Annotated in this window: 43 protein-coding genes and 2 pseudogenes (1 of these 45 cut by a window edge); 29 read left to right on the forward strand and 16 right to left on the reverse strand. The window is 69.5% G+C overall.

Translation table 11 applies throughout. From position 1 onward, the window contains the following. Window positions 1-7 precede the first annotated feature (7 nt). From ACODR1_RS15880 to ACODR1_RS15920, 9 genes are all read left to right on the forward strand, one after another. A complete protein-coding gene (locus ACODR1_RS15880; protein WP_488881312.1) occupies window positions 8-838 on the forward strand; it encodes a VOC family protein in 831 nt (276 codons plus the stop codon). A gap of 36 nt (window positions 839-874) precedes the next feature. Next, complete coding sequence (locus ACODR1_RS15885; protein WP_488881313.1) at window positions 875-2,242, forward strand: 8'-apo-carotenoid 13,14-cleaving dioxygenase; 1,368 nt, start codon at window positions 875-877, stop codon at window positions 2,240-2,242. A 36-nt stretch (window positions 2,243-2,278) separates the two neighbouring features. Then, complete coding sequence (locus ACODR1_RS15890) at window positions 2,279-2,704, forward strand: putative quinol monooxygenase (protein ID WP_488881314.1); 426 nt, start codon at window positions 2,279-2,281, stop codon at window positions 2,702-2,704. Window positions 2,705-2,735: 31 nt separating this feature from the next. Continuing rightward, a complete protein-coding gene (locus ACODR1_RS15895) occupies window positions 2,736-3,512 on the forward strand; it encodes an alpha/beta hydrolase (RefSeq protein ID WP_488881315.1) in 777 nt (258 codons plus the stop codon). A gap of 1 nt (window position 3,513) precedes the next feature. Continuing rightward, entirely contained in the window at window positions 3,514-4,521 is a 1,008-nt protein-coding gene (locus ACODR1_RS15900) for an aldo/keto reductase (protein WP_488881316.1), read from the forward strand. Between the two features lie 65 nt (window positions 4,522-4,586). Beyond that, window positions 4,587-5,633 carry a LacI family DNA-binding transcriptional regulator gene (locus ACODR1_RS15905; protein ID WP_488881317.1) on the forward strand — a complete coding sequence of 349 codons (1,047 nt, stop codon included), beginning with the start codon at window positions 4,587-4,589 and terminating at the stop codon, window positions 5,631-5,633. Between the two features lie 153 nt (window positions 5,634-5,786). Continuing rightward, window positions 5,787-8,501, forward strand: coding sequence for a TonB-dependent receptor (locus tag ACODR1_RS15910; protein ID WP_488881318.1), 2,715 nt, complete (start codon window positions 5,787-5,789; stop codon window positions 8,499-8,501). 109 nt (window positions 8,502-8,610) lie between these two features. Beyond that, window positions 8,611-10,179 (forward strand): glycoside hydrolase family 43 protein, encoded by a 1,569-nt coding sequence (locus ACODR1_RS15915; protein WP_488881319.1) that lies wholly within the window; start codon window positions 8,611-8,613, stop codon window positions 10,177-10,179. Between the two features lie 64 nt (window positions 10,180-10,243). Then, the gene (locus ACODR1_RS15920; RefSeq protein WP_488881320.1) at window positions 10,244-11,749 is read left to right on the forward strand and encodes a glycoside-pentoside-hexuronide (GPH):cation symporter; all 1,506 of its coding nucleotides are present in this window, start codon (window positions 10,244-10,246) and stop codon (window positions 11,747-11,749) included. A 5-nt stretch (window positions 11,750-11,754) separates the two neighbouring features. Here ACODR1_RS15920 and ACODR1_RS15925 read toward each other — a convergent pair whose 3' ends face one another. Beyond that, window positions 11,755-14,274 (reverse strand): ABC transporter permease, encoded by a 2,520-nt coding sequence (locus ACODR1_RS15925; RefSeq protein WP_488881321.1) that lies wholly within the window; start codon window positions 14,272-14,274, stop codon window positions 11,755-11,757. Then, window positions 14,271-14,960: an ABC transporter ATP-binding protein gene (locus ACODR1_RS15930; protein ID WP_488881322.1), complete on the reverse strand. Its 690-nt coding sequence runs from the start codon at window positions 14,958-14,960 to the stop codon at window positions 14,271-14,273. Before ACODR1_RS15930 ends, ACODR1_RS15925 begins: the two co-directional genes overlap by 4 nt. A 57-nt stretch (window positions 14,961-15,017) precedes the next feature. Here ACODR1_RS15930 and ACODR1_RS15935 point away from each other — a divergent pair, with 57 nt between their 5' ends. After that, window positions 15,018-15,653 (forward strand): arylesterase, encoded by a 636-nt coding sequence (locus ACODR1_RS15935; protein WP_488881323.1) that lies wholly within the window; start codon window positions 15,018-15,020, stop codon window positions 15,651-15,653. A gap of 80 nt (window positions 15,654-15,733) precedes the next feature. Here the strand turns inward: ACODR1_RS15935 and ACODR1_RS15940 are convergent, their stop codons facing one another. After that, window positions 15,734-18,727, reverse strand: a complete 2,994-nt coding sequence (locus ACODR1_RS15940; protein ID WP_488881324.1) for a TonB-dependent receptor plug domain-containing protein — start codon at window positions 18,725-18,727, stop codon at window positions 15,734-15,736. A 298-nt stretch (window positions 18,728-19,025) separates the two neighbouring features. On the opposite strand from ACODR1_RS15940, the gene ACODR1_RS15945 reads away from it, so the two are divergent. Further along, window positions 19,026-21,044, forward strand: coding sequence for an alpha/beta hydrolase family protein (locus tag ACODR1_RS15945; protein ID WP_488881325.1), 2,019 nt, complete (start codon window positions 19,026-19,028; stop codon window positions 21,042-21,044). Window positions 21,045-21,108: 64 nt separating this feature from the next. Here ACODR1_RS15945 and ACODR1_RS15950 read toward each other — a convergent pair whose 3' ends face one another. Together ACODR1_RS15950 and ACODR1_RS15955 are read right to left on the reverse strand one after the other, a co-directional pair. After that, entirely contained in the window at window positions 21,109-22,452 is a 1,344-nt protein-coding gene (locus ACODR1_RS15950; RefSeq protein ID WP_488881326.1) for a M20/M25/M40 family metallo-hydrolase, read from the reverse strand. A 28-nt stretch (window positions 22,453-22,480) separates the two neighbouring features. Beyond that, window positions 22,481-24,775 (reverse strand): TonB-dependent receptor, encoded by a 2,295-nt coding sequence (locus ACODR1_RS15955; protein ID WP_488881327.1) that lies wholly within the window; start codon window positions 24,773-24,775, stop codon window positions 22,481-22,483. Between the two features lie 247 nt (window positions 24,776-25,022). Between ACODR1_RS15955 and ACODR1_RS15960 the strand changes: the two genes are divergently transcribed. From ACODR1_RS15960 to ACODR1_RS15970, 3 genes are read left to right on the forward strand one after another with little or no spacing between them, the layout of a single operon-like run. Beyond that, complete coding sequence (locus ACODR1_RS15960; protein WP_488881328.1) at window positions 25,023-25,562, forward strand: RNA polymerase sigma factor; 540 nt, start codon at window positions 25,023-25,025, stop codon at window positions 25,560-25,562. After that, window positions 25,559-26,572: a FecR family protein gene (locus ACODR1_RS15965; protein ID WP_488881329.1), complete on the forward strand. Its 1,014-nt coding sequence runs from the start codon at window positions 25,559-25,561 to the stop codon at window positions 26,570-26,572. Before ACODR1_RS15960 ends, ACODR1_RS15965 begins: the two co-directional genes overlap by 4 nt. Further along, a complete protein-coding gene (locus tag ACODR1_RS15970; protein ID WP_488881330.1) occupies window positions 26,556-29,129 on the forward strand; it encodes a TonB-dependent receptor in 2,574 nt (857 codons plus the stop codon). The genes ACODR1_RS15965 and ACODR1_RS15970 overlap by 17 nt, the downstream gene beginning before the upstream one ends. 8 nt (window positions 29,130-29,137) lie before the next feature. Here ACODR1_RS15970 and ACODR1_RS15975 read toward each other — a convergent pair whose 3' ends face one another. From ACODR1_RS15975 to ACODR1_RS15985, 3 genes are read right to left on the reverse strand one after another with little or no spacing between them, the layout of a single operon-like run. Continuing rightward, complete coding sequence (locus tag ACODR1_RS15975; RefSeq protein WP_488881331.1) at window positions 29,138-29,455, reverse strand: DUF3325 domain-containing protein; 318 nt, start codon at window positions 29,453-29,455, stop codon at window positions 29,138-29,140. Beyond that, entirely contained in the window at window positions 29,445-31,073 is a 1,629-nt protein-coding gene (locus tag ACODR1_RS15980; protein WP_488881332.1) for a PepSY-associated TM helix domain-containing protein, read from the reverse strand. The genes ACODR1_RS15975 and ACODR1_RS15980 overlap by 11 nt, the downstream gene beginning before the upstream one ends. Beyond that, window positions 31,070-31,324, reverse strand: coding sequence for a hypothetical protein (locus ACODR1_RS15985; protein WP_488881333.1), 255 nt, complete (start codon window positions 31,322-31,324; stop codon window positions 31,070-31,072). The genes ACODR1_RS15980 and ACODR1_RS15985 overlap by 4 nt, the downstream gene beginning before the upstream one ends. 146 nt (window positions 31,325-31,470) lie before the next feature. Between ACODR1_RS15985 and ACODR1_RS15990 the strand changes: the two genes are divergently transcribed. From ACODR1_RS15990 to ACODR1_RS16005, 4 genes and pseudogenes are all read left to right on the forward strand, one after another. Beyond that, window positions 31,471-33,801 carry a TonB-dependent siderophore receptor gene (locus ACODR1_RS15990; RefSeq protein WP_488881334.1) on the forward strand — a complete coding sequence of 777 codons (2,331 nt, stop codon included), beginning with the start codon at window positions 31,471-31,473 and terminating at the stop codon, window positions 33,799-33,801. A gap of 361 nt (window positions 33,802-34,162) precedes the next feature. Then, window positions 34,163-36,733: pseudogene (locus ACODR1_RS15995) on the forward strand (TonB-dependent receptor); the annotation flags it as partial. Between the two features lie 53 nt (window positions 36,734-36,786). Further along, window positions 36,787-37,557 carry a hypothetical protein gene (locus ACODR1_RS16000; protein WP_488881356.1) on the forward strand — a complete coding sequence of 257 codons (771 nt, stop codon included), beginning with the start codon at window positions 36,787-36,789 and terminating at the stop codon, window positions 37,555-37,557. Between the two features lie 113 nt (window positions 37,558-37,670). Continuing rightward, the gene (locus ACODR1_RS16005) at window positions 37,671-38,447 is read left to right on the forward strand and encodes an IclR family transcriptional regulator (RefSeq protein WP_488881335.1); all 777 of its coding nucleotides are present in this window, start codon (window positions 37,671-37,673) and stop codon (window positions 38,445-38,447) included. Window positions 38,448-38,643: 196 nt separating this feature from the next. Here the strand turns inward: ACODR1_RS16005 and ACODR1_RS16010 are convergent, their stop codons facing one another. Next, window positions 38,644-39,834 (reverse strand): NAD(P)/FAD-dependent oxidoreductase, encoded by a 1,191-nt coding sequence (locus ACODR1_RS16010; protein WP_488881336.1) that lies wholly within the window; start codon window positions 39,832-39,834, stop codon window positions 38,644-38,646. 123 nt (window positions 39,835-39,957) lie between these two features. On the opposite strand from ACODR1_RS16010, the gene ACODR1_RS16015 reads away from it, so the two are divergent. The 9 genes and pseudogenes from ACODR1_RS16015 to ACODR1_RS16055 form a co-directional block, all read left to right on the forward strand. Continuing rightward, on the forward strand, window positions 39,958-41,199 hold the full coding sequence (locus tag ACODR1_RS16015; RefSeq protein WP_488881337.1) for an aromatic ring-hydroxylating dioxygenase subunit alpha: 1,242 nt from the start codon (window positions 39,958-39,960) through the stop codon (window positions 41,197-41,199). Continuing rightward, window positions 41,196-41,690, forward strand: coding sequence for an aromatic-ring-hydroxylating dioxygenase subunit beta (locus tag ACODR1_RS16020; protein ID WP_488881338.1), 495 nt, complete (start codon window positions 41,196-41,198; stop codon window positions 41,688-41,690). Before ACODR1_RS16015 ends, ACODR1_RS16020 begins: the two co-directional genes overlap by 4 nt. After that, a complete protein-coding gene (locus ACODR1_RS16025) occupies window positions 41,687-42,031 on the forward strand; it encodes a non-heme iron oxygenase ferredoxin subunit (protein ID WP_488881339.1) in 345 nt (114 codons plus the stop codon). Before ACODR1_RS16020 ends, ACODR1_RS16025 begins: the two co-directional genes overlap by 4 nt. Then, entirely contained in the window at window positions 42,031-43,083 is a 1,053-nt protein-coding gene (gene gtdA / locus ACODR1_RS16030) for a gentisate 1,2-dioxygenase (protein WP_488881340.1), read from the forward strand. Before ACODR1_RS16025 ends, gtdA begins: the two co-directional genes overlap by 1 nt. Then, entirely contained in the window at window positions 43,080-43,775 is a 696-nt protein-coding gene (locus ACODR1_RS16035) for a fumarylacetoacetate hydrolase family protein (protein ID WP_165255588.1), read from the forward strand. The genes gtdA and ACODR1_RS16035 overlap by 4 nt, the downstream gene beginning before the upstream one ends. 69 nt (window positions 43,776-43,844) lie before the next feature. Continuing rightward, window positions 43,845-45,179: an MFS transporter gene (locus ACODR1_RS16040; protein ID WP_488881341.1), complete on the forward strand. Its 1,335-nt coding sequence runs from the start codon at window positions 43,845-43,847 to the stop codon at window positions 45,177-45,179. Between the two features lie 7 nt (window positions 45,180-45,186). Further along, on the forward strand, window positions 45,187-45,816 hold the full coding sequence (gene maiA, locus ACODR1_RS16045; protein WP_488881342.1) for a maleylacetoacetate isomerase: 630 nt from the start codon (window positions 45,187-45,189) through the stop codon (window positions 45,814-45,816). A 63-nt stretch (window positions 45,817-45,879) separates the two neighbouring features. Beyond that, on the forward strand, window positions 45,880-47,349 hold the full coding sequence (locus ACODR1_RS16050; RefSeq protein WP_488881343.1) for an alginate export family protein: 1,470 nt from the start codon (window positions 45,880-45,882) through the stop codon (window positions 47,347-47,349). After that, window positions 47,346-47,515 (forward strand): annotated as a pseudogene (locus ACODR1_RS16055) (hypothetical protein); the annotation flags it as partial. The gene ACODR1_RS16050 and the pseudogene ACODR1_RS16055, both read left to right, overlap by 4 nt. Window positions 47,516-47,596: 81 nt before the next feature. Here ACODR1_RS16055 and gltA read toward each other — a convergent pair. Together gltA and gltX are read right to left on the reverse strand one after the other, a co-directional pair. Continuing rightward, a complete protein-coding gene (gene gltA, locus ACODR1_RS16060; RefSeq protein ID WP_101717855.1) occupies window positions 47,597-48,877 on the reverse strand; it encodes a citrate synthase in 1,281 nt (426 codons plus the stop codon). Between the two features lie 67 nt (window positions 48,878-48,944). Continuing rightward, window positions 48,945-50,366, reverse strand: a complete 1,422-nt coding sequence (gene gltX / locus ACODR1_RS16065; RefSeq protein WP_488881344.1) for a glutamate--tRNA ligase — start codon at window positions 50,364-50,366, stop codon at window positions 48,945-48,947. Window positions 50,367-50,541: 175 nt separating this feature from the next. On the opposite strand from gltX, the gene ACODR1_RS16070 reads away from it, so the two are divergent. Then, entirely contained in the window at window positions 50,542-52,602 is a 2,061-nt protein-coding gene (locus tag ACODR1_RS16070; protein ID WP_488881345.1) for a ComEC/Rec2 family competence protein, read from the forward strand. A 55-nt stretch (window positions 52,603-52,657) separates the two neighbouring features. Beyond that, a complete protein-coding gene (locus ACODR1_RS16075) occupies window positions 52,658-53,404 on the forward strand; it encodes an isocitrate lyase/PEP mutase family protein (protein WP_488881346.1) in 747 nt (248 codons plus the stop codon). A gap of 151 nt (window positions 53,405-53,555) precedes the next feature. Here ACODR1_RS16075 and ACODR1_RS16080 read toward each other — a convergent pair whose 3' ends face one another. The 5 genes from ACODR1_RS16080 to trpC form a co-directional block, all read right to left on the reverse strand. Further along, window positions 53,556-54,479, reverse strand: coding sequence for a family 43 glycosylhydrolase (locus tag ACODR1_RS16080; protein ID WP_488881347.1), 924 nt, complete (start codon window positions 54,477-54,479; stop codon window positions 53,556-53,558). Window positions 54,480-54,582: 103 nt separating this feature from the next. After that, window positions 54,583-54,963: a hypothetical protein gene (locus ACODR1_RS16085; RefSeq protein WP_488881348.1), complete on the reverse strand. Its 381-nt coding sequence runs from the start codon at window positions 54,961-54,963 to the stop codon at window positions 54,583-54,585. Window positions 54,964-55,079: 116 nt separating this feature from the next. Beyond that, a complete protein-coding gene (lexA, locus tag ACODR1_RS16090; RefSeq protein ID WP_101717861.1) occupies window positions 55,080-55,787 on the reverse strand; it encodes a transcriptional repressor LexA in 708 nt (235 codons plus the stop codon). 305 nt (window positions 55,788-56,092) lie between these two features. Next, window positions 56,093-56,878 carry a signal peptidase I gene (gene lepB, locus ACODR1_RS16095; protein WP_488881349.1) on the reverse strand — a complete coding sequence of 262 codons (786 nt, stop codon included), beginning with the start codon at window positions 56,876-56,878 and terminating at the stop codon, window positions 56,093-56,095. A gap of 211 nt (window positions 56,879-57,089) precedes the next feature. Beyond that, window positions 57,090-57,671, reverse strand: partial view of an indole-3-glycerol phosphate synthase TrpC gene (gene trpC / locus ACODR1_RS16100; protein ID WP_488881350.1) — the 3' portion only. It continues 207 nt past the right edge of the window; the window shows 582 of its 789 coding nt (coding positions 208-789); its start codon lies off the right edge, out of view — the gene reads right to left on this strand; it ends in the stop codon at window positions 57,090-57,092.

Consider the following 57,671-nt stretch of genomic DNA (forward strand, 5'->3'; position numbering starts at 1 on the left):
ACCGACGATGAGCGAGCAGAACGAGTCCGCCGGTCTGGAGCGCCGCGAGGTGCTGCGCGCCGCCGCCGGCGCGGCGGACCTCGGCGCGGTCGCCGCGCCGGCGGCGGCCCAGGAGGCCACCCGTGTTCGCGCCGATCGGATCACCGGCGGCTCGCTCGGCGCACGGCTGCAAGGCGTGCAGCACTTCGGGCTGACGGTCCAGAACATGGACCGCGCCTTCGCCTTCTACACCGAGGTGCTGGGCGGCGCGGAGATCATGCGCGACGGCGACTTCCAGGGCGAGCGCATCCACAACACCCTGCTGACCGCCGAGGAGATCGAGGCGCGCGAGCGGCACGTCAATCCACGGGCCAGGGGCGTGCCGGACCTGCGCGGCGGGGCCCAGCGGCTCGACGTGCGCTTCGTCCAGTTCGACAACGTCGTCATCGAGCTGCTGCAATATCGCGACGCCGACCAGCCGATGGGCGGGCCTAACGCCTTCGCCGAGCCGCTCGACCACATGAGCCCGGCCTTCCCGCGGATGATGCACATCTGCTTCCACATCCGTGACGACGCCGACTTCAACGTCTTCATTCGCGACCTGGAGGCCGAGGCGGCGCGGCGGGGCATGACGCAGGTGCGGGCCAACCGGGTGCTGACCGTGGCCTCGGAAGCCGACCGCAAGGCCGCGCCGCTGGACGCCAACTCCAACGGGATCACCGAGGGCAAGTCGACCGGCTGGCGGTTGATCTACTGCCGGGGCCCGGAAGGCGAGCAGCTCGAGTTCGTCCAGGCGCTGGGGCCGGTCAAGAAGACCTTCGACGACGCCCTGGCCGCGCGCCGAGCGTTAGCCGGCTGACGGCGGCTCAACCCGATCACGCCAGGGGAGGCGGCGATGCTGTTCACCGAAGAGGCCGACAAGGCCAGGAGCCTGCCGGACAACCCCTACCTCGCGGGCGTCCACACGCCGATGACCGAGGAGCTGACGCTGAAGGATCTGCCCGTCACGGGTGTTATCCCGGCCGCACTCACGGGCCGTTACCTGCGCATGGGGCCCAACCCGATGGCCCCCAACCCGGACAAGCATCACTGGTTCGCCGGCGACGGCTTGATCCACGGTCTTCGCCTGGAGGGCGGACGGGCGCTCTGGTATCGCAATCGCTGGATCCGCTCGGACGCCGTCGCCAAGGCGCTGGACGAGCCGCGCACGCCCGGCCCGCGCCACCTGTTCGACACCGTCAACACCAATGTCGTCGGGCATGCCGGCAAGGTGCTGGGCGTGGTCGAGGCGGGCAGCACGCCGGTCGAGATCGGCGATACGCTGGAGACCCTGCGCTACACCGACTTCAGCCAGACCCTGAAGGGCGGCTTCACGGCCCACCCCCATGTCGACCCGCTGACCGGCGAGATGCACGGGATCTGCTACGACGCCAGCAGGTGGCGCTCGTTGCGCTACGTCGTGCTGAGCCCCGAGGGCCGCATCCGTCGCGAGGTGCGCATCCCTGTCCGGCATGGCCCGATGATCCACGACTTCGCCTTCACCAGGCGTTTTGCGATCATCCTCGACCTGCCCGTGACCTTCTCGCTGACGGCGGCGATCACCGGCCATCACTTCCCATATCGCTGGAATGGGACCCATCCCGCCCGCGTCGGGCTTCTGCCTCGCGAGGGCAAGGCGGGGGACATCACCTGGCTGTCGGTCGATCCCTGTTTCGTGTTCCACGCGGCCAACGCCTATGACGCCGCCGACGGGACGGTGGTCCTCGACGTCGTCGTCCACGACAAGATGTTCTGGCGACGCACCTCGGGGCCGGACTCCGAGCGCTGCGCCTTCGAGCGCTGGATCCTCGATCCCGCCGCCGGAACCGTGGAACGGGTCGTCATCGATCCAACGCCCCAGGAGTTCCCGCGCCAGGACGAGCGCCGGCTGGGGCAGGCCTACCGCTACGCCTACACTATGGGGCTGGCCGATCCCTTCCTTGGGACCTGTCTCTTCAAGCACGACCTGGTCGAGGGCGGGCGGCTGACGCACGACTTCGGGCCCGACCGCCACCCCTGCGAGTTCGTCTTCGTCCCGGCCCATGCCCAAGCCGGCGAGGACGAGGGCTGGCTGATCGGCTTCGTGATCGACGCCGCAGCCCGGACGACCGACCTGGCGATCCTCGACGCTCGCAGGTTCGAGGCCGCCCCGGTGGCCAGCATCCACCTGCCGCACATCGTTCCTCCCGGCTTCCACGGAAACTGGATCGCCGGCGCCGACTGATCCGCGCCTTTCCCAGAAAACCTAAGGAGACCCGTGATGCGCCTGCTTTCGGCCAATCGTCTGGTGCTCGTCATGCTGCTTTCGGCCGGCGCGAGCGCGGCCTCGGCGGCGCCGCCCGCGGCCCCGCAATCCACTGGCGTCCACTACGCCCAGATCCCCGGCGAAGCCTATGCCGTCGTCGCCCGCGTCCAGGCCAAGCCCGGCAAGGAGCAGGCGCTGCGCGAGGCCACCTTGCCTCTGATCGCCAAGGTCCGCGCCGAGCCCAACAACCTCGTCTACTTCCTGCAGGAAGACCGCGAGAAGCCGGGCCACTTCATCTTCTACGAGATCTTCGCCAGCCAGGCCGATTTCGAGGCCCACAACGCCACGCCCCATGTCCAGGCCTGGTTCGCCAAGCTGCCGGAGTTGGCCGATGGCGGGGTGCAGGTGACGCGCATGGAGATCCTCGGGCGCGGCCGCTGAGGCTCTTTCCGATGACCCAAGGAGACAGTCCATGAAGGAAGCCTTCGCCGCCCTGGCCGCCGTCGTGCTCGGCTCGGCGGCCATCCCCGCCGCGGCCGCTTCGGGCGACAAGCCCGGCACGATCGTCCTGGTCCACGGCGCCTTCGTCGACGGCTCCGGCTGGGCCGAGGTCCATCGGATGCTCAGCCGGGACGGCTACAAGGTGGTCGTCGTCCAGAACCCGACCACCTCGCTCGGCGACGACGTGGCGGCGACCCGTCGCGCCATCGCCGCGGCCGAGGGCAAGGTCGTGCTGGTCGGCCATTCCTATGGCGGCGTGGTCATCACCGAGGCGGGGTCCGACCCGAAGGTGTCGGCGCTGGTCTATGTCGCCGCTTTCGCGCCCGACCAGGGCGAGTCCGTCGCCTCGATCATCGCCCAGGCGCCGCCCGGGGCGCCGGCCTTGCCTATCCTGCCGCCGGTCGACGGTCTCCTGCTGCTGGATCGGAGCAAGTTCCCAGCGGTGTTCGCGGCGGACGTGGCGCCCGAGGTCGCGCGGTTCATGGCCGACTCCCAGCAGCCCTGGGGCGCCCAGGCCCTGGAGGGCAAGATCACCGCGGCGGCCTGGCGGACCAAGCCCAGCTGGTACCTGGTCGCCAAGGACGATCACGTCATTCCGCCGCCGGCCCAGCGGATGATGGCCCAGCGCGCCGGCGCCAGCGTGCGCGACGTCGCCGCCAGCCATGCGGTATATGTTTCCCAACCCGGCGTGGTGGCGTCCCTGATCGAAGAAGCGGCGAGCCGGTCGGCCGCCAAGGCGGAGAGATAAGATGGCGCTCAAGGATATCCTGCCCGGCAAGCTGGGTTTCGGCTCTGCGCCGCTCGGCAACATGTTTCGCGACATTCCCGAGAGCGAGGCGCTGGCGACGGTGGAGGCCGCCTGGGACGACGGCATCCGCTACTACGACAACGCGCCCTTCTACGGGGCGGGCCTGGCCGAGATCCGCATGGGCGAGGCGCTGGCCGGCAAGCCCCGCGGCGACTACGTCATCAGCACCAAGGTCGGCCGGGTCATCCTCGACGAGGTCGAGGACGTAACCGCCCGCGACCTGGGCGAGAAGGGCGAGGTCTTCAAATACGGCCGGCCCAACCGGATCGTGAACGACTACTCGGCCGATGCGACCCTGCGGGCGATCGAGGACAGCCTCAAGCGTCTCGACACCGACCACATCGACATCGCCTTCGTCCACGACGTGGCCCAGGACTTCTACGGCGACGAGTGGCTGGGCGTGTTCGAAACCGCACGCAAGGGCGCCTTCCGGGCCCTGGACCGGCTGCGCGACGAGGGCGTGATCAAGGCCTGGGGGCTGGGCGTCAATCGGGTCGAGCCGATCGAACTGCTCCTCGCGCTCGACGAACCGCGCCCAGACGGCTTCCTGCTGGCCGGACGCTATACGCTGCTCGACCATAGTGCGGCCTTGCAGCGCGTGATGCCGGCGGTGGCCGAGCGCGGCCTCGGGATCGTGGTCGGCGGCCCCTACAGTTCGGGCGCGCTGGTGGGTGGCCCGAACTTCGAGTACGCCCCGGCCACGCCCGCGATCCTCGACAAGGTCGCCCGCATCAGGGCGATCGCCGACCGCCATGGGATCAGCATGAAGGCCGCGGGCCTGCAGTTCGCGCTCGCTCACCCGGCGGTGGCGGCTGTCATTCCGGGCGCCAGCCGGCCAAGCCGCCTGGCCGAGGATCGCGCGGCCCTGGAGGAGCAGGTCCCGCCGGACTTCTGGGCGGAACTTTCCCAGGCGGGTCTTGTCGATCCGGGCGCGCCGCTGCCTTCGTGAGCGGATCGGGCCAGGCGTCGCAATTCCTGCTTGCCTTGAAGCCAATTCCCCGCGATGGGCGAAGCATGAGCCGCGCGTCGGAAAAACCGCAACGTCGGCGCCTGCAGGGCGTGACCATCGCCGACGTGGCCGCGCGGGCGGGCGTGTCGATCATGACCGTTTCGCGCGTCATCAACGGCGAGGGGCGGGTCAGCGACGAGACGCGGGCTCGGATCGGCGAGATCATCCGCGAGATGAACTATGCCCCCAGTCCCGCCGCGCGGGGCCTGGCCTCGGCCGCGGTGACGCGGATCGGGCTGCTCTACACCAATCCCAGCGGCGCCTATCTCAGCGAGTTCCTGATCGGCGTCATGGACGAGATCAGCCGCACCGGCGACCACCTGCTGCTGCACCGTTGCGACAGCCCCGAGGCGATCGACGCGGCGGTGGCCAAGCTGGCCGAGGAGGGGGTCGACGGCGTGGTCCTGCCGCCGCCGCTGTGCGACTCCGACCGGGCCCTGGACCTGCTGGCCAAGGCCGGCAAGCCGGTCGTGGCGGTGGCCTCGGCGCGCGAGGACGAGGGCGTGTTGGCCGTCCGGCTCGACGACTACGCCGCCGCCCGCACCATGACCGAGCATTTGCTGGCCCTGGGCCACCGCAAGGTCGCCTTCGTCACCGGAGACGCGGCCCAATTGGCGGCCCAGCGGCGGCTGGCCGGCTTCCGTGACGCGCTGGCGGCTGTAGGTCTGGCGCCCCATGCCGTGGCCGAGGGCGACTACTCCTACCGCTCCGGAATCGACGCGGCGATCGGCCTGCTGGACGCGGTCGAGCGTCCGACGGCGATCTTCGCGGCCAATGACGACATGGCTTCGGCGGTGATGTCGATCGCCCATCGGCGAGGACTGGACGTGCCGGGCGACCTGTCGGTGGTCGGCTTCGACGACAGCCTGCTGGCGACCACCAGCTGGCCCGAACTGACCACGATCCACCAGCCGATCGGCGAGATGGCCCGGCTGGCCATCGAGCTCCTGCTGCGCCACGTCCGCGCCCGCCGCGCTGGCGGGGAGGCGGGGGCGTCCAGCCTGCAGGCCGACTACCGCCTGGTCGTCCGCGAGTCCGCCGCCGCCCTCTGATCCCCTGACTGCGATTTTCCGTCTCCGGGGCTTCAGAATCTGCTTGCGTTAGCGCTAACGCAATTGCATGATGTTAGCGCTAACGCACTGCGTAGCGAAACGCGCCGAAGAGCGCAGTAGGGGAGCGGGGGTCACCCCCGCGCGGGAGGAAACATGATCCGGTTCGACCGGCGCGCTCGTCGCGCCCTGATGATGGGCGTCTCGGCCCTGGCCACGATCGCCGCCACGAGCGCGATCGCCCAGACGTCCGCCGAGCCCGAAGCGGCCCTGGAAGAGGTCGTGGTCACCGCCACCAAGCGCGAGACCCAGCTGATGACGACGCCGGTGGCCATTACCGCCGTCACCGCGGCCACGCTGGAAAAGCAGGGCATCACCAGCGCCCTGCAACTCGACAAGCTGGTGCCCAACCTGAAGGTCCAGGACCAGTCGACCCTGGGCATGGGCGCGCTGCAGATGAGCATGCGCGGCATCGGCAACTCCAACTTCACCGAGCAGGGCGACCCCAACGTCGGCTTCCACGTTGACGGGGTCTATATGTCGCGCCCGCAGGCGGCCTGGAACCTGCTGTTCGACGTCGACCGGGTGGAGGTGCTGCGCGGCCCGCAGGGCACGCTGTTTGGCCGCAACTCCACCGTCGGGGCCATCAACGTCATCGTCTCGCGCCCCAAGCTCGGCGAGTTCAGCGGCAAGGTCGAGGGCCAGTACGGCGCCTATGACGACCGCATGATCCGCGGCGCGATCAATATCCCCGTGGGCGACAAGATCGCCCTGCGCGCCACCGCCTTCGCCCAGAAGCGCGACACCTACTATGATCTGCACCTGGACACCCCCAACGGCGCCACGCCGGCCCAGAACACCTACCTGAACCTCGGCGACCCGACCTCGAAGTCGAAGGGCGCGGGCAGCGTCGACCACAAGGCCGTGCGCCTGTCGGCCCTGTTCAAGCCGGTCGAGGAAGGCTCGATCCTGCTGACCTACGAGAACTACCAGTCCAAGTCGCCGGCCGCCCCGCTGACCGTGCGCGGCCACGAATACGAGGCCTGGCTGTCGACGCCCAATCTCACCGACATGACCATCGAGTCCCTGCGGGGCGAGGTGAAGTACGAGTTCGGCGGGGCCGTCGAGGCCAAGTACGTCTACGGCCATACGGACTACGAGCACGAGATGGTCATCGACCTGGACTCGGGCGTCTCGCGCTACCGGCCCTCGACCGCGCCGGGAACCGACCAGCAGTATTTCTGGGACCGTCCGTTCCACACGGTCTCGCGCAGCCACGAACTGCAGCTGACCTCCACCTACGACAGCCCCGTGCAGTGGGTGCTCGGCTATTTCAACTTCAAGGAAGACACCGAGCGGAACCTCTGGATCGACCTGCCGCTGGTGGCCGACGGCCTGATCGACTTCTGGCAGCCCAGCCGCGTGGCCAAGTCCGAGGCCTTCTACGGCACGGTCGACTGGGACGTCACCGACCAGCTGAAGCTCAAGCTGGGGGTGCGAAACTCCAAGGACCGCAAGACCGACCACGGCGGCAGTCGCTACGACGCCTTCCCAGGCGACGGCGCCCAGGCTCGTTTCGGCGTGCCGTACTATCTGGTCGCCAACGGCATTTCCGACGCCGACTACCGCTCCGGCAGGAACACCACCTACCAGGGCATCTCGCGCATCACCGGCTTCCCGGCCGCGCCCGGCACGGCCGGCGCCCAGATCGCGGCGATCAACGGCGTCACCGCCGCGCCGTTCGACCGCCTGTTCTTCAACGACCACGAATGGTCCAACACAGACTACAGCCTGACGCTGTCGTACGAGCCGAACGACAAGACCTATCTCTATGGAACCGTCGCCACGGGCTACAAGTCGGGCACTTTACAGGACACCTACTTCCAGGCCCGCTCGTACCAGATCTACACGCCGGTGCTCGATCCGGAGAAGCTGACCAGCTACGAGGTCGGCTGGAAGCAGCGCTTCGCGCTGGGCGGCGGTCCGGCCCAGGTGGCCGCGGCGGCCTTCTACATGGACTACAAGGACAAGCAGGAAGCCATCCTGGTCGACTTCGGCGACCAGTTCTGCCCCTACACCTTCGGCGACTTCGACGGCGACGGTTTCGTGGAGAGCTTCGTGCCGGGCCTGGGCGGCGTGCCGATCTTCAGCCAGACGGTGTTCGACCCGGTCACCCTGCGCAACAACCCGACCCAGCAGCAGATCGCCAGCTGCGCCCAGCCGCTGTTCGACACCCCGGCCATGCAGAACATGACCGAGCTGGTGCCGATCAACCTGGCCTCGGCCGGCGTCGGCGGGATCGAGGTCGAGTTCAGCTGGGCGCCGACGCCCAACGACCGCTTCAGCGGCTTCGTCACCACCATGCTGGCCAACGAGGTCAAGGACATCGACACCAGCCGCCTGCCGTTCATCCTGACCGACGCCCTGGCCTGCGGCGATCGTCAGGCCGGCTGCGCGCCGATCACGGCGCTGAAGGGCAAAAAGCTGCCGTTCGCTCCGAAGCTGACGGCCAACCTGTCCTACAGCCACGACTTCCACCTGGCCTCGGGCGCGACGATCACGCCCTGGGCCCAGGTGAACTATTCCAGCAGCTACTTCCTCTCGCTGTGGAACGTCGACTGCTACGCCTCGATCGCGGCCGGCGGCGGCCAGGTCTGCAACAACGGCGACAAGCAGAAGGCCTACGCCACGGTCGACCTGTCGCTGCGCTACGCCCCCGGCGACAAGAAATGGTACGCCGAGGCCTACGGCACGAACGTGACCGGCGAGACCTACGCGACGTTCAATCGCCGCAACGGCAACGACTTCGTCACCGGCTACGCCTTCAACGCGCCCGCCTTCTACGGCGTGCGGGCCGGCGTCTACTTCTGATCGACCTTCCTACCGCCGGCCTGTCGCGGGCCGGCGGCCTTCCCAAGGCGGCCGCGCGCGTCGCGGCCGCCTCTTTTTTCCGAGATTTTCCGAAAGCACCGCATTCGCCATGACCAGCGAACTGGCCCTGCGCGGCTTCAATCCCGACCCCAGCATCGTGCGGGTCGGCGACGACTATTACGCCGCCACCTCGACCTTCGAGTGGTTCCCGGGCGTGCAGATCTTCCACTCGCGCGACCTGAAGTCCTGGCGCCTGGTCGCCCGGCCGCTGAACCGGCCCGACCTTCTGGACCTGCGCGGTGTTCCCGACAGCTGTGGGGTGTGGGCGCCGTGCCTGTCCTACGCCGACGACAGGTTCTGGCTGGTCTACACCGTGGTTACGCGGTTCGACGGCCTCTTCAAGGACACCCACAACTACGTCACCACCTGCGAGACGATCGACGGCGACTGGAGCCCGCGCGTCTATCTGAACAGCAGCGGTTTCGACCCGTCGCTGTTCCACGACGAGGACGGCCGCAAGTGGCTGGTCAACATGGTCTGGGATCACCGGCCCGACCGCACCTCGTTCGGCGGTGTGCTGCTTCAGCAATACGATCCGGTCGCAAGGCGCCTGGTCGGCCCGATCCGCAACGTCTTCGCCGGCAGCGCTCTTGGCCTCACCGAAGGTCCGCACCTCTATCGCCGCGACGGCTGGTATCACCTGATGGTCGCCGAGGGCGGCACCGGCTACGACCACGCCGTCACCATGGCGCGTTCGCGCGAGATCGGCGGTCCCTACCAGGTCGACCCGCGGGGGCCGATGATCTCGGCGCGCCCGGATCCCGATGCGGCGCTGCAGCGCCTCGGCCACGGCAGCCTGACGACCGCGCCGGACGGCGCGCCCGTGGTCATGCATCTGTGCAGCCGTCCGATCCCTGGCCTGCGCCGCAGCCCCATGGGCCGTGAGAGCGCGCTCACCCGCTGCGCCTGGAGCGATGACGGCTGGCTGCGAGCGGTCGAGGGAGAGGCGAGGGCGCCCCAGGCGCGGGGCGAGCGCAAGGCCTACGCCTTCCTGGCGGAACGCCCGCTGGATCCAGACTTCCAGTGGCTGCGCACGCCCGACGCCGACGAGGTCTTCTCGCTGGCCGAGCGTCCTGGCTTCCTGCGGCTGCGGGGACGCGAGGCTCTCGGGGGGCTGTTCAGCCAAGCCCTGGTGGCGCGCCGCCAGACCGAGTTCGCCTACGTCGCCGAGACGCGTCTGGAGTTCGAACCCGACAGCTTCCAGCAGATGGCGGGCCTCGTGGCCTACTACAACGGCCACAAGCATCACTACCTCTACGTTTCCTGGGACGAGGTGGCGGGCAAGCACCTGGGCTTGATGTCCTGCGCGGGCGACCTGTCGCTGACCAACACCTTCCCGCTGGAAGGCGCGCGCGTGCCCCTGCCCAGCCACCAGCCCGTCCGCCTGAAGGTCGAGGTCGACCACGAGCGCCTGGTCTTCAGCTGGGCGCTGGAAGATGGCCCCTGGCATCGCATCGGGCCCGAACTCGACGCCTCGGCCTTGTCCGACGAGGCCGGCAAGGGCGAAGGAGCCAACTTCACCGGCGCCTTCGTGGGCATGTGCGCCCAGGACCTGACCGGCCGCCGGACGCCCGCCGATTTCGCGGGCTTTGGCTACCAGACCTTCGACGAGACTTGAGCCGGGCCGCTTGGATCGGCCATAGCGAATGAAACCGGCCGAGAGCGCCGGACGGGGAGGGAAGATGAGCCAGCCAGGCGCCGCGGGGAGCGGCCGGTTGTCGCTGGGCGAAAAGCTCGGCTACGGCCTGGGCGACGCGGCCAGCAACCTCGTCTTCCAGACGATCGTCAACTTCATCGCCTTCTACTACACCGACGTGGTGGGGCTGGCGCCGACCCTGGTCGGGACCCTGTTCCTGGTCGTGCGGGTGTTCGACGCGGTGCTGGATCCGGTGATGGGCGCGGTGGCCGACCGCACGCGCAGTCGCTGGGGCCAGTTCCGCCCATGGCTGGTCTGGCTGGCCCTGCCGTTCGGCGCCTCCGCGGTGCTGACCTTCGCCACCCCGAACCTGGGCGAACCCGGCACGGCGATCTACTGCTTCGCCGCCTACACCGTGCTGATGATCTTCTACACGGGGGTGAACATCCCCTACGGCGCCATGGCCGCGGCCATGACCGACGATCCGCAGGAGCGCACCTCGCTGCAATCCTGGCGCTTCGCCCTGGCCATGGTCGGCAACATGATCGTCTCGGGCGCGACCCTGCCGCTGATCGAACTGTTCGGGCAGGGCGATCGGGCCCGAGGCTATCTCTGGACGATGACGGTCTTCGCCGTGCTGGCGGTGATCATGCTGCTGGCCTGCTTTGCTACCACGCGCGAGCGGCGGGGGCCCGGCGCGGCGGAAGAGGCGAGGACTTCATTGCCCGCCGATCTCAAGGCGCTGTGGGCCAACGACCAGTGGCGGGTGCTGGCGCTCGTCAACTTCGTGCTGCTGATCGCCGTGGTCATGCGCGGCACGGCGGCGCTCTATTTCGTGCGCTACGTGCTGGGCGAGCCCGACCTGTCGACCGCCTACCTGACCCTTGGCACCCTCGGCGGCGTGATCGGCAGCCTGTTCGCCGGCAATCTGCATGGCCCGCCGAGGCCCAAGGAGCTGCTGCTGATCGCGACCGCCCATGGCGGACTGCTGGCCGTGCTCGACGGCGTCGGCCTGGCTCCGGCGAGCCTGATGGCGCCTGTGACCGGGGCGGTCGCGATGGGCTATGTCCTGGCCAAGCTGTCGGGCGCCTGGCTCGACCGGGTGCGGGCCTTCGGCGTGCTGATGGTGCTGCAGGCGCTGGCGCAGGTGGCGCTGTTCTTCACGGCCTCGGCCAGCATCGCGATCAGCGTCAGCGTCTTCGTGCTGGCCATGCTGCTGAACCAGGTCGCCGTACCGGTGCTCTGGGCGCTGATGGCCGACAGCGTCGACTACGGTCAGTGGAAGACCGGCCGCCGGATCACTGGCCTGAACTTCTCGACCGTGCTGTTCGCCCTCAAGATGGGCGTCGCCGTCGGCGGCGCGCTCGCGGCTTGGCTGCTGGGCTGGTACGGCTATGTCGCCAACGCCCAGCAGGCCGATCGCGCCATGCTGGGCATCGCCGTGGTGTTCGGCCTGGGCCCAGCCGCCGCCTGCCTGGGCGTTGCGGCGATCAGCATCGCCCTTCGGCTCACCCTGGCGAACATGCGCAAGGTCCGGGCGGCGCTGGCCTAGCGGCGCTAGTCGCCCCTCAGCACCGGCGCGGGCCGTTGCGACAGCGCCAGGCTGGCGGCGATCAGTCCGCCCAGCGTCGCCAGGCCGGTCGCGCCGGCCAGCAGGACCAGCACGCCGCTCCAGTCGACGCTCCAGCTGGCTTCGAAGACCTTGACCACCACCGGCCAGGCGGCGGCGAGGCCGAACAGCACGCCCGCCGCGCCGGCGATCAGGCCCACCGCGCCGTATTCGATGACATAGGCCACCAGGATCTGGGTGCGCGTCGCGCCCAGGACTTTCAGCGTCGCGGCTTCGCGCGCCCGGGCGCGGGCTCCGGCTGCGATCGCGCCGGCCAGCACCAGCAGCCCGGCCAGGCCGGCGACGGCGGCGGCGCCGCGAACCGCCAGGGCCAGGCGGTCGAACAGGGCGGCCGCGGCGTCCAGCTGTTCGCGGACGCTGATCACGTTGACGCTCGGAAACGCCTCGCCGAGCTTGCGGGTCAGGGCCGCCTCCTGGTCACGGCTCGGCCGGGCGATCGCGACGCTGCGCAGCTCCGCGCCCTCCAGCGTCGAGGGATTGAAGATCAGGTTGAAGCTGGGCCCAAAGCCGCCGAAGTCGATCTTGCGCAGTACGGCGATCCTCGCCTCGATCTCACGGCCCAGCACCAGGACGGTTATCATGTCGCCGACCTTGAGGTTCGAGGCCTGGGCGATCTCGGTGTTCATCGCCACTTGCGGCGGGCCGGCGTCGTTGGCGGGCCACCAGCGGCCGGCGACCACGCCGGCGTTCTTCGGCTCATTGGCCAGCAGCGACAGGCTCAGATCGTTGTCGAAGGCCCAACGCTCGGACGCCTTGATGGCCTTGGTGTCGACCGCCTTGCCCTTCAGGGCGATGACCCGGCCGGTGGCGAATGGCATGCGCAGGTAGGCGTCCTCGCGCAGGGGCCCCGTAACCCCGGCCACGGCGGCGTCGAAGGCGCCGGCCCGGTCGCCGGGGATCTCGGTGAAGACCATGGCCGGGGCGGTTCGCGGGGCCACGTCGCTGACCTGGGCCAGCAGCGCCGACTGGATCAGCACCACGCAGGCCAGAAGGGCCACGCCCAGCCCGATGGCCGGACTGGCCGTCCGCGCCGCCGAGCGTGGGCCGGCCAGGTTGGCCAGGCCAAGCTTGATCGGACCGCGCGTCAGGCCTCGCGCCTTGCCCGCCAGCCAGGCGGCGGCTCGGCCCAGCGCCGCCAGCAGGCCAAAGGCCACCGCGACGCCCGCGATCATGATCCCGGCGGCCAGCGGCGTCGGCGCGGTGGCCACGGCCAAGGCGGCCAGGCCCAGTCCTGACAGAGCCGCGCCGATGGTCTCCAGACCCAGCGGCAGGCGGGCCTTGGTCGCCCGGCGGAACAGGGCCGAAGGCGGAGTGACCCGCGCCCGCGCCAGCGGCAGCAGCGAGAAGGCGGCCGCCGCAAGGATCCCGAACAGGCCGGCCTTGGCGAGCGGCCACGGATAGACCTTGAACAGCGCCGGGATCGGCAGGCTGGACCCGGCCAGCTGCCCCAGGACCAGGGGCGCGATGGCCCCGACCGCAAGGCCGATCGTCACGCCCAGCAGGGCCAGGACGGCGATCTGGATCAGGTGCAGATCGCGGATCAGGCCGCTCTCGGCGCCCAGCGCCTTCAGCACGGCGATGGCCGGCTCGCGGGTCGACAGATAGGCGGAAACGGCCCCGGCCACGCCCAGGCCGCCGGCCACAAGCGAGGCCAGGCCGATGAAGCCCAGGAAGTATTCCAGCTGGTCGATCAGGCGCCGGGCGCCAGGCGCGCTGTCCAGGCGGTCACGAACCCGCAGGTGCGAGTCCGGCAGCGCCGCCTGCACGGCCTTGCCGATGGCCCGCGGGTCCTGGTTCGGGGCCAGGGCGATGCGTACGGTGCGCCCCGACAGGCCGCCGGGCGCCAGCAGGCCGGAGCGCTCAAGGACCTCGCGGCGGACCAGGATGCGCGGCGCCATCGAGAAGCCGCGCGACAGGCCGTCGGGCTCGCTGGTCAGCCTGGCCCGCACGACCAGGGTCATTGGGCCGGCCTCGAACCGGTCGCCGATCTTCAGGTGCAGGCGGTCCAGCAGCGCCGGCTCGACCGCCGCTCCGGGCAGGCCGTCGCGATCGGCGAGTGCGGCCGCGAGGTTCGGCGCGCCCTCCAGGGTCACCGCGCCGGCCAGCGGGAAGCGTCCATCCACGCCGCGCAGGCTGACCAGGCGGCGCTCGCCGCCGGGCGCCTGGGCCATGGCGCGCGCCACGACCGAGTAGGTGGTGACCCCCAGCTTGTCGAAGGTCGCCCGCTCGCGGTCGGTGAAGTCGCGGTTCTCGGCCGCGAACGACAGGTCGCCGCCGAGGATCTCGCGCGCCTGGCCGGCCAGGCCCTGTCGGAAGGCCTCGGCCGTCGAGCCGGCGGCGGCGATGGCGGCCACGCCCAGCGCCAGGCAGGCCAGGAAGATGCGGAAGCCGCGCACGCCCGAGCGCAGTTCGCGGGCGGCCAGGCGGAAGGCGAGGGGCAGGCTCACGAGGCGATGCGCCCGTCGGCCATGCGCACGATGCGGTCGGCCCGGGTGGCCAGGGCCGGGTCGTGCGTGACCATGACCAGCGCCGCCCCGACCTCGGCCACGAGATTGAACATCAGGTCGGCGACGGAGGCGGCGGTGGCGCCGTCGAGGTTGCCGGTCGGCTCGTCGGCGAACAGCAGGGCGGGACGCGCAGCCAGGGCGCGGGCGAGGGCGACCCGCTGCTGCTCGCCGCCTGACAGCTGATGGGGATAGTGGGTCAGGCGCCCGGAGAGGCCCACCCGGCCCAGCCAGTCCCGGGCGGTCGCCAGGGCGGCGCCCACGCCGGCGATCTCCAGGGGCGTGGCGACGTTCTCCTCGGCGGTCATGTTGGGCAGCAGGTGGAAGGACTGGAACACCAGCGCCGCCCGGCCGCGCCGCAGCCGGGCCCGGCCGTCCTCGCTCAGCGCCGCCAGGTCCTGGCCGAACAGGCGCGCTGTTCCGGCGGTCGGTTCTTCCAGGCCGGCTCCGACCGCGATCAGCGACGACTTGCCCGAGCCCGACGGCCCGACCACGGCCACGCGTTCGCCGGCGTTCACCGTCAGGTCGACGCCGCGCAGGATGTTCACCGGTCCGGCGGCGGAGGGCAGGGTCAGGGCGACGGCGCTCAGAGCCAGGGGGGGAGCCAGGGGCGAAGCGTCGTCGGGCATGGTGTTTCCTGCAAGGCCGGTCCTTGTTCGGCCGGCAGTCAGCCTACATAGGAAGGCATGAGCCAGACCGCACAGCGTTTTCCCAGCCGTCGTCGTTTTTTGCTGGGCCTGGGCCTGATGACCCAGGTCGCCGCCGCCCCAAGGCCGCCGATCGTCACTGTTCTGGGCGACTCGATCACGGCGGGGCTGGGCCTTCCGGCGCGTGACGCCATGCCCGCGCAGCTGCAGGCGGCGTTGGGGCGGCTGGGCGTTTCGGCGATGGTCCGCGCGGCCGGCGTGTCGGGCGACACCAGCGGCGGCGGACTGGCGCGGGTCGGTTTCAGCGTCGCGGCCGACACCCGGATCTGCGTTGTCGCTCTGGGCGGAAACGACCTGTTGCAAGGCGTCGAGCCCGCCCAGACCAAGGCCAACCTGCGCGGCATCCTCCAGAAGCTGAAGGCGCGCAGGATCGGCGCGGTCCTGGTCGGCGTCGGCGCGCCGCCGGCCATCGGGGCGTCCTACGCCCGTGAGTTCAACGCCGTCTATCCCAGCCTGGCGCGCGAGTTCGGCGTGCCGCTCTATGCCAACATCCTGGCCGGGGTGAACAGCAACGCCGCCCTCATGCAGCGCGACGGCGTCCATCCCAATGCGGGCGGAGCCAGACGGATCGGCGAGGCCCTGGCGCCGATCGTGGCCAAAGCGCTGAAGGCTTAGGCTTCCAAGGCCGGCGCCTTGGCCCAAAAGAAAAGGGGCGACGCGAGCGCCGCCCCTTCTGGTCTCGATCCTTCGCCTGGTTAGAAGCGACGGGTCAGGTTCACGAACACCTGGCGACCGATATAGTCGTACTGGGTCGCGAAGGCGTAGCTGCCCACGCGGCCGTAGCTGTAGTTGCCCTTGTCGGCCAGGGCCGGCGAGACCTTGGGCGGGTCTTCGTTGAAGACGTTGCTGACGCCCACGATGCCTTCCCAGGTGTCGGTCTGATAGCGGACCGACAGGTGATGGTACCACATGGCCTCGGCGTGGTTCTTGGCCCGATAGGCCGAGCCCTGCGGGGTCGTGTAGTTCGACGGCGGCGAGAGGTCGGTGCCGAACTGGTACTCGTAGTTCGACTGGCGGCCCACGAACTCGGTCGACCAGGTGAAGGTCAGGTCGTTCCAGCGGTAGCGGGCCTGGGTGTTGCCCACCACGGCCGGCTCGCCGATCAGGCCGTTGAAGTCGTCGGTGTTGCCCGGGAACAGCTCCTGGGTGTCTTCCAGGGTCCAGCTGAACTGGGTTTCCAGGGTGAACTTGCCAGGACCGAGGTCACGCGAGTAGCGCGTCGTCAGGTCGATGCCGCGGCTGGTCTGGCTGACGATGTTGCGGAAGCTGCCGTCGATCTCGGTGATGCCGAGATAGGTCGGGGAGGTCGGATCGGTGTCGCGGGTGAACAGGTCGCAGAACGGGTTGTTCGGGAAGTCTGCGGCCGCATAGCACTGGCCGACGACAGCCGCGCCGTTGCTGGTGACCTGATCGTTGACCTCGATCTCGTAGTAGTCGATCGCCACGCTCAGGTCGGCGAATTCCGGCGTCCAGACGAAGCCGGCGCTGAAGGCCTTCGACTTCTCGGGCTTCAGGTTCTGGCCGCCGCCCGTGATGATGAAGACCGACGGATTGGCGCCGCTGTAGTTGCCGGGGATGCCGGCCGCCTGACAGTTGGCCGCGATCACCGGGTTCACCACCGAGGTGCCGTCGCCCGCCCAGCGGATGCAGGGGTCCACCGAGGTCTGGCTCAGATAGCCGCCCTGGTTGCCCAGGAAGCGCTCGAACAGCGCCGGGGCGCGGAACGAGGTGCCGTAGCTGGTGCGCAGGCGGTACTGGTTGGTCAGCTGCCAGTTCAGGCCGGCCTTGTAGGTGGAGTTCGACCCGTAGGAGTCGTAGTCCGAATAGCGGCCCGACAGGTTCAGGGTCAGGGCTTCGAACGCCGGCAGGCCCTTCAGCAGCGGGGCTTCCAGTTCGCCGTAGGCTTCCACGACGCTGTCGTCGCCCTTGGTGCGGTTGGCGGTGGCCAGGTTGTAGAAGTTCTGGTTGGCCAGGTTCTCGCCCGGCTTGTCGTCCAGCTCGTCACGACGGTAGGAGACGCCGAACGCGCCGGCCAGCTTGCCGGCCGGCAGGCTCAGGATGTCGCCCGAAATCTGACCTTCGACGATGGTCTGGGTATAGTTGGTGACGCCGTTCTCGGTCAGCTTGAGATAGGCGTAGTCTTCCGGCGTCAGGTTGCCGGTGCGCAGCACCTGGTCGGAGAACAGGTTCACCGGGCGGCAGCCGGCCGGCGAACCGGGCGGGCAGATGCCGTCGAAGGTGAAGGTGTTGGCCCAGTCGCCGCCGATCGAGGCCAGGAACAGCTCGCTGTTGATGCCCGTCAGCGAGTATTTGCCGCGGTTCTTCGAATAGCTGACATAGGCGTCCCAGTCCCAGCCGGTCAGGAAGCCCAGGCCTTCGCCGAACTTGCCGCGCAGGCCCGCCAGGCCGCGGAACACCTGGACGTCCTGCTTGAAGACGTAGGGCGTCAGCACCAGCGACTGCGGGATGAAGGTGTTGGCGGGGATGCCGCCGCCGCAGTTGAAGGGGTTCACCGAGCAGGGCGCGGTTTCCCAGATGTAGGGGAACAGCTGCTGCACGTTGGTCTGCGACGACTTGCGCTGGTGGCCCAGGAATTCGCCGTACAGTTCGCCGAAGTTCAGGTCGTACTGGCCTTCGGCGTAGACGGTGTAGCGCTTCACCGGCGAGATGAAGTCGGACGCCGCGTCGAGGGCGTTGACCGAGTCGCGGTCGTTCAGCGGCGCGAAGCGGTAGCCCGGCAGGTTCGGGTCGGCGGCGGCGGCGGCCCAGTAGGGCTGGTTGGCGGCGTAGGCCGGGCCGTCGGTCGAGATGCGCGCACGGCTGCCGTAGAAGGCGCCGTTCGGCAGGGTCACCGGGATGTAGTTGAACAGCGCGCCCGAAGCGCCGAAGCACTTGAACGTGCCGGTGTCGACGTCGATCCAGTCGTTGCGCGCGCCCGTGGTCGGGTTGAACGTATACTGCTCCTGGCAGTTCAGGTCCTTGCGGTCGCCGAACTTCAGGGCCTTCTGCTCGTAGTATTGGCCGCTGATCAGGAAGCGGCCGCGGTCGAGCACTTTGCCGTAGGCGCCGCTGAAGGTGTATTCGTTGCCGCCGTCGCCGCCGCCGCCGAAGCGGCCCGAGGCTTCCAGCCGGCCGCCGTCGAGGTTGGTGCGGGTGATGACGTTGACGACGCCGGCCACGGCGTCCGAGCCGTAGATCGACGAGGCGCCGTCCTTCAGGATCTCGTACCGCTCGACGATGGCGTCGGGCAGGATGTTCAGGTCGACGGCCGCGACGGCGCCTTGGGTGCCGGCCGGCGGCAGGCGGCGGCCGTTCAGCATGACGAGGGTGCGCTGGTCGCCAAGGCCGCGGATCGAGATGGTGTTCACGCCGCCGCCGCCGTTGACGACGAAGCCGGTGAACTGGTTGTTGATCTGGGTCGAGCCGGCGGCGACCGAGGCGCTCTGCAGCACTTCGGTGGGGTTGATCATGCCGGCGAGCGACGAGCTTTCGCTGGTGATCACCTGCACCGGCGAGACGCTGTTGTATTCGGTGCGCTTGATGCGCGAACCGGTGACGATCAGTTCGTCGACCTCGTTGCCTTCGGCCGGCGGATTGGCGGATTGAGCGAATGCGAAGCTGGGCGCTGCCGTCGCGGCCATCAGGCCGACGATCATGCTCGTTCCCAGCAGGAACTTACGTTGCAACATTTCTACTCCCCTCGAGCCCCTGACTCGGAAAACGGCCCGCATCGCTGATGCCCTCTGCGGCGCCACCTAGAGTAAGGCTCGGCGAAATCATCCGCGCAACGCCGGTTGCTGAAATGATGCGCATTCTTGCGAAAACCGTTACAGCATGAACACACTTCGGACATGTTGGTGCGTCGGCAACGGCGTTTGGGGGTGAACCGCGCCCGTATCGCGCGCTTCGCCGCCCGGCGCTTTACGAAAAGCACCGCGCATGCGCTGCTCGCCAAGGGCGAGTCGCAAGCCAGAGTGGGGTGTCTGAGTGAAGTCGAAGAGCAGTTTCGCCCTGTCGGCCGCGGCGGCCGTCTTGGGCATGTGCCTGGTCGCCGGTCAGGCCCAGGCGAGGGCGACCAATCCGGGGGCGCCGTCAGCCCGCGAACTGACCCGCCTGCCGGGTCTGAGCGACGTCGTGATCTCGCCAGACGGCAAGCGCATCGCCGCGCTGATCTCGGCCGACGGCGACGAGCAGGTGATCGGGGTTTGGGAGACCGACCACATCGATCGCCCGCCGAACCTGCTGAGCTCCAAGCACATGGTCTTCAAGGGCGTGGAGTTCATCAAGAACGACCGTCTGGCCGTCGTCGTGCAGCAGCTCTACACGGTGGGCAACTTCAAGGGGCACCTGGGCAAGCTCTTCATCACCGACCTGAAGGGCGAGAAGTGGATCCCGGCGCTGCCGGAAAGTCGCTCGCGCTCGGAGGCCGAGGACTTCGAGAAGGCCACCAACAACCCCCAGATCCTCGACACCCTGCCGCATGATCCGCGCAAGATCTTGGTGGTCGACGACAATGGGGACGTCTACCGGGCCGACGTCTACAGCGGTACGGCCGAGCGCATAGAGCGCGGCTCGGAGCGCTACGGCGACCTGCAGACCGACGCCAAGGGCGAGATCCGCGCCAAGTCCGAGATCGACTTCGAGGACGGCAAGGCCTTCTACGCCCAGTGGATCAAGAACCCCGCCACGGGCCAGTTCGAGCAGCACTTCCGCTCGTTCCTGAAGGACCGCAACATCTTCACGATCGCCGGCTTCTCGCCGGACCCGAACGTCGTCTACGTGCAGGGCGTGCGGGCCGGCGACAAGGCCGGAATCTACGAATACGACATCCGCACCAAGGCGTTCCTGGAGCCGGCCTTCGAGCACAAGATGTTCGATTCCGCGGGCGTCATCGAGGACAACAACGGCAACCTGCTGGGCTTCCGCTACAACGACGCCGCTGGCAGCATCTACTGGACCGATCCGCAACTGGCGGGGATGAACAAGGGACTGCGCAGCGCGCTGTCCATCAAGCTCGCGCCAATGGACTGGATCGATCCGGGCACCGGCCAGAAGGCCAGGATCAACGTCGCCGACGGGGCCGACGTGGCGCTGCAGGCCTGGTCCCAGAACCGTGACGCCGCCATCGTCATGAAGTCGGGCCCCAAGGATCCGGGCGAATACTACCTGCTCACCAAGGACGGCAAGCTGAGCCTGCTGGGCAAGGCGCGTCCCTGGATCAAGCCCGAGACGCTGGGCGACACGCGGCTGGTGCAGTACGCCGCCCGCGACGGCCTGATGATCCCTGCCTTCCTGACCACCCCGCCCGCCGCGTTCGGCAAGGGGCCGTTCCCGACCATCATCATGCCCCACGGCGGGCCCTGGGCGCGGGATCACCTCGGCTGGGACGTCGCCGGCTGGGTGCAGTATTTCGCCTCGCGCGGCTACGTCGTCCTGCAGCCCCAGTTCCGCGGTTCCGATGGCTGGGGCCGCAAGCTCTGGACCGCCGGCGACAACGAGTGGGGCCAGAAGATGCAGGACGACAAGGACGACGGCGCCAAGTGGCTGATGGACCAGAAGGTCGCCGATCCGAACCGTACGGTGATGTTCGGCTATTCCTACGGCGGCTATTCGGCGCTGGCGGCCACGATCCGTCCCAACGGCCTCTATCAGTGCGCCGTCTCGGGCGCCGGCGGCAGCCTGGCCGACATGAAGAAGGTCACCGCCGAAAGCCGTCTTGGCCGTGAGTACCAGCGTCCGTTCGTCGGCGGCCTGGACGCCATCCAGAAGGCCGGCGAGGCCAAGATCCCGGTCTTCCTGTACCACGGCGACCGCGACACCAATGTCGACATCAAGGACTCGCGCCGCTTCATCGCGGGGCTGAAGGCGGCGAACAAGCCGTACAAGTGGCTGGAGATCAAGGACATGGGCCACGGCTACGTGACCATGACCCCTGCCATGATGGAGACCCAGCTGGTCGAGATCGACAAGTTCTTCCAGAACGAGTGCAAGCCCGGCGGTCTCTGATCCGGGGCGCATGGAGAAAGGGAAAGAGGGCGCTGATCGCGCCCTCTTTCTTGTTTCCGGGCCTCTACTTGGCGCCGGCGACCATCAGGATCTGCGCCATGGTGGTGGCGATGCTCTCGACGTCGCGGGCCTTGTTGACCTCCATGCCTTCCTCCAGCGAGTGGCCGCGGAAGGTCACGAAGCCGGCGCCCAGCGTCACCGCCGGCTTGCCCAGGCTCATGGGGATGTTGGCGTCTGTCGAGCCGGCCACATAGCCCATGGGCTTGCCCAGCGCGTCGCCGACGGCGGCCAGCTGCTGCACGAACGGCGAGTTGGCCGGGGTCTCGCCCACCGGGCGGTCGCCGACCATCTTGTTGTCCAGGCTGATCACGCCGCGCTTGGTCGAGCGGGCGGCGTTCTCGGCCTCGACGGCCTTGGGCAGGATGGCCAGGTAGGCGTCCTCGACGGCCTTCAGCTCGGCCTTGCCCGACGAGCGCATGTCCACGGTCATCGACACCGCGAACGGGATCGAGTTGACCGAGGTGCCGCCCTCCAGCAGGCCGATGTTGTAGACCGTGCGCGGGTCGCTGGGGACCTTCAGCTCGCCGAACTGACGGGCGGCGTCGGCCAGGGCGAAGGCCGGGTTCACCGTGCCGAAGTCGCCCATGCTGTGGCCGCCTGGACCCTTGAAGGTGGTCTTGTAGCGCTTTGAGCCGACGCCGCCGTTGACGATCACGGTGGGGCCGCTGGGCTCCAGCGAGATGAAGGCGTCGATCTTGTCCTTGTACCTGCCCTTGAAGAACAGCTCCTTCATGCCGCGCAGGTCGCCGGGGCCTTCCTCGCCCACGTCGCCGACGAACAGGATATCGCTCTTGGTCTGGATGCCGGCGGCGTTGATGGCGCGCAGGATGGCCAGGATCGAGCCCAGGCCCACGGTGTCGTCGCCGATGCCGGGGGCGTAGAGCTTGTCGCCGTCGCGACGCACCTTCACGTCGGTGCTGGCCGGGAACACGGTGTCGAGGTGAGCGGCCACGACCAGCAGGCCGCCGCCGCCCGCACCCTTGCGCAGGCCCATGACGTTGCCGGCGGCGTCGGTTTCCAGGTCGGTCAGGCCTTCCTTGGCCAGCATGGCCAGGTAGGCCTTGCCTTTCTCGGCCTCGCCGAACGGCGGGGCGGGGATCTCGGTCAGGGTGACGATGTCCTCGACCGTCTGCTCGTAGCCTGCGGCCAGGCTCGCCTTGGCCGCCTTGAAGGCCTTGGACGCCATCAGGGCCTTGGCCTGCTTGGTGTAGGGCGAGGTCGGCTGCGGCGGGCGCACGTTGCCGAAGTCGACCTGGGCGGCGGGCTTGGCGGCTTCCTGGGCCAGGGCGGGCGCGGCGGCGGCGCAGAGGAGGGCGGCGAGAGCCGCCGAAGCGATGCGGGTTTTCATGCGATGATCTCTGTACGGATGAGCGGGATCAGAAAGTGCGGCGGACCATGACGCCCAGGGTGCGCGGGGTCAGGCTGACCACCTGGTCCAGGGCTCCGGCGGCCGAGGTGATCGAGACCGGACCCATCGAGTTGGTCAGGTTCTGGGCGAAGGCGTAGGCGCCCCAGCCTTCACCCTCGACGCCGACGCGCGCGCCGACCACCGCGTAGGACGGAACCTTCTCGTAGTAGACGAAGGTCGGGCGGAACTGCGAGGCGGTCTTGCCGGTGTAGCTGGCGTCCAGGTGCACGAGGCCGTTGAGGCCCTCGCCGATCGGCCAGGTGTAGTCGGCGTTCACCGAGCCGCTGAACTTGGGCACGAAGGGCAGGCGGTCGCCGGCCAGACCCGTCGAGCCCGAGACGGTCACCGACGAGTTGGTCATGTCCTCGGTCAGCTTGGCGTCGGACACGCCGATGGCGCTGCTCAGCGTCAGGCCGGTCATCGGCCGCAGGGTGGTTTCCAGCTCGAAGCCGCGGATGCGGGCCGCGCCGGCGTTGGTGATGATGAAGAAGTTCGCGCCGACGTTCGCTTGCGCCTGCACCTGGATGTTGTCCCAGTCGATCTGGTAGGCCGACAGGTTCACGGTCAGGCGACGGTCGAACCAGTCGCTCTTCACGCCCGCCTCGTAGTTCCACAGGCTGTCGGGCGCGAAGGCCACGAGGCCCGTGGTCAGGCCCGGGATGTTGTTGGCGCCGCCCGGACGGAAGCCCTTCGAGGCCTGGGCGTAGACCATCAGCGACTTGCTGACCTCGTAGTTGACGTTGACGCGCTGGACCCAGCCCTTGGCGCTGGCGTCGACCTGGCTGAAGGCGGTGACCGGCGAGTTGGAGATGACGTTGCCGATGGTCACCGCGCCCGAGACGGTCTTGTCGTAGTCGAAGCGACGGGCCCCGCCGGTCACCGTCAGGGCGTCGGTGACGTGGTACGACAGCTCGCCGAAGAAGGCCGTCTGCTTGACGTCGTTGTCGATGTAGCGGGCGCCCAGGGCGTCGAACGGCTGGATGGCCATGCCGGTCGTGGCGTCGGCGCGGGTCTGGATGCTGTCGACGTGGTCCTTGCGGGTCTCGTAGTAGACCCCGCCGGTCCAATCGAGCTTGTCTTCCAGCAGGCTGCCGCTGGCGCGCAGTTCATGCGTCCAGGTCTCCAGGCTCATCGGCTGCCACGAGACGGCCGGGCCGCGCGAGTCGGCCCAGGCGGTGTATTGCGACAGCTGGCTGCTCGAGCAGGTCGTGCCCGACAGGCCGAAGTAGCGGCCGCAGGCGGCGCTGCTGGTGCGGTTGTTGGCGATGTTGTTGGTCCAGTCGCTGTTCCGCAGCATCTTCCACTTGTAGTACGACGACGTCGCGGTCAGCGTCGCGAAGTCGAGGTTCCACTCGGCGGTGCCGTTGTAGAGCGCCAGCTTGGAGTTGCTCTGGGCGATCGTCCTGCGGTCGGACTTGTAGCGGCCGGCGGCGGCCGACCAGCTGGCCTGGCCGTCGACTTCCTCGTTCTGCAGGGCCGCCGTGGTGCGGATCGTCAGGTTCTCGGTGGGGGTGTAGGTCAGCATCAGGCGCCCGCCGCTGGCGGTCGAGCCGTTGATGTCCTGCTTGTTCAGCGGAACGCTGTCGACATAGCCGCCGCGCTGTTCGCGGTAGAGCACCAGGCGCGCGCCCAGCTTGTCCTGCACCAGCGGCACGTTGACCATGCCCTTGCCGTAGTAGCCGCCGTCGCCGTTCTTGGTGGTGGTCGCCTGCGCCTCGACCGCGCCGGCGTACTCGTTGGTGTCGGCCTTGTTGAAGATCACCCGCAGGGTGCCGCCCATCGAGCCCGAGCCGTACAGCGTGCCCTGCGGGCCGCGCAGCACCTCGACGCGCTCGACGTCGAACAGGTTGATGTCCGGCGTGGTCGAGCCGGCGTCCTGGGTGGTGCCGGTGGGGCCGGTCAGCGGGGTTTCGTCGTAATAGAGGCCGGTCGTGGCCTCGCCGGCGCTGCGCACGCCGCGCAGGGTGATGCGGCGGTTCGACGGCGTGCCGCCGTCCAGCGACAGGTTCGGCACCTGGCGGAAGTAGTCGTTGATGCCCGTGGCGCCGATCCGGCTGAGCTGGGCCTCGCCGACCGCCGAGATGCTGAGCGGGGTGTCCTGAAGGCTGGTCGAGCGCTTCAGCGCGGTGACGATGATCTCGTCGACGGCGGCGTCCGGCGCCTCTTGGGCGTGGGCGCTGGCGCTGGCCAGGGCGGCCAGGGCGGCCAGGGCGCTGGTGGCCAGGGCCGTGCGGCGGAGGGTGCGGAAGGCAGTGCGGTTCAAGTTCATCCCCTTCGTTGAGGACCGGCCAGAAGCTCGGTTCCGGGCCGCAAGACGGGCGAGGGGAGGTCGCCCTTACGACTTTTTTCGTCTCCGGGTCGCCTGGTGCGCGCCTGGTCAAGCTGCGCGCAAATTGGGCGCGTGCTGATTAAATGGTCGGCGATGCGGCCAAAACGCCGGTCTCGGCGCCGGTTCCGCCATCGTCTGGCGGCCAAGTTCGAATAGCCCGGCCCCAGAGCGGGAGAACGAGGTGTCCGGACAGTCCGCGTTCAGTCAGTCGGCGATAGCCGAGCTTAGGCCGGGCGGCATCGACGAGGTGGTGCGCCGGCACGAGGGCATGCTGCGCCGCTTCATCGCCCTGCGCATCGGCGGCGGGGCCGATGTCGACGACCTGGTGCACGAGGTCTTCCTGCGCTTCGCCCGTCGCCCGCCCGACGAGGGCGTCGAGCGGCTGGACTCCTATCTCTTCCAGACCGCCGCCAACCTGATCCGCGACCGCGCCCGTCGCCAGCAGGTGCGCCGCCTGGCCGCGCCCGAGATCGAGGACGACGCCGCCGCCCAGGTTCCGGCCACGCCCGAACAGACGCTGATCGATCGGGAAACCCTGACGCAGGTTCGCCAGGCCCTGGCCGACCTGCCCGAGCGAACCCGCCACGTGTTCCTGCTTTACCGGATCGACGGCCTGAGGCATCAGGCCATCGCCGACGCCCTGGGGGTGTCGATCAGCACCGTGGAGAAGGACGTGCGAAGGGCCATGGCCCACCTGACCCGACGGGTTCGCCGTCCATGAGCCCGGTTCCCGCCAATGACGGCCTGGCCGACGTCTACGACGCCGCGGCCGACTGGCATGAGCGCCGGCGCGCGCCGGGCTGGGGCGCCGCCGACGAGGCCGCGCTGACCGCCTGGCTCAAGGCCGACGCCGAGCATGTCGACGCCTACGCCGCCATGGCCGAGGTCGAGACGGCGCTCGACGACGCCGTCGCCGCCGGCGGGCTCGATCTTGAGCTTGCCCAGGCCCGCGCGACCTTCGCGCAGGGCAAGGCGCGCAACGCGCGCCGCAACTTCGCGCTGATGGCGGCCGGCCTGTCCGGCGTCGCCGTGCTGGCGGGGTTGGGCGGTTTCGCCTGGACGCGCGCGGGCGCTTCCGAACAGAGCTTCGCCGCCGCACCCGGGCAGCGCAGCGCCGTGGTCCTGGCCGACGGCTCGCGCGTGGTGCTCGACGGCGGCGCGCGGCTGACCGCCCGTATCGACCGACGCTCGCGCGACATCGTTCTGACCGATGGCCGGGCCTTCTTCGACGTCGCCCATGATCCTTCGCGTCCGTTCCAGGTCAGCGGCGGCGGCCATGTCGTGCGCGCCCTGGGCACGGCCTTCGAGGTCGACCTGGCGCCGGCCGCCAAGACCTATGAGGTCGCGCTGCTGCGCGGCCGGGTGCGGGTCAGCGGCGGGCAGCAGCCTGTGGAACTGGCGCCGGGCCAGGTGCTGGCGGCCGACGGGCAGGGGCGCGAGGCGGTCTCGTCGGCCGATGTCGCCGCCGCCACGGCCTGGCGCGACGGCCGGCTGGTGCTGAAAGGCGACGCGCTTTCCGACGCCGCCGCCGAGATCAACCGCCGGGGCGGGCGCCGCATCGTCGTGCGCGGCTCGGCCAAGGACCTCAAGCTCAGCGGCGCCTTCGGCGGCGACGACCCGCTTGCCTTCGCCCGCGCGGTCGCCGTGATCCACGGCCTGACCCTCGGCGAGGCCGCCGACGGCTCGATCGTGCTTTCGCCGGCCAAGGACACCGGTGCGACGGCCGACTAGCCGCGTGGCGCCGGCCTTCGCGGCCCTGGCGCTGCTGGCCGAGGCCCCGGCGGCGCCGGCGGCTCCCCTTCGTTTCGACGTTCCGGCCGGTCCGCTCGAGAACGCGCTGCAGGCCTATGCCGCCCAGACCGGGGTCGACGTGCTGTTCGCGCCCCAGGCCGTGGCGGGACTGCGCACGCCCGGCGGCCGCGCCCTCTCCGAGCCCGAGGAGGCCCTCAGGCGCCTGCTGCGGGGCAGCGGCCTGACCGCGCGCCGCATCGGCCCGCGCGCCTTCGCCCTGACCCCCGTCGCCGCGCCGCCCGCCAGATCCGCCGTCCGAACGCCCGATCCGCGCCAGCCCGACGCCAGGTCGCAAGCCGTCGAGCCGCTGGACGCCGTGCTGGTCCAGGCCCGCCGCCGCGAAGAGCGGCTGATCGACGTGCCCGCCTCGGTCGCGGCGGTGTCCGCCAATGATCTGGAGCGCCTCGGCGGCGACGGAACCCTGGCGCTACGCCAGGCGGCGCTGGGCCTCACCGCCGCCGGCCAGGTCTCGGTCGAGACGCCCACCCTGGTCATCCGCGGCCAGCGTCGCGCCACGGCTGGGGACTCCGCGCTGTCGGTGATCACCTATGTCAACGAGGCGCCGCTGCCCAACAACGGCTCGATCCTGCCGTCGTTCGACCTGTCGGAAGTGCAGGTGCTGCGGGGACCGCAGGGCGTTCTGTTCGGCCGCAACACCACCGGCGGCGCGCTGCTGATCCACACTAACGAGCCAGGACGTGACGCCTATGTCCGCGGTGCGACGGGCTCCTATCGCCTGCGCGAGATCGAGGCCGCCGCCGACCTGACCACGGCAGGCGCGCCGGTGGCGGTGCGACTGGCCGCCTACGGCCTCAAGCGCGACGGCGTGGTCGAAAACCTTGGCGCCGGCGGCGACCTCGACGACCGCGACCAGGCCGCCGTCCGCCTGTCGCTGGCCTGGAAGCCTGCCGGACCACTGTCGGCCCTTCTGGTGCTCGATGGGTTCCGGGCCTGGGAGACCGGCAGCGCCGCCATCCTGTCGGGCAGCTATCCCAATCCGCCGGACGTCACTGGCGGCGGCAACGGCCGCACGCCCGAGGCCGCGCCCTATTTCGACTGCGGCATGGCCGGCTGCGACATCGACATCGCTCTCTCCCGGCAGAGGGCGCGCGGGACCCGCGCCACCGACATCGACCTTCCCCCGCGCTCGGACCGTCGCAACGACGGGGCCACCTTGCGGCTCGACTGGCGCGAGGGCGGGCTGAACGTGCGCTCGGTCACGGCCTATCGGCGCAGCGTGCTCGACAGCGCCCTGGACAGCGACGGCTCGCCGCTGCCGCTGAACCAGATCGTCCGCCACATCGACCTTGGCCAGTTCACCCAGGAGGTGCGGGCCAGCGGCGGGGATCAGGATGGCGGCTGGCAGGCTGGCCTGTTCTACATGTCGACCGCGCCCGTCGGCGTGCAGCGCACCCTGTGGGCCAGCGTGGTGACCCCGACCAACCCCGCCCGCGTCGAGTTCCAGTACCGGCGCGGCGAGAGCCTGGCCGGCTTCCTCGACGCCACGCGGCGTCTGGGCGCGGGCTTCGAGGTGGAGGCCGGCCTGCGCTACACCCGAGACGTCTCCAGCGCCTGTCAGGTGCGGGTGGCCGCCCCGGCCGCCGACATCTCCGAGGCCGCCTGCGGCGAGGCCGGCCGGGCCCAGTCCTCGGCGCCGACCTGGACCCTGGGGCTGACCTGGCGCGGGCGACCGAACCTCACCCTCTACGCCGTCAGCCGTCGGGGCTACCGAGCCGGCGGGGTCAATGCGCCCAACTTCGGGCCGCTGCTCGAGGCCTATCAGGTCTATGCGCCCGAAAGCCTGACCGACGTCGAGCTGGGTCTCAAATGGGCCGGCGGCGCGGGCGACTGGCGCCATCGCATCGACGCGGCCCTGTTCCGGGGCTGGTCGCGCGACATCCAGCGGGCCCTGTTTCCGGCCGAGAACTTCGACGGCGACGGCATTGCCGCCAACGACCCGCCCAACCTTATCATCAACGCCGGCTCGGCGACGATCAGCGGCCTGGAGCTGGGCTGGCGCGGCCAGTGGACGCGGCGTCTGACGCTGTCGGCCTCGGCGACGCTCACCGAGGCGCGGTTCACCGCCCTGACCGTGCCGACCCTGCTGGCCGGCCTGACGCCGACCGATCCGGGCTCCCTGCGGTTCTCCTATTCACCGCCCTATACGGCGCGGCTGACAGCCGACTGGCGGCTGGTCGACAATGATCTGCGGGGGCGCTGGACCCTGTGGGGCGACCTCTTCCAGAGCGGGCGGGTGCGCTATGTCGAGCGCGCGCACGACAGCAACGGCATGCAGAAGGCGTTCGCCGTCGCCGGCGCGGGCCTCACCGTCCAACCGCCCCGCCGCGACGACCTGACCCTGACGCTGGCCGTGCGCAACCTCTTCGACGAGGTCTACGCGGCCGGCGGCGGCGCGATCACCCCGGCGGTGACGGCCACCTCGATGATCTATGGCGAGCCGCGCACGGTCGAGGTGGCCGTCCGGCGGCGGTTCTGATCAGCCGATCAGAGAAAGGCGAGGAACGGCGCGCAGATCAGGCCGACGCCCGCCAGCGCCGTCGCCGCCTTCGGCCGCCACGACAGCAGCAGCACCAGCAGGGCGGCCGCCACGCACATCTGGCCGACCCAGACGGTGACACCCAAGGCCGGTCCCAGCCGGAAGACGGCCACGGCGGCCGACAGCGCCAGCAGGCACCATCCCAGGACCCGCAGGATCCGCTCCGAAGGCAGGGCCAGGGGCTCCAGCCCCGACCTATGCTTCTTCATGGCCAGGGCCAGGCAGGTGAAGGCCGCGAAGCTAATCAGGCCGCTTTCATAGGGCATCGACGCTCTCCTTGACCGGCGCCGGCTTGGAACTGGCCGTTGCGGGCGCGCGGGCGGGCGCCTTCTGCTTGGGCGGCTGCGGCTTGCGCGAGGCCTTGAAGGCGGCCAGGCCGCACAGGGCGGCGATCGCCAGCATGGCCAGGTCGAAGCCGGCGAACAGCCAGTCGCCGGTGCGCAGGCTGGCGAGCAGTCCGCGGTCGGTGGTCACGGCGTTGACCACCGGCAGGGCGGCGAAGGCCAGCGTCGCCAGGCCAAGCGTCTCGATCCAGGCGCGACGGGCTGGGCGCAGCAGCGAGACCGCGGCCAGGCCGAACCAAGTCCAGAACATCGCCTTGACCTCCAGCTCCGCGCGGCCGGGCAGGTCGGCGGGGATCAGGCGGTTGGCCAGCAGATAGGCGGCCATGCCGCTGGGCAGGCAGGCGATGGCCCCGATGTTCAGCCGCTCCACCAGCTTCAGCCCGAAGAACGGGGCGGCGTTCGGCTTGCGGCGCTTGACCACCCAGAGAACGAGACCCGTCCCGACCATGGCCGCGCCTGTCAGGCCCAGCAGGAAATAGATCCAGCGCAGGGCGGGGCTGGCGAAATGGCCCAGGTGCAGGCCCAGCATCACGCCGGCCGTGGCGATCGCCGGACCGGGCGAGGGCGAGCGCGACAGCTCCTTGCCCGTCGCGCCGGAGAAGGTGATCGAGTCCGGCCGCGCGTTCAGCCGGCCGCCAGTGGCGCGCAGCAGGGTGACGGTCGAGGCCGCGTCGCCCGGATTGCGGATGACCACGGTGCGCGGGGCGTCGCCGCTCCAGGCCCGTCCTGCCGCCTCGATCATCGGACCGACCGGCAGCAGCGGCGCCGGCGTTCCCGAAGCCTTGGCCTCGGCCGGCGCGCCATAGGCGGCGGCCGTGAAGGCGTCGGGTTTGTCGAAGTTGGCCTTCACCGGCCAGGGCATATACATCGCCACCAGCGTGATCAGGCCGGTGTAGGTAATCATGGCGTGGAAGGGCAGGGCCAGCACCGCCGAGGCGTTGTGCGCATCCAGCCAACTGCGCTGACCCTTGCGCCAGCGCAGGGTGAAGAAGTCCACGAAGATCCGCTTGTGGGTGATCACGCCCGAGATGATCGCCGCCAGCATGAACATGGCGCAGACCCCGGCCAGCCAGCGTCCCCACGGGTGCGGCAGCTGGAGCTGGAAATGGAAGCGATAGAAGTGCTCGCCGCCGCGGGTGTCGCGGGCCTCCAGCGCCTGGCCGGTGGCCGGGTCCAGCTTCAGTTCGGGGCGGCGGGCCGGCGGCTTCTCGGGATTGGGCTTGGCGCGGGCGAACACCCGGGTCACGGCCGTGCGGTCGTCGGGCAGATAGATGAACCACTGCTGGTCGTCGGGCGTCGTGGCCTGCATGTGCCCGATGGCCGCCTGGGCGGCCTGATCGGCGGGTACGGACGCCGAGCGCAGCTCCGGCTGCATCCACTGGGTGATCTCGGGCCGGAAATAGCTGGCCGTGCCGGTCAGGAACATGGCGAACAGGATCCAGCCGGCCAGCAGGCCCAGCCAGGCGTGGATCCAGGCCATCGACTGGCGCAGGGCCCGCACGGGCGGGGCAGGGGCGGGGAAGGTCGGTCGCACGTTCACGCTCGGGCTCCCAGCAGGATCACCGCTGCGCCGGCGGCCAGCGCCGAGCCCCACAGCACCGCGGCCACGATCGCCAGGCGCCGCTCGTGGAAGGCCCACAGGGCAAGGCCCGCGAAGACCAGGAACGACAGGATCATGCCCCAGGCCGAGGCTTCCGCCGGAGCGATCGGCAGCAGGCGGGCCAGCAGCGAGGCCAGCGCCGCGGCGGCCGCATAGCCGCCGAACAGGGCGGTGAAGGCGCGGGCGGTCATCCGCGCGACGCCGGGCCATGCGGCCGGCTGTTTCGCTGATCGATCGTTGTTCACGCAACCTCCGAAAGTTGGCTTGCGCCTAACAACTCGTTTCGATAGTTGCAACTCATTATCAATCCTATCGACAATCTTGACGAGGAGTCCTCATGGTCATCCGTTCCAAAACCGCGCGTGGCGCGAACGCCAACGCCGGGGTCTTGCGAGGGCTGGCCGTGACCGTCGCCGCCGCGGCGGCGCTGCAGGGACTGGGCGCGACCGCCGCCTGGGCCGAGGACGCCGACACCGATTCCAACACCGTCGAGCGGGTCGAGGTGACCGGCCTGAAGGCGCGCCGCGCGGCCGCCGGCACCAAGACCGAGACCGCCCTGATCGAGACCCCCCAGAGCATCACCGTGATCGATGGCGACGAGCTTTCGCGCCGCAACGTGCAGTCGATCAACCAGGCCCTGGGCTTCGTCGCCGGCGTCTCGCCCAACCAGCGCGGCGGCATGGTCACGCGCTATGACCAGCTGGTGGTGCGCGGCTTCGCGCCGGGCGTGTTCCTGGACGGCATGCGCCTGATCGCCGGGCCCTATTCGACGCCGCAGATCGACTTCAACCGGATCGACCACATCGACATCGTCAAGGGCCCGGCCTCGGTGCTCTACGGCAACTCCACGCCCGGCGGCCTCGTGAACCTGGCCAGCAAGCTGCCGGAGGAGGGCAGCTTCGGCCGCATCGAAGGCCAGTTGGGCAACTTCGACACCCGCCGGGCGGCCGTCGACGTCAACGCGCCGCTCGACAGCCAGGGCAAGTGGCTGGGCCGCGTGCTGGCCGGCTGGCAGAAGGGCGACGGCATGACCGACGGCACCTTCAGCGAGCGCTATCACGTCAGCCCGATGGTGACCTTCGAACCGACGGCCGACACCAGCTTGACGCTGGTGGGCGCCTATCAGCGCTCGCCCAGCGGCGGCGGCTATTCGGGCGTTCCGGCCTATGGCTCGGTGCTGCCCAATCCCTTCGGCAAGCTGCCGCGCGAGATCAACACCGGCGATCCGGGCTACGAGCGCTACGACCACAAGGCCGGGTCGCTGGCGGCCTTCTTCCGCCACGACTTCAACGAGCACCTGACCTTCCGCTCGAACGCCCGCTTCCAGAACAACAAGCTGTCCTACCGCCAGCTCTATGTCGGCGGCTTCGCCACCACGGGCGTGGGCGCGGCCCGCAACAGCGACTATTCGACGATCATCCGGGGCGGCGGCGGCGCCGACGAGGATTTCGACACCCTGACCCTCGACAACCAGGTCAGCGCCCGCTTCGAGACCGGCGCGATCAAGCACCAGGTGCTGGCCGGCTTCGACTACCAGAAGATCACCGGCGAGAACTTCCAGCAGTTCAACACCGGCCAGACCAGCAATCCGCTGACCAGCATCCCCAACCTGTCGCTGTTCGCCCCGACCTATGGCGGCACGCTGCCCAGCATGGACCTGACGGTCCTGTCGTCGGCCTATGTGAACACCTACAGCCGCCGCGAGCAGAAGGGCCTCTACGCGCAGGACCAGATGACCATCGGCCGGCTGCAGCTGATCGCCAGCGGCCGCTACGACTGGTACGAGCAGGTCACCGACAACAAGAAGAACAACACTTCCAGCACGCTGGAACAGAACGCCTTCACCATGCGGCTGGGCGGGCTCTACGACCTCGGCGCGGGCCTGGCGTCCTATGTCAGCTATTCGGAATCCTTCGAGCCCCAGGCCGGCTCGACCTGGCAGGGCGAGGCCTTCGTTCCGGTCACCGGACGCCAGCTCGAGGGCGGCCTGAAGTACCAGCCAAAGGGCACGTCCGCGCTGTTCACCCTGTCGGCCTACCAGCTGGAGCGCCGCAAGGTTCCGGTCGCCGATCCGCAGGGCGGCACGAACGGCGTCCCGGCCAATTCGCAGATCCAGATCGGCGAAGTCCGGGTGCGCGGCGTCGAGCTGGAAGGCCGGGGCGAGGTCTCGCGCGGCCTCAACGTGGTGGCCGCGCTCAGCTACACCGACGCGATCATCACCCAGGGCGCGCCGGCCGTCGCGGCCACCGCCACCAACAGCGGCACGCCGACCACCACGGGCACCCGCCAGCTGGGCGTGCCGGAGTGGGGCGCCTCGACCTTCGTCTCGTACGACCTGGGCCGCGCAGGCCGGGCCACGGGGCCGGCGGCGGGCCTGCGCCTGGGCGGCGGCCTGCGCTATGTCGGCGGCTCGGACGGCACGACGAGCTATGCGGTGATCAACAACGTCACCACCTTCCAGCGCTTCCACACCGACGGCTTCATCCTGGTCGACGCCTTGGTCGGCTACGACCTGGGCGCGGCCAAGACCGAGCTGAAGGGCTGGGAGGCCGCGCTGAACGCCGCCAACCTTTTCGACAAGCGCCACATCTCGGCCTGTCCGTTCAACAACAGCTGCTATTTCGGCTCCGCCCGCACGGTGACGGCGACGCTGCGCTACAGCTGGTGAGACCTTCGGAGGGCCGGCCTGCGCTGGCCCTCCGGACCAACCGGAAAGGCGATTCCCTTCATGCAGCCTCGGGTTGTCACGGTTGCCGGGCCGCGAATAGGTTGTGCGCCAGGCGAGCGGCGATCTCCTTCCGGCAAAAAATGGGCTGGGACCGATGCCGGGGCGCCACGCTCGCTCCAGCGGCGCGTGACCCTTACGGAAAGCGGTTTCCAGACGATCTGGGCGTGCGACGTCACCGCACTGTCGTCTTTCGTGTTTCCGACTGACATCCAAATGTAGCGCCGGTGTCACGGCGTCACCCTAAGCGCCCCTCGCGTTTGCCAGAGGGGTCCACATGTCCAAGCCGTTCGCCGCCAGCCGCCTGATCGCCGGCCTGCTCGCCACCAGCGCCCTGTCGGCGCCGCTGCTCGCCCACGCGGCCGAGGACGAGGCGCCCAACGCCGTCGAGGAGGTGATCGTCACCGGTCAGCGCGAGGCCCAACGCGCCGCCATCGCCGTCAAGCGCGACGCCTTCGTGGTGTCCGACGTCGTCTCGGCCGACGACATCGGCAAGCTGCCCGACCACAACACCGCCGCCGCCCTGCGCCGCATCCCCGGCATCTCGGTGATGGAAGACCAGGGCGAGCCGCGCTTCCCGGTCATCCGCGGCCTGCGCTCGACCTACAACCGCACCACCATCGACGGCGCCCTGGTGGCCTCGGTCGACGAGAGCGGCCGCACCGTGCCGATGGACATCGTGCCCTCGGTGATGGCCGGCCGCCTGGAGGTCATCAAGACCGTCACGCCCGAGAACGACGGCAACGCCATCGGCGGCGTCATCAACGTCACCACCCGCAGCGCCTTCGACGCGGGCCGGCCGTTCTTCAACGGCATGGCCTCTTATGGCAGCTACGAGCGCCACGGCGACGTGCGCAACGACAAGCCTTCCTACCGCCTGGCCTTCGCCGCCGGCCGCACCTTCGGTTCGGAAGACCAGTGGGGCGTGGTCATCGGCGCTTCGCACGAACAGCTCGACTACGACATCCCGCAGGTCGAGGCCGCCGATCCCAGCGTGCGCGAATACACCGCCGCCGGCGCGCCGGTGCTGTCGGGCGCGGCCAACGGCAACGGCATCCAGGTGCCGACCCAGCTTCGCCTGTTCTGGTACAACAACACCAAGCAGCGCAGCGGCGTGAACGGCAAGGTCGAGTACCGCCCGACCGACGATTTCCGCTGGGAGGCCTCGGCCCTGTTCTCGCGCATGGAGGACGACGAGGAGCGCATCGAGTACCGCATCGAGCCGCTGGGCAACGTCGCGAACCAGACCGCCACCAGCGGCAGCTTCGCCCGCGGCCGCGGCATCATCCAGCTGAACCAGCCGATCACCAAGCGCGAGATCGGCATGGCCCGCACGGGCTTCGCCTGGAGCTTCGCCCCGCAGTGGAAGCTGGACGGCGACCTCGTCTACTCGCAGGCCGGCCTCGAGGTGCCCAACCACTCGGTGGAGTTCCGGACCGTCGACGCCCAGGGCGCCAACTACGGCTTCACCTACGACACGACCAACCCGCTGTTCCCGATCTTCACCTCGACCAACGAGGCGGCGATGCGCAATCCGGCCAACTACGTGCTGCAGCAGCACCGTGACGCCCTGACCAAGACCGACGAGAAGACCAGCCAGGCCCGCTTCAACCTGGCGTTCGACGACGACGGCGCCTGGAAGGCCAAGGTCGGCGGCGTGCTGCGCTCGACCAAGCGCGACTTCACCAACAGCCAGGTCAACTACCGCGCCGGCACGGGCTTCACCTACACCCTGGCCGAGGTGGATACGTCCGGTCCCGACCAGCTGATCGCCGGCCGCTACCGCCTGAACCCGCGCATCGGCGCGGCCGAGGCGATGGCCTTCTTCAAGGCCAATCGCGACCGCTTCACCACCACCGCTGCCGCGCCCACCGGCAACTACGGCGTCGACGAGGACATCTACGCCGGCTACGGCCAGGCCAGCTACCAGTTCGGCGACGTCACCGTGCTGGGCGGCCTGCGCTACGAGCACACCAAGGTCTCGTCCAGCGCCATCCGCAACACCGGCGGCGTGCTGACGCCCACCAGCAACGACGGCTCCTACGACAACTGGCTGCCCAGCCTGCACGTGCAGTGGAAGCCGGCCGACAACTGGATCGTCCGCGCCGCCTGGACCAACACCATCGGCCGCCCCGACTACGGCTCGCTGGCCGCCACCGAGACCCTGAACTTCGACGGCAGCCAGCCGACCCTGTCGCGCGGCAATCCGGGCCTGAAGGCGCGCGAGAGCAAGGGGCTGGACTTGTCGGTCGAGTTCTATCCGACCGACGGCATGGTCTCGCTGGCGGTGTTCAGCAAGGACATCAAGAACGAGATCTTCACGCTGAGCTCGACCGAGACCCTCGATGTGGGCCGGGGTCCGGAGACCGTGCTGGTCTCGACCCCGCGCAACGCCGAGACGGCCAAGATCAACGGTGTCGAGTTCGCCGTGCAGCAGGCCTTCACCTTCCTGCCTGCGCCGTTCGACGGCTTCGGCTTCAACGGCAACGTCACCTGGCTGGACACCGAGTTCACCTTCCTGACCTCGGCCGGCCCGCGTGTCACCGGCCTGTTCCAGCAGCCCGAGATCACCACCAACGAGTCGATCTACTACCAGCGCGGCCCGTTCGAGGCCCGGATCTCGCACAACTACATCGGCGGCCAGCTGGAGACGATCAACGACGCCAACCCCAATTCCGACCAGTATTGGAAGGGCCGCCACGTATTCGACGCCAGCCTGTCCTGGCGCTTCGCCGACCACTACACTGTGTTCGTCGAGGGCCAGAACCTCTCCAACACCGGCCGCCAGGAAGTCACCGGCCCCGGTCGCGGCTACCTGCAGGAATGGGCCAACTATGGCCGCACCTACTGGGTTGGCGCGGCGGTCAGCTTCTAGGAGAGAAGGCAGGGAGACCGATCATGATCCTGGAACTCATCGCGGCCCTGGCCATGCAGGCGGAGGCTCCCGCGGTCTCCGCGGCGCCGGCCCGCAAGGCGCAGACCGTCCGCCGCTACGACGCCGGCGCCAGCCAGGGCGCCGCCGCTGGACCCAGCGACGTCTATTCCGTCAGCAACTGGCGCATCGTCCGCTTCGACAAGAAGACCGGCGAGAAGCGCGCCGAGTGGACCGGCGACAAGGCCCGCTTCCCGCACATCAATTCGTGCGCGGTGATCGCCAGGGAGCTGGTCTGCGCCAGTTCCAACTTCCCCGCTGTGCCGCATGTCAGCACGGTCGAGGTCTTCGACCCCATGACCCTGGCCCACAAGCGCAGCATCTCGCTGGGCCTGGGCACGGGTTCGATCACCTGGGTCGACCGCCACGACGGCGCCTGGTGGGCGATGTTCGCCAACTACGACGCCAAGGGCGGCGAGCCTCCGCGCGACCACCGCCACACCACGCTGGTCAAGTTCGACGACCAGTGGCGGCGCCTCGAGGCCTGGGCCCTGCCGGCCAGCGTGCTGGAGAAGATCAAGCCGATGAGCATTTCCGGCGGCGGCTGGGGCCCGGACGGCAGGCTCTATCTCAGCGGCCACGACCTGCCCGAGCTCTATGTGATGCAGCTGCCGATGGGCGGCGGGGTGCTCGACCATCTCGACACCATCGGCATGGAGGCCGAGGGCCAGGCCATCGACTGGGACGAAAGCGACAAGGGCATGCTGTACGGCATCACCCGCCGCAGCCGCGAGGTCCTGGCCATGCGGGTTCCGCTGGTGAAGTAGTTTCTGCGATCAGTTCGCATCTATGAACACCTAAGGGGCCCCGACGCCTTGCGAGTCGGGGCCCTGGCGTTTCATCATCGGGTTCAATCGCTTCCCAGCGCAGGACCCAGCCAGTGACCGACCAGGATTCCAAGCAGCGTTCAGGCATCCAGTCGGTCGGCATCGGCCTGCGGGTGCTGGACGTGCTGGCGACGCTGGACGGCCCGGCCGCCCTGGGCGTGATCGCCCAGGCCTCGGACCTGTCGGCTTCGCAAGCCCACCGCTACCTGGCCAGCCTGGTCGCCTCGGGCATGGCTCGGCAGGACGCGGCGACCGGCCGCTACGACCTTGGCCCCGGCGCCCTGCGCCTGGGTCTCGGCGCCCTGGCGCGGGTCGACGCCTTCCGCGAGGCAGACGAGGCCATCACCGTCTTCTCGCGCGAGACCGGCCGCACGGTGCAGATCGCCGCGCTGGGCCCCAGCGGGCCAATCGTCGTGCGCTGGGCCATGGGCTCGCCGCCGGTGGCGACCTCGCTGATGGTCGGTTCGTCCTTGCCGCTGCTGCGCTCGGCTACCGGCCACGTGTTCCTGGCCTTCCGTCCCGAAAGCCACACCCGCCACATGGTCGAGCGCGAGACGCAGGCCGAGCGCGGCCTGGCGCCCGTCGACGTCGAGGCCCTGCGCCGGCGCGTGCGCCAGACCGGCTATTCGGCGATCTCCGGCTCGCTGATCCCGGGCCTGCGGGCCACGGCCCTGCCGATCTTCGACCTGCAGGGCGAGGCCGTCGTCACCGCCACGGTGCTGGCCACCGACGCCTTCGTGCCCGACCGCGACGACGAGGTCCGCCGGGCCCTGGCCGCCGTCTGCGACCAGGTGACCACCACCATCGGCGGCCGCCGCCCGGTGGTTTGACCAGGTCGGAATTCAGCACACAATCCGTCGTCATCCCGGAAAGCGCGAAGCGCTTATCCGGGACCCAGGGGACTGGGCGCGGCGCCTGAACTCACCGCCGGGCGCGGGCGGCTGAGGCATTGCGGGCCGCCCCTGGGTCCCGGCTCTACGCCCCGCTGCGCGGAGCTTCGGCCGGGATGACGAGCTAGAGGGGTTTTCAGGCCGCCGCCTTGCGCAGGTCCGTTCCCGGATCCCCGGCCAGCTCGGCCTTCAGTGGCTTGCCGATCAGGCGGCGAGCCGAGGCGAAGTCGCGGGGCTGGTCAAGGCAGGCCGCGCCCACCAGGAGACCGTCGCGCAGGTAGAGCCTCACAGCCTCGCCGCGCGCCACGACCGTGTCGCCGGCGGCCGGATCGCCCAGGATCTGAAGGTTGTGGCCGCACTGGGCGGTCCAGAACCATGGCGTGGGTTCCGTTTCGGCCGGTTGGCCCAGGATCGCCAGGGCCGCGGCGCGGGCCGAGCTCTGGGCGTGGGCCCAGGTCTCCATGCGCTGCGGCGCGGCCGCGTCGCCGAACCGGCGGAGGGCCAGATCCCCGATGGCGTAGATGTTCGCATCGCCGATCGAGCGATAGGCCTCGTCGACCAGCACGCCGGCGCCGACCGGCAGGCCGGCGGCCTCGGCCAGTTCCGCGCGCGGCGTGATGCCGATGCCGACGACCACCAGGTCGGCCTCCAGGCTTTGGCCGTCGTCGAGACGCACGGTGAGCGTCTCTTCGCCCGGCTCGATGGCGGCCACCGAGCGGCCGAGGCGAATCTCCACCCCGACCCGGGCATGGGCGGCGGCCAGCCAGTCGGCTGCGTCTCCGGGCACGTTGCGGCCCAGAAGACGCTGGCCGGTCTCGATGACGATGGCGGTGAGGCCAAGCTCCTGCAGCGTCGAGGCCGTCTCCAGCCCGATCACCCCGCCGCCGATCACCACGGCGCGGCCGCCGGGTTTCGCCGCCGCCGCGATGGCCTTGGCGTCGCCGGTCGTGCGCAGCGGGAAGATCCTGGGATGAGCAGGGAAGGGCAGCTCTCGAGGCGCGCCGCCGGTGGCCAGGATCAGCTGGTCATAGGGCAGGGCGCTTCCATCCGAGAGCGTCACGGTGCGGGTCTCGCGGTCGATCGCGGCCGCCGCGACTCCTAGCCGCAGGTCGACGCCCAGCTCGGCCCAGCGGGATTCCTCGGCGAGGTAGACGGGGGCGCCATCCTTGCCCGACAGGTACTCCTTGGAGAGGCTGGGGCGTTCGTACGGGGGCTCGGCCTCCTCGCCGACCAGCGTGATCGCTCCCGAAAAACCCAATTCTCTCAAGGTGATGGCGGCGGCTCCGCCGGCATGTCCGGCGCCGACTACGACGATGCGTTGTTCCATGGCGTGTGCTTCCTCTCGCGTTGCATATTATGCAATGCATTTGACATGGATCAAAACCCACGACAGGGTGAGGGTCAATGGCGACGTGAGATCGCCGCTTCGACCACCGTCTGGGAGCTGCCCATGACCATCCCCGTTCGTCCCCCGGAAGGCCGCCTGTGGCCCGTCGATGCGGATGCCGCCGTCCCGTACTGGGTCTATTCCGACCCCGAGATCTACGCCGAGGAACTGCGCAAGATCTGGTACGGCCCGCACTGGCTGTACGTCGGCCTGGAGTGCGAAATCCCCAATGTCGGCGACTGGAAGACCGCCACCCTCGGCGAGCGTCCGGTCGTCATGGTGCGCAGCGCCGAGAACGAGATCTCGGTCGTGGAGAACCGCTGCGCCCACAAGGGCGTGAAGTTCTGCCAGGCGCGCTTCGGCCATTCGGAGGAGCTGATCTGCCCGTATCACCAGTGGTCGTACGCCCTGAACGGCGACCTGCAGGGCGTGCCGTTCCGCCGGGGCGTCAAGCGCCAGGGCGGCATGCCGGCCGACTTCGACCTGAAGCAGAACGGCCTGACCAAGCTGCGCGTCGAGGAAGTCAACGGCGTCGTCTGGGCCACCTTCTCCGAAGAGACCCCAGCCTTCCGCGACTATCTCGGCGAGAAGTTCTGGAAGCACTACACGCGCGTCTATGACGGCCGGAAGCTGGAAGTGCTGGGCTACAACCGCCAGCACATTCCGGCCAACTGGAAGCAGATGCAGGAGAACATCAAGGACCCGTACCACGCGGGCCTGCTGCACGTGTTCTTCGCCACCTTCGGCCTGTTCCGCGCCGACCAGAAGTCGGCCGTCGATATCGACGACGAGGGCCGCCACGGCATCCTGATCTCGCGCAAGGGCGAGCAGGAAAAGACCGAGGCCATGGCCGACATCCGCAACTTCCAGGGCGACCTGGTGCTCGAGGATCCCCGCGTCATGGACGTGGTGCAGGAGTTCCCCGGTGAAGAGACCGTGGGGATGATCACCATCTTCCCCAGCGTGATCCTGCAGCAGCAGGTCAACTCGCTGACCACGCGCCAGATCGTGCCCAAGGGCCCGGACGGGTTCGACTTCCACTGGACTCACTGGTGCTATGCCGACGACACCCCGGAGATGCGCCTGCGCCGCACGCGCCAGGCCAACCTCTTCGGCCCGGCCGGCTTCGTCTCGGCCGACGATGGCGAGGTGCTGGAGATGACCCAGCAGGGCGCCACCCCGTCTCCCGACGCGCACATGATCCTGCAGATGGGCGGGCGGGCCATCGAGAGCACCGACCACCAGGTCACCGAAACGGCCGTGCGCGGCATGTACCGCTACTGGCGAAAGGTGATGGGCCTGTGAGCACGACCCTGACCGACCGTCCGGCCGCGATCACGCGCGATGCGATCCGCGACCTCTATGACGACTACTACGCAACCCTGGACGAGGTGCGGCTGCACGACTGGCCAGAGTTCTTCATGCAGGACTGCCTCTATCGGGTGATCCCGCGCGAGAACTTCGAGGCCGGCTACACCCTCAGCACCATGCAGGCCGAAAGCCGCGGCATGCTGAAGGACCGGGTGACGGGCCTGACCCGCACCCAGATGTACGCGCCGCGTTACTACCGTCGCTTCCCGACCGCCCCGCGCATTGTCGGCGAAGAGACCGGCGGGGTGCGCACGCGCCACAACCTGCTGCTCGTCCAGACCCTGATCGACAAGCCTTCGGAGATCGTCCTGTCGGCGGTCTGCCACGACCTGATCGTGGCCGACGAGGGCCGCCTGCGCTTTGCCGAGCGCGTGGTGGTCTTCGACTCCGAAATGCTCCCCAACAGCTTGGTGTACCCCGTATGACCGACGTCATCGACAACGTGGCGCTGACCTGGGCGCCCGCCGTTCCGCCCTCCGACCTCGAAGAGTTCGGCGTCGCCGCCGCCACGGTCGGCGGCCTGAAGGTGTCCCTCTACGCCGTCGACGGCGAATACTACGCCACCGCCGACCTCTGCACCCACGGCCAGGCCAGCCTGGCCGACGGCTTCCTCGACGGCGAGCTGATCGAATGCCCGCTCCACCAGGGCACGTTCAACGTCAAGACCGGCGCCGCCGTCGGCGCGCCGTGCTCGGTCGCCGTGCGCACCTTCCCGGTGAAGCTGGAAGGCGGCCTGCTGCATGTCGGCCTGCCGGGAGCCGCCTGATGGAGACGGTGCTTCGCAACGACCAGCGCAGCCAGCTCGAGGCGCTGTACGAGCAGATGGAGCCCGAAGGCCTCTATCCGCTCTGGGAAAAGTTGAGCGCCCTGGTGCTGCCCCAGCCGGACTCGCCGGCCAAGGTCCACAAGTGGTCCTATGACAGCGCCCGGGACTACCTGATGCGGGCCGGCGACCTGATCAGCGCCAAGCAGGCCGAAAGGCGTGTGCTGATCCTGGAAAACCCGGGGCTCGGCGGTTTGTCGAGCATCACGCCGAGCCTCTACGCCGGCCTGCAGCTGATCCTGCCGGGCGAGATCGCGCCCGCCCACCGCCACGCCCAGTGCGCGCTGCGCTTCGTGCTGGAAGGCGAGGACGCCTACACCTCGGTGGACGGCGAGAAGGCCGTGATGCGGCCCTTCGACCTGGTTCTGACCCCCGGCGGCCAGTGGCACGACCACGGCAACCCGACGGCTAAGCCGATGATCTGGCTCGACGGCCTGGACATCCCCACCGTCCGCCATTTCGACGCCAGCTTCGCCGAGGGCTATGCCGAGGACCAGTTCCCCGAGCAGGTCCCGGCCGGCGACAGCCTCAACCGCTACGGCCGCAACATGCGTCCGCTGAAGGGGCATACGGCCGACCGCCGTCCGGCCCACCAGCCGCTGTTCCACTATCCCTATGCGGAGTGGCGGCCGGCGCTGGACGCCATGGCCAAGGGCGCGGAAATCGATCCGCACCTGGGCCACGCGCTGGAGTTCCTCAACCCCGTCAACGGCGGGCCGATCATGTCGACGATCTCGGCGCATGTGCGGCTGATGCCGACCGGGTTCGAGACCCGCGACCGCCGCTCCACCGACGGCACGATCTTCGTGGTCGTGGAAGGTGAGGGCGAGGCCGTCGTCGAGGGCGAGACCATCGCCCTTGCCCCCCGCGAGATCCTCGTCGTCCCGTCGTGGAAGACGGTCCGTTTCAAGGCCCAAAGCCAGCTCGTCCTGTTCGGCTACTCCGACAAGGCCTGCCAGGAAAAGCTGAACCTCTACAAGGAAGAAAACCTGTGAGCCTGATCTTCGAACCCCAGGCGCCGGTCCTGGCCGCCACCTCCACCGGTGAGCAGTTCCCGGTTCGCCGCATCTTCTGCGTCGGCCGCAACTACGCCGCCCACGCCCGCGAGATGGGTCGCGATCCCGACCGCGAGCCGCCGTTCTTCTTCACCGCCTGGGCCGAGACCGTCGTGCCCGACGGCGCGACCATCGCCTATCCGCAGAAGACCAAGGACTTTCATTACGAGGCCGAACTTGTCGTCGCCATCGGCAAGACCGGCCGCGACATCGCCGTGGAAGACGCCCTGGACCACGTCTGGGGCTACGCCACCGGCCTGGACATGACCCGCCGCGACCTGCAGCTGGAAGCCCGCGCCCAGGGCCGCCCCTGGGACACCGGAAAGAACGTCGAGCAGTCCTCGCCGCTGGGCCTGATCCAGAAGGCCGGCGAAGGCTTTGATCCGACCAAGGGCGAGATCAAGCTGACGGTGAACGGGCAGACCAAGCAGCAGGCCGACCTCGCCGACCTGATCTGGCCGGTGGCCGACATCGTCGCCTACCTCTCGGGCCTCTACCGCATCGAGCCGGGCGACCTGATCTACACGGGCACCCCCGCCGGCGTCGGCGCCGTGGTCGAGGGCGACGCCATGGTCGTCACCATCGAGGGCCTGGCCCCGCTGAACATCACGGTCGGGCCGCCCGCGGCCTGATCGCGACACACCAAGACTAGGGACGAGGGGAGCGGCCAACAGAGCCGCCCCCTCTTAGAGGAAACGACAATGGCTACTCTTGAAGCGACGGCGGGCAACGCCGTCGTCGACCGGGCGAAGTTCGGTTCGCTGCAGTTCGGCGTCACCGCCCTCTGCGCCGTCATCGCCATGCTCGACGGGTTCGACACGCAAGCCATCGCGTATGTCGCCCCACGCATCGCCGAGGACTGGGGCCTGACCCCGGCCGCCTTCGGCCCGATCTTCGCCGTGGGCCTCCTGGGCCTGACCGTCGGCGCCTTCCTGCTCAGCCCCGCCGCCGACAAGTTCGGCCGCAAGACCATCATCCTGATCTCGACCGTGATCTTCGGCCTGTTCGCGCTGCTGACGGCGACGTCGGGCACGATGAACGAGCTTCTGATGTACCGCTTCCTCACGGGCATCGGCCTGGGCGCGGCCATGCCCAACATCATCGCCCTGACCAGCGAGTATGCGCCCGAGCGCCTGCGCGCCACGCTGGTGACGGTGATGTTCTGCGGCTTCCCGCTGGGCTCGACCCTCGGCGGCGTGCTGTCGACCGGCCTGATCGACCAGTTCGGCTGGCACTCGGTGTTCGTGGTCGGCGGCGTGCTGCCGCTGCTGCTGGTGCCGGTGCTGATGGCCCTGCTGCCGGAGTCGGTGCGTTTCCTGGTCGCCAAGGGCGCGCCCGAGAGCAAGATCGCCCCGATCGTCCGCCGCATCGATCCCGCCGCCTCGACCGCCGAGTTCGTCTCGCACCTGCGCAGCGAGCAGGCCGAGGCCCCCAAGGGCTTCTCGGTCGCCCAGCTGTTCACGCAAGGGCGCGCGCCGGTCACGGGCCTGCTGTGGGTGGCGTTCTTCATGAACCTGCTCGTCATGTATTTCCTGGTGAACTGGCTGCCGACCCTGCTGAAGGGCGCGGGCCTGCCGCTGTCGATGGCCATCCTGTCGACCGCCACCCTGAACCTCGGCGGCGTGGTCGGCGCCATCGCCCTGGGCCGCTTGATCGACCGCTTCAGCCCCTACGTCGTGCTGGGCGCGGCCTATGCCGCCTCGGCGGCCTTCATCGCCGTGATCGCCCTGGGCGGCACGCACCTGACCACGCTTCTGGTCGGGGCCGCGCTGTCGGGCTTCGGCGTCGTCGGCGCCCAGATCGGCTGCAACGCCCTGGCCGCGTCGGTCTATCCCACGGCCATCCGCGCCACCGGCGTGGGCTGGGCCCTGGGCGTCGGCCGCGTCGGCGCCATCGTCGGCCCGCTCGTGGGCGGCGCGCTCCTCGCCAACAAGTGGGCCCCCGGTTCGATCATCCTGACCGCCGTGGTTCCCGCCCTCATCGCCTCGCTCGCCGTCTTCATTCTCGGCGGCGTGCGCAAGAAGTCCGGAGTCTGACACCACCATGATCCTGCACGGCTATTTTCGTTCGACCGCGTCGTGGCGCGTGCGGATCGCCCTGGGCCTCAAGGGCCTCGCCACCGACCAGGTGTTCCACCACCTGCGTCGGGGCGAGCAGCGGGCGCCGGACTATCTGGCGATCAACCCGCAGGGCCTGCTGCCGGCCCTGGCCCTCGACGACGGCCGGGTGCTGACCCAGTCCCTGGCCATCGTCGAATATCTCGACGAGACCCATCCCGAGCCGCCGCTGCTGCCGTCCGACCCGTTCGCCAAGGCCCAGGTCCGGGCGCTCGCCCAGGCCATCGCCTGCGACATCCACCCGGTGCAGAACCTGAAGGTGCTGGCCCGCCTGCGTGACCTCGGCCTCGACGAGCCCGCCGTCCAGGGCTGGGCGGCCGGGGTGATCGAGGAAGGCCTCGACGCGGTCGACAAGCTGCTGGCCGGCCGCTCTGGCCGCTTCGCCTTCGGCGACGCGCCGGGCCTGGCCGACCTGGTGCTCGTGCCGCAGCTGGGCAACGCCCGACGCTTCGGCGTTCCCCTGCGCTGGAGCCGCCTGACCGACATCGAGGCCGCCTGCCTGGAGCTTGACGCCTTCAAGTCCGCCGTCCCGTCGGCCCAGCCCGACGCCGAATAAACCCATCCCCTAAAGCCAAGAACCAAAGAGCGCGGAGCCAACCGCGCCCTCTGGAGGAAACCCATGCTGCTGACCACCGTGGCCGCGGCCGCCTTGCTTGCGCCCGTAGCCGACGCCCCGATCGCCACCCAGGCCCCAAGCCAAGCGGCCGACCGGGTCGTCCCGATCCCCGCCCAGAACGCCCCGTCGCCCGGCAATGTGCCGCCGCCGGCCGTGACCAAGGCGCCCGCCTTCAAGCTGATCAATCACGACGAGGACTGGAGCTACCTGGCCGACCCGGCCAAGCGCGCCACCCCCTGGTCGAAGCTGAAATACATCCCCGTCGGCGAGACCAGCTATCTCAGCCTCGGCGGCGAGTTCCGCCTGCGCCTGGAAGACCGCGGCAACGAGCGCTTCGGCCGCGGCGCCCAGGACGAGGACGGCAACGCCCAGACCCGCACCCGCCTGTGGGCCGACCTGCACGTGGGATCGCGCCTGCGCGCCTTCGTCGACGTGCAGGACGCCCGCAGCATCGATCTCGACAGCGGCGAGCCGCCGATCGAGGTCAGCCGCTGGGACCTGCACCAGGCCTTCCTGGAAGCCAACGCCGAGGTCGGCGACGCCAAGGTCCGCCTGCGCGTCGGCCGCCAGGAACTGGGCCTGGGCGCCTATCGCCTGTTCGACATGCGCGAGGGCGCCAACAGCCGCACCTCGTTCGACATGGCCCGCGTGCTGGTCGACCGCAAAAGCGGCTGGAGCGGCGGCGCCTTCTACGGCTACGCCCTGCGCGAGGCCAAGACCTCGTGGGACGACGCCACCAACTTCGACTACCGCCTGGCCGGCGTCACCGCCTCGCGCACGCTGGGGCAGGGACCGACGGCGCCCAAGCTGGAACTGCTCTACGTCAACAGCGACAAGCGCGGCGCGGTCTATGACAGCGTCACCGGCGGCCGCGATCGCCGCGGCTCCTATTCGGCGCGCCTGGCCGGTCGCTACGGCCAATGGGACTACGACCTGGAGGGCGTCTACCAGGACGGCACGTACCGCGATCTCGACGTCTCGGCTTGGTACGTCTCGGCCATGGGCGGCTACACCTTCAAGGCGCCGTGGTCGCCGCGCCTGGGCCTGCGCCTGGAGGCCGCTTCCGGCGACAAGGATCGCAATGACGGCAAGCTGAACTCGTACGCCCAGATGTTCCCGCAGCCGATCTCGCTGCGCACCGACTTTGGCATCACCAACATGGTGGCGATCCAGCCGCAGCTGACCTTCAAGCCTGCGCCCAAGCTGACCGCCGGCCTGCAGGTGGCGGGGCTGTGGCGCCAGAGCGACGAGGACGGCCTCTACGGCCTGGGCGGCCAGGTGCTGCGCGGCGGTCTTGAAGGCACGGCCCACTATGTCGGCTGGCGTCAGGCCGCCTTCGCCAGCTACGCGGTCTCGCCGTTCGTGACGGTGACCGGCATCGTCAACCACACCACCTCGGGCACGTTCCTCAAGCAGACCGGCATGGCCGACGACCAGACCTATGCGGGCCTGATCGTGGGCTTGAGGTTCTGAAGACAACTCCTCCCCGTGAAACGGGGGAGGGGGACCACCCCCGGGTCGCGCGAAGCGCGCGCCCGAGGACAGGCTCCGCGGTGGAGGGAGGCGGGACTGGGCGCTGAGCTCTGTCACTTGCCCCCTCCGCCACGCTGCGTATCCGCAGCGCGCCACCTCCCCCCTTTTCACGGGGAGGAGCTAGATCCCACAAACAAAAAGGCCCCGGTTTCCCGGGGCCTTTTCATTTCCGAAGCCGGAAAAGCGCTTAGCCGCGCTTTTCGACGTCGATGTAGTCGCGCTGGGTCGAGCCCGTGTAGAGCTGACGCGGACGACCGATCTTGCGGGTCGGATCCTCGAACATTTCCTTCCACTGGCTGATCCAGCCGACGGTGCGGGCCAGGGCGAACAGCACGGTGAACATGTTGGTCGGGAAGCCCATCGCGCGCAGGGTGATGCCCGAGTAGAAGTCGATGTTCGGGTACAGCTTGCGCTCGATGAAGAACGGATCGCTCAGCGCGATCTTTTCCAGCTCCATGGCCACTTCCAGCAGCGGGTCGTTGATGCCCAGCTGGCCGAGGACCTCGTGGCAGGTCTTCTGCATGACCTTCGCGCGCGGGTCGAAGTTCTTGTAAACGCGGTGGCCGAAGCCCATCAGCTTGTGCTTGCGCGCCTTCACGCCCTCGATGAACTCGGGGATCTTGTCGACCGTGCCGATCTGCTCGAGCATCTCCAGGGCTTCCTGGTTGGCGCCGCCGTGCGACGGGCCCCACAGGCAGGCGATGCCGGCGGCGATGCAGGCGAACGGGTGAGCGCCCGACGAACCGGCCAGACGGACGGTCGAGGTCGAGGCGTTCTGCTCGTGGTCGGCGTGCAGGATGAAGATGCGGTCCATGGCGCGGGTCAGGACCGGGTTCGGCTTCCAGTCCTCGGCCGGGACCGAGAAGCACATGCGCAGGAAGTTTTCCGAGTACGACAGGTCGTTGCGCGGCGACACGAACGGCTGGCCGATCGTGTATTTGTAGGCGCGGGCGGCGATCGTCGGCATCTTGGCGATCAGGCGATGGGCGCTGATCTCACGCTCGCGGGCGTCGTCGACGTTCATGCTGTCGGCGTAGAAGGCCGACAGGGCGCCCACGGCGCCGGTCATGACGGCCATCGGGTGGGCGTCGCGACGGAAGCCTTCGAAGAACCGGTCGAACTGCGCGTGCAGCATCGTGTGATAGGTGATGTTGTTCTCGAACTTGGCCAGTTCGGCGGCCGTCGGCAGTTCGCCGTTCAGCAGCAGGTGGCAGACTTCGAGGAACGACGACTTCTCGGCGAGCTGGTCGATCGGATAACCGCGGTGCAGCAAAACGCCGGCGTCACCGTCGATATAGGTGATCTTGCTCTCGCACGAGGCGGTCGAGGTGAAGCCCGGGTCGAAGGTGAAATGGTCGCTTTCGCCGTAGACCTTTCGGATGTCCAGAACGTCCGGACCCGTGCTGCCCTTGAGGATCGGCAGCTCGTAGCTCTTGTCGCCGATCGTCAGCGTGGCTTTGTCGGTCATGCGAGAGACCCTTTCAATAGTGGTACGATCAGTCCAGTTTTGCATTTCGCGGGTGCGTTATAGCGCCTCATGCGCGCGACGCCAGCGCATCGTCAAGCCGGCCGAGAGACTCGTCTCGTCCCAGGGCCGCCATGATCTTGTTCAGGTCAGGCGCCTGGGCCCCGCCGGTGAGGATCCCACGCAGCGGCGGACCGAACTTTCCAAAGCCTACGGCCTCGGATTCAGCAAACGATTTCAACAGCGCCTCGAGTTCCGCGACGCCCCACACCGGGGCGGCCGCGAGATGTTCACGAAGTCGTGCGAGGCGCGCGACCGTTTCCTCGGAAAGCTGCTTGGCGGTTTTTTCCTCGAGCGCCAGCGGGCGCACCTTCAGCGCGAAGGCCACGTGCTCGCCCAACTCCAGGATGGTCTTGGCGCCTTCCTTGACCTGCGGAACGGTCGAGGCGATGCGCGCCTCGGCGTCGGCCGGCAGGTCGGTCCCGGCGGCCTTGAGGGCCTTCAGGGTCAGGGCGGTCAGGCGCGCGTCGTCGGCCTGGCGCAGGTGCTGGCTGTTGATGAAGTTCAGCTTGGCCCAGTCCAGGCGGGCGGGGGCCTTGACCACGTCCTTGACGTCGAACCACGCGATGGCCTGGGCGTCGTTGAACACCTCGTCGTCGCCGTGGCCCCAGCCCAGGCGGGCGAGGTAGTTGCGCAGGCCCTCGGGGATGTAGCCCATGTCGGCGAACTCGCCGACGGCCTGCGCCCCGTGACGCTTGCTGAGCTTGGCGCCGTCCGGGCCGTGGATCAGCGGGATGTGGGCGAACGACGGCACGTTCCATTCCATGGCCTGGTAGATCAGGCTCTGGCGGGCGGCGTTGTTCAGGTGGTCGTCGCCGCGGATGACGTGGGTCACGCCCATGTCGTGGTCGTCGACCACCACGGCCAGATTGTAGGTCGGCGCGCCGTCGTTGCGCAGCAGCACCAGGTCGTCGAGCTCGATGTTGCGGAAGGTCACCGGGCCCTTGACCATGTCGTCGACCAGGGTCTCGCCTTCCAGCGGGCCCTTGAAGCGGATGACGTGCGGCGCCGAGGGATCGGCCGGCGGCGGGGCGTCGCGCCAGGGCGAGCGGATGGCGCGGCCTTCGGCGCGGGCCTTCTCGCGGGCGGCTTCCAGCTCCTCTACGGTCATCCAGCAGCGATAGGCGCGGCCCTTGGCCAGCAGTTCCTGCACCACTTCGCGGTGACGGTCGGCGCGGCTGTATTGGAAGATCGGTTCCTCGTCCGACTTCAGGCCCAGCCAGTCCAGGCCCTCGAAGATCGCGGCGACGGCCGCGTCGGTCGAACGCTCGCGGTCGGTGTCCTCGACGCGAATAAGGAACTTCCCTCCCGTATGGCGTGCATATAACCAGTTGAACAGCGCCGTACGGGCGCCGCCGATATGCAGGAAGCCGGTCGGCGACGGGGCGAAGCGGGTGACGACGCCGCTGGGGGCGGGGGAGGAACTGGACATAGGCTTCGAAGCTGACGGTCTGGAGGCCGCGGGGGCGGCGGGAGGCCCGACGGCGCGCGACGCACGCGCCAGCCGTTGGGCGGCGCGTCTTAGCACGGCCGTTCGAAGGTGTCCTAGTCCCGCAACCTTTGTCACACAACTGATCGACGAGGCGCGCGCCAACGCAGCCCGCTGGATGCTGTGGAGCCCGGTGGCCTTCGCGCTGGGTGCGGCGGCCTATCTGGGGCTGAGGATCGAGCCCAGCTGGTCGCTGCTGGCCCTCGTGGCTCTGGCGCTGGGCGTCCTGGCGGTCTGGAGCCGGGGCTGGACGCGCTGGAGCGGCCTGGCCGTGCCGCTGACCCTCATGGCCTTCGCCGCCGCCGGGGCCCTGGCCGGCAAGGTCCGCTGCGACCGGGTCGCCGCGCCGGTGATGCCCGTCGAGCGCGGCGTGCGGGTGGTCGACGGATTCGTCGTCGACGTGGTCTCGCCCGGCACGGCGGGGCCGCGCCTGCTGATCGCGCCGGCATCGATCTCGCGCCTGGCGCCGGCCGCCACCCCGACTCGCATCCGCGTCAGCCTGCCGGAGGGGATGGAAGCCCCGCCGCCGGGATCGGCCTTGCGCCTGCGGGCCATGCTGTCGGCGCCGCCGCCGCCGGCCGCGCCCGGCTCCCACGACTTTGCCCGCGACGCCTGGTTCAACGGCATCGGCGGCGTCGGCTTCACGGTGGGCGAGATCGAGGACGCCGTACTCGATCCGCCGCCCTGGCGGCTGCGCCTTGCGATGGCCGTCAACGCCATGCGCTGGAGCCTCGCCTCGCGCATCGTCGAGCGCCTGGGCCCCGACAGCGGCGGCATCGCCGCGGCCATGGTCACCGGTCACGAGGCCTGGGTGACGGCCGAGCAGACCGAGGCCATGCGCGCCTCGGGCCTGGCGCACATCCTCTCCATCTCCGGTCTGCACATGGCCATCGTCGGCGGCTTCGTGTTCGCGGCCGTCCGGCTGCTGGTGGCCGCCTGGCCGTGGGCGGCGCTGCGCTTTCCGGGCAAGAAGATCGCCGCCTTGGCGGGCCTCGCAGCGGTCGGGGCCTATCTGGTCGTCTCCGGCGCGCCGCCGCCGGCCCTGCGCGCGGCGATCACGGCGGGCGTGGCCTTCCTGGCCATCCTCGCCGACCGCCAGGCCGTCAGCCTGCACGGCCTGGCTTTGGCGGCCCTGATCATCCTCGTCGCCCAGCCCGAGCAGGCCGGCGCGGCCGGCTTCCAGATGTCGTTCGCCGCCACCGCCGCTCTTGTGGCGCTCGCGGAAGCCTGGCCGCGCCAGCCGCGCGAGATCTCGGTGCCATGGCCCATCCGCTTCACGCAGGGCGCCCTGGCCTGGCTGGCCATCAGCGTCGGCGCCAGTTTCGTCGCGGGCCTGGCCACCGGTCCCTTCGCCATGCAGCACTTCAACCGCGTGGCCATCTGGGGCCTGCCGGCCAACCTGGTGGTCTCGCCGCTGTCGTCCTTCGTGATCATGCCGTTCCTGGCGGTGGGCACCGCGCTGGAGCCGCTGGGCCTGGGCGGACCGTTCCTGGCCGTGGCCGGTTGGGGCATCGAGGCCATGACCGCCGTCGCCCGCTGGTTCGCCGGCGCCCACGGCGCCCAGCAGACCGTGTCCAGCGCCCCGGGCTTCACCCTGGTGCTGTCGTTCCTGGGGATCATGCTGCTGTGCCTCTGGAAGGGCCGCCTGCGCTGGCTGGGCGCGCCGCTGTTCCTGGCGGTGGCCCTGTGGCCACGCCCGGCTACGCCCGACCTCTGGATCGCCGCCGACGGGACCACGGCCGTTGCGCGCAGAGGCGGAGAAGCGGTGCTGCTGCGCCCCGACGCCCGCCGCTTCGGGGCAGAGCTCTGGGCCCGCCGCCGGGGCCTGGCGCCCATCGACGGCGGCGGCTTCGACTGCGACCGCGTCTCGTGCCGGCCGGGGCAGGGCGCGCCGGTGGCCGCCAGCCTGTCCTGGACCCGCCGTACGCCCGACCACGACGCCCTGCAGCGGCTCTGCGCCGGCGCCGAGGTGGTCGTCCTGCGCGGTCCGCGCCCGGCTCTCATGCCGCCCGCCTGCCGCGACGCCGTCGTGCTGGCGGGCGAGGATTTCGTCGCCGGCGGGGCCGCCGAGCTCTGGCGCAGGCGCGACGGCTGGTGGATCGTCTGGACCACGCCCGGTCGTGGCCAACGGCCATGGACGCAGGCTGCTGACACGATTGCGCAAGAACCGGGCGGATGATGCCGCGCCGCCGCGGCTATCTGGCGGCGACGACTCGTTTGGAGATCCAAGGCCGATGACCGACGCCACCTTCGCCGCCCGCCGCGCCGCCTTCCGCGCCCTGCATCAGGACGGCTTCTTCGTGCTGCCCAACCCGTGGGACGCCGGCGGCGCGGTTCGCCTGCAGAAGCTCGGCTTCAAGGCCCTGGCCTCGACCAGCGCCGGCATGGCCTGGTCCTGGGGGCGCGCGGACGGCGAGGTGACGGTCGACGAGGTGATCGAGCACCTGGCCCTGCTGGTCGCCGCCACCGACCTGCCGGTCAACGCCGACTTCGAGGCCGGGTTTGCGAACAGCGCCGAAGGCGTCGCCGCCAACGTCGCCCGCGCGGTCGAGACCGGCGTGGCGGGCCTCTCCATGGAGGATCGCGTCGGCGCGGACCTCCATCCGCTCGACACCGCCGTGCAGCGCCTGGCCGCTGCCCGCGCCGCCATCGACGCCTCGGACCAGGACGTCATGCTGGTGGGCCGCACCGAGGGCTTCCTGATCGGCCGCGACGACCTCGCACCGACCATCGAGCGGCTCGCGGCCTATGCCGAAGCCGGCGCCGACTGCCTCTATGCGCCCGGCGTGACCAAGTACGACGACATCGCCGCCATCGTCGCGGCCGTGGCGCCCAAGCCGGTCAATGTGCTGCTGTGGGGACCGGACATGAAGCTCGCCGACCTGCCGGGCCTGGGCGTGCGCCGCGCCAGCACCGGGGCGGCCCTGGCCGCGGAGGCTTGGGCAGGCTTCGAGACGGCGGCCAAGGCCCTGGTGCTCTAGGCGCGACCGACATTCAGGATCTGAGACGAAAACCTCGTCCTTCGACGGGCTCAGGATGAGGTTTTTCCAACAGCCGGGCCTGTAGGTGATCCTCCCCCTGAGCTTGTCGAAGGGGAGGGATCACGCCCAGAACTCCGATCTCGATGCCGCCCTAAGGCCGCTTGATCGGCAGGATCGCGCCGTCCTCGCCATAGCTCAGCGGCGACAGGGTGATCGAGCGCCGATGGTCGCCGCCGCCGGGCAGCAGCTTGTCGTGATAGAAGAACCACCATCGGCCGTCGCGCTCGATGATGGCCTGGTGGTTGGTCGAGATCGGCAGGTAGTCGAGGATCACCCCGCGATAGGCGTAGGGCCCCATCGGCGACCTGGCGGTCGCATAGACGATCTGGCCCGGCCAGCCGGTCGAGAAGCTGAAATAGTAGAGGCCGCCCCGTTTGTGCAGGAACGGCGCCTCGCCGTACTTCTTCTTCGGGTCGTTCGCCGGATAGCCGGTGACCACGAGGTTCTCGATCGGTCCGGCCAGCGAGGCCATGTCGGCGCCCAGCCGCACGATCTTGGGCACGCGGGTGCCAAACAGCATGTAGGCCTGGCCGTCGTCGTCGATCAGCACCTGCGGGTCGATCGGCTCGTCGCCCGCATTGGCGTCGCGGGCCTTGTCGACCAGAGGCGCGCCGATGGCGTCCTTGAACGGGCCCTGCGGTCGGTCGGCCACGGCCACGCCGATCTTGTCGCCGCCTACGGGTGCGTAGAAATAGAACTTGCCGCCGCGCTCGACCGCGCCCGGCGCCCAGGCCTTGGCGTCGGGCCTGGCCCAGTTGAACACCGTGACGTCCAGGAACGCCCCGTCGTCGCTCCAGGTCTTCAGGTCCTTGGAGCTGTAGAGCCGCCAGGACGTCGAGTCCCAGTATTTGCCCGAGTTCGAGGCGTCGTCGGTGGCGTAGACATAGACCGTGTCGCCGAACACGTGCGGCGAGGGATCGGCGCTGAACCGCTGGGTGATCGGCTGGGCGGCGGCGCTGAGGCCAAGCGCAAGGCAGAGGGCCGCGCTTAGGGATGCGATGGGCGCGTGGGACATGAATGCTCCTCCGATCGACCGATGGCGCGGCGCGTCTTGCATGACACGCCGCACGGCCTTGGGTCTGGAGTAGCAGCTTCGATTAACTCAGACAAATATGCGTTCAGCGCGCCGTGACGCGCATCGAGCCGCTGCGGGTGACCTTGAAGCTGAGCGAAACGCGCAAGCTTCGGCCCTCGGTAGGTGCGCCGCTGCGGGTGGCCACGTCCGTCCGGGCGTCAGCCAGCAGTTTCAGCGTCGCCTGGTCGAAGCCGTAGTCGGCGGCTTCCACGGCCTCGATGCGGCAGCCGACCAGGGCGCCGGCGGCCACGCGGCAGAGGGCCGTCGTCTGCGCCGACACGCCGGCGCGCATGGCGCGGTCGGGATAGTAGCCCGTGAAGGGCCAGCGCCCCCTGTGCAGCCCGACCTCGGCGAGGGTGAGGACCGGTTCGCCGGCCGGCGGTGCGACGGCGGCGGCCTGCACGGCCAGCAGCAGGAACATCATGGCTGTCTCCCCCTAGCGATCAGGCTGGGAGCCTTAAGGCCCGCCCCAGACGCAAGCAAGGCGCGAGCATCCTTCGACACCCGCGCCTCGCGCGTCTTGCCGGCCAGGGGCCGCTGTCAGTGATAGCGGCGGATCAGGCCCACCAGCTTGCCCTGCACCTCGACCTGGTCGGGGCCGAAGATGCGGGTCTCGTACTTCGGGTTGGCCGCTTCCAGGGCGATTGAGCCGCCCTTCTTGCGCAGGCGCTTGAGCGTGGCTTCCTCGCCGACCAAAGCAACGACGATCTCGCCGCTGTTGGCCGTGTCGCCCTTGCGGATGATCACGTAGTCGCCGTCGAGGATGCCGGCCTCGATCATCGAGTCGCCCTGCACCTCGAGGACGTAGTGCTCGCCGCCGCCCAGCATGGTCTCGGGCACCGGCAGGCGGTCGCGCTCGTGCTGGATGGCGTCGATCGGCGTACCGGCGGCGATGCGGCCCAGGATCGGCAGTTCGCGGCTGGTGTCGGGGATCGGCGGAAGCGGGGCAGGGGCCGACGGGGCGGGACCGCCGCCTTCCAGCACCTGCGGGCGGAACGCGCCGCGGCCCTTGGGCGGGGCGGCCGTGGTCGCCTGCTGCGGCAGCTTCACCACCTCCAGAGCCCGGGCCCGGTGGGCCAGGCGACGGATGAAGCCGCGCTCTTCCAGGGCCGTGATCAGCCGGTGGATGCCCGACTTCGACGCCAGGTCCAGGGCCTCCTTCATCTCGTCGAAGGAGGGGGAGACGCCGGTCTCCTTGATCCGTTCGTGGATGAACATCAGCAGCTCGTGCTGCTTGCGGGTGAGCATGACGGCCTCGCAAGTCGTCGCGGAACAAACCGCAAACCTTGCGAATGTTCTCTAGGTGTTCTTGGTTAAGGTCAAGTGAATTGCAGCGACCGGCGTTCTTTGAAATCGCATTCGTGCGCAATGTCAGAAAGGGTTTCCTAAGTGACTGATTTCACGTCGATTGCTGGCGTCGTCCTGATGCGGATGGGAGCGGGGTGCAACCCAGGACAAGCGCGGATTTTCCGTGAACGCGGTGATCGGGCGACCCGGGCGCTGGCGGGAATCCGGCCGCCGAAACACCGATTCCCGCCGTCCGGCGATCGATTCTAGAGGCGCTGGAACGACCGATTCCACCGCGGGCCGGCGCCGGCCTCCCACGAGAACAGCACCATGTCGGCGCGGCCGACCAGGTTCTCGAACGGCACGAAACCCATGCCGATCTCCGCCGGCAGATGCGCGTCCACGGCCGGGTTCCAGGCGCAGCGGGCTTCGCCCGCCGGGATCGGACCCGGATCGAAGCGGCTGTCGAGCGAGTTGTCGCGATTGTCGCCCATCACGAAGTAGCAGCCCTCGGGCACGCGATAGGCTGCGGTGTTGCCGGCCGCCGTGCGCGGGCCGTAGCTGTTGATCAGGTGGGTCTTGCCGCCGGGCAGGGTCTCGGCGAAGCGCTCGGCCGGCAGCACGCCGAAAGGCGTTTCCTCGATCCGCGTCCCCAGCGGACGCTGGTCGACGGGCGTTCCGTTGATGCGCAGCACCCCGTCTACCACCTGCAGCTCGTCGCCGGGCAAGCCGATCAGCCGCTTGATGACGTCGGTGCGACCGTCGCCCGGCTTCTTGAACACCACCACGTCGCCGCGCGCCGGCTCGCGGCCCATCAGCCGGCCGTGGCCGACCGCGGGGCTCAGCGGGGCCGAATGGCGGCTCCAGCCATAGGCGAACTTGTTGACCAGGATGTAGTCGCCGACCAGCAGGGTCGGCTCCATCGAGGCCGACGGGATCGTGAAGGGCTGGCACAGCACCGTGCGCGGCACGAGCACGATGGCGGCCGTCACCGCCAGCGTCCTGGCCCACTCAAGCACATGCGCGCGGACGGAAGTCTTGCCGGCGGTCATGCGAAAGCCCCTCGATGTCGAACACCGAGGGGCATTGAGAAGCGCGAGCTTGGCCGAAACGTGGCCGAGCGTCGTTATTTGAAGAGGGGCGGCTCAGCGGCGAAAACCTCGTCCTTCGACAGGCTCAGGATGAGGTTTCTCTCGCATCGACGTCCGCCATGGTCCTCATCCTGAGCTTGTCGAAGGACGAGGGCCACGCGCCAAGCTCAGGCTACCCGATCAGCTCGCGCGTCGCCGCCGTGACGTCGGCCTGGCGCATCAGGCTTTCGCCCACCAGCATGGCCTTGGCGCCCGTCGCCTCCATCCGCACGACGTCGGCGTGGGTGAAGAGGCCGCTTTCCGTGACCAGCAGCGAACCCGCCGGCGCCAGCTTCGACAGCCGCTCGGTCACCGCCAGGTCGACGACGAAGCTCTTCAGGTCGCGGTTGTTGACCCCGAACAGCGTCGCGCCCAGCTTGCCGGCGCGCTCGGTCTCGGCTTCGTCGTGCACCTCGACCAGGGCGTCCATCCCCAAGCGCGCGGCCTCGGTCATCAGTTCGCCGGCGAGATGGTCGTCGATCATCGCCAGGATCACCAGTATGGCGTCGGCGCCCAGGGCGCGGCTCTCGGCCACCTGCCAGGGATCGACCAGGAAATCCTTGCGGATGCAGGGCAGGGCGGTCGCCGCCCGGGCGGCCACCAGATACTCGTCGGCGCCCTGGAAGCTCGGACCGTCCGTCAGCACCGAAAGACAGGCCGCGCCGCCGTCCTCGTAGGCCTTGGCCAGCACCGGCGGATCGAAGTCGGCGCGGAT

Source organism: Caulobacter sp. FG7 (assembly GCF_057808875.1).

Bases quoted from the DNA above. Each gene is read 5' to 3' on its own strand.
- ACODR1_RS15905 (WP_488881317.1), top strand. From the start codon at position 4,587: ATGAGCCGCGCGTCGGAAAAACCGCAACGTCGGCGCCTGCAGGGCGTG.
- maiA (WP_488881342.1), top strand. From the start codon at position 45,187: ATGATCCTGCACGGCTATTTTCGTTCGACCGCGTCGTGGCGCGTGCGG.
- lexA (WP_101717861.1), bottom strand. From the start codon at position 55,787: ATGCTCACCCGCAAGCAGCACGAGCTGCTGATGTTCATCCACGAACGG.
- ACODR1_RS15900 (WP_488881316.1), top strand. From the start codon at position 3,514: ATGGCGCTCAAGGATATCCTGCCCGGCAAGCTGGGTTTCGGCTCTGCG.
- ACODR1_RS16000 (WP_488881356.1), top strand. From the start codon at position 36,787: ATGCAGGCGGAGGCTCCCGCGGTCTCCGCGGCGCCGGCCCGCAAGGCG.
- ACODR1_RS16080 (WP_488881347.1), bottom strand. From the start codon at position 54,479: ATGTCCCACGCGCCCATCGCATCCCTAAGCGCGGCCCTCTGCCTTGCG.
- ACODR1_RS16085 (WP_488881348.1), bottom strand. From the start codon at position 54,963: ATGATGTTCCTGCTGCTGGCCGTGCAGGCCGCCGCCGTCGCACCGCCG.
- ACODR1_RS15895 (WP_488881315.1), top strand. From the start codon at position 2,736: ATGAAGGAAGCCTTCGCCGCCCTGGCCGCCGTCGTGCTCGGCTCGGCG.
- ACODR1_RS15985 (WP_488881333.1), bottom strand. From the start codon at position 31,324: ATGACCGCCCGCGCCTTCACCGCCCTGTTCGGCGGCTATGCGGCCGCC.
- ACODR1_RS16075 (WP_488881346.1), top strand. From the start codon at position 52,658: ATGACCGACGCCACCTTCGCCGCCCGCCGCGCCGCCTTCCGCGCCCTG.
- ACODR1_RS15990 (WP_488881334.1), top strand. From the start codon at position 31,471: ATGGTCATCCGTTCCAAAACCGCGCGTGGCGCGAACGCCAACGCCGGG.
- gtdA (WP_488881340.1), top strand. From the start codon at position 42,031: ATGGAGACGGTGCTTCGCAACGACCAGCGCAGCCAGCTCGAGGCGCTG.
- lepB (WP_488881349.1), bottom strand. From the start codon at position 56,878: ATGACCGCCGGCAAGACTTCCGTCCGCGCGCATGTGCTTGAGTGGGCC.
- ACODR1_RS15910 (WP_488881318.1), top strand. From the start codon at position 5,787: ATGATCCGGTTCGACCGGCGCGCTCGTCGCGCCCTGATGATGGGCGTC.
- ACODR1_RS15880 (WP_488881312.1), top strand. From the start codon at position 8: ATGAGCGAGCAGAACGAGTCCGCCGGTCTGGAGCGCCGCGAGGTGCTG.
- ACODR1_RS15950 (WP_488881326.1), bottom strand. From the start codon at position 22,452: ATGAAAACCCGCATCGCTTCGGCGGCTCTCGCCGCCCTCCTCTGCGCC.
- ACODR1_RS15940 (WP_488881324.1), bottom strand. From the start codon at position 18,727: ATGTTGCAACGTAAGTTCCTGCTGGGAACGAGCATGATCGTCGGCCTG.
- ACODR1_RS15935 (WP_488881323.1), top strand. From the start codon at position 15,018: ATGAGCCAGACCGCACAGCGTTTTCCCAGCCGTCGTCGTTTTTTGCTG.
- ACODR1_RS16015 (WP_488881337.1), top strand. From the start codon at position 39,958: ATGACCATCCCCGTTCGTCCCCCGGAAGGCCGCCTGTGGCCCGTCGAT.
- ACODR1_RS15890 (WP_488881314.1), top strand. From the start codon at position 2,279: ATGCGCCTGCTTTCGGCCAATCGTCTGGTGCTCGTCATGCTGCTTTCG.
- ACODR1_RS15920 (WP_488881320.1), top strand. From the start codon at position 10,244: ATGAGCCAGCCAGGCGCCGCGGGGAGCGGCCGGTTGTCGCTGGGCGAA.
- ACODR1_RS15915 (WP_488881319.1), top strand. From the start codon at position 8,611: ATGACCAGCGAACTGGCCCTGCGCGGCTTCAATCCCGACCCCAGCATC.
- ACODR1_RS15965 (WP_488881329.1), top strand. From the start codon at position 25,559: ATGAGCCCGGTTCCCGCCAATGACGGCCTGGCCGACGTCTACGACGCC.
- ACODR1_RS16070 (WP_488881345.1), top strand. From the start codon at position 50,542: ATGCTGTGGAGCCCGGTGGCCTTCGCGCTGGGTGCGGCGGCCTATCTG.
- ACODR1_RS16050 (WP_488881343.1), top strand. From the start codon at position 45,880: ATGCTGCTGACCACCGTGGCCGCGGCCGCCTTGCTTGCGCCCGTAGCC.
- ACODR1_RS15975 (WP_488881331.1), bottom strand. From the start codon at position 29,455: ATGCCCTATGAAAGCGGCCTGATTAGCTTCGCGGCCTTCACCTGCCTG.
- gltX (WP_488881344.1), bottom strand. From the start codon at position 50,366: ATGTCCAGTTCCTCCCCCGCCCCCAGCGGCGTCGTCACCCGCTTCGCC.
- ACODR1_RS16010 (WP_488881336.1), bottom strand. From the start codon at position 39,834: ATGGAACAACGCATCGTCGTAGTCGGCGCCGGACATGCCGGCGGAGCC.
- gltA (WP_101717855.1), bottom strand. From the start codon at position 48,877: ATGACCGACAAAGCCACGCTGACGATCGGCGACAAGAGCTACGAGCTG.
- ACODR1_RS16040 (WP_488881341.1), top strand. From the start codon at position 43,845: ATGGCTACTCTTGAAGCGACGGCGGGCAACGCCGTCGTCGACCGGGCG.
- ACODR1_RS15930 (WP_488881322.1), bottom strand. From the start codon at position 14,960: ATGCCCGACGACGCTTCGCCCCTGGCTCCCCCCCTGGCTCTGAGCGCC.
- ACODR1_RS15885 (WP_488881313.1), top strand. From the start codon at position 875: ATGCTGTTCACCGAAGAGGCCGACAAGGCCAGGAGCCTGCCGGACAAC.
- ACODR1_RS16025 (WP_488881339.1), top strand. From the start codon at position 41,687: ATGACCGACGTCATCGACAACGTGGCGCTGACCTGGGCGCCCGCCGTT.